At 74.5% G+C, this 56,932-nt stretch carries 48 protein-coding genes and 1 pseudogene (1 of these 49 cut by a window edge); 29 read left to right on the forward strand and 20 right to left on the reverse strand.

Features of this window, described 5'->3' with window-relative positions; all coding sequences use genetic code 11:
- Positions 1-221 precede the first annotated feature (221 nt).
- On the reverse strand, positions 222-455 hold the full coding sequence (locus tag ACI2LW_RS25310) for a DUF6480 family protein (protein ID WP_404733495.1): 234 nt from the start codon (positions 453-455) through the stop codon (positions 222-224).
- A 152-nt stretch (positions 456-607) separates the two neighbouring features.
- Here ACI2LW_RS25310 and ACI2LW_RS25315 point away from each other — a divergent pair, with 152 nt between their 5' ends.
- From ACI2LW_RS25315 to ACI2LW_RS25330, 4 genes are all read left to right on the forward strand, one after another.
- The gene (locus ACI2LW_RS25315; RefSeq protein ID WP_404733496.1) at positions 608-2,515 is read left to right on the forward strand and encodes an AMP-dependent synthetase/ligase; all 1,908 of its coding nucleotides are present in this window, start codon (positions 608-610) and stop codon (positions 2,513-2,515) included.
- Positions 2,516-3,166: 651 nt separating this feature from the next.
- Positions 3,167-3,331, forward strand: coding sequence for a hypothetical protein (locus ACI2LW_RS25320; protein WP_404733497.1), 165 nt, complete (start codon positions 3,167-3,169; stop codon positions 3,329-3,331).
- 3 nt (positions 3,332-3,334) lie between these two features.
- On the forward strand, positions 3,335-3,607 hold the full coding sequence (locus tag ACI2LW_RS25325) for a DUF4190 domain-containing protein (RefSeq protein ID WP_404733498.1): 273 nt from the start codon (positions 3,335-3,337) through the stop codon (positions 3,605-3,607).
- 146 nt (positions 3,608-3,753) lie between these two features.
- Positions 3,754-4,188, forward strand: a complete 435-nt coding sequence (locus ACI2LW_RS25330) for an ATP-binding protein (RefSeq protein WP_404733499.1) — start codon at positions 3,754-3,756, stop codon at positions 4,186-4,188.
- Between the two features lie 34 nt (positions 4,189-4,222).
- On the opposite strand, the gene ACI2LW_RS25335 is transcribed toward ACI2LW_RS25330, so the two are convergent.
- A complete protein-coding gene (locus tag ACI2LW_RS25335; RefSeq protein ID WP_404733500.1) occupies positions 4,223-4,594 on the reverse strand; it encodes a PRC-barrel domain containing protein in 372 nt (123 codons plus the stop codon).
- A gap of 39 nt (positions 4,595-4,633) precedes the next feature.
- Positions 4,634-5,035 carry an STAS domain-containing protein gene (locus ACI2LW_RS25340; protein ID WP_404733501.1) on the reverse strand — a complete coding sequence of 134 codons (402 nt, stop codon included), beginning with the start codon at positions 5,033-5,035 and terminating at the stop codon, positions 4,634-4,636.
- A 351-nt stretch (positions 5,036-5,386) separates the two neighbouring features.
- Between ACI2LW_RS25340 and ACI2LW_RS25345 the strand changes: the two genes are divergently transcribed.
- From ACI2LW_RS25345 to ACI2LW_RS25370, 6 genes and pseudogenes are all read left to right on the forward strand, one after another.
- The gene (locus ACI2LW_RS25345) at positions 5,387-9,655 is read left to right on the forward strand and encodes a HAMP domain-containing protein (protein WP_404733502.1); all 4,269 of its coding nucleotides are present in this window, start codon (positions 5,387-5,389) and stop codon (positions 9,653-9,655) included.
- Between the two features lie 97 nt (positions 9,656-9,752).
- Positions 9,753-12,212 (forward strand): SpoIIE family protein phosphatase, encoded by a 2,460-nt coding sequence (locus tag ACI2LW_RS25350; RefSeq protein WP_404733503.1) that lies wholly within the window; start codon positions 9,753-9,755, stop codon positions 12,210-12,212.
- A 113-nt stretch (positions 12,213-12,325) separates the two neighbouring features.
- A complete protein-coding gene (locus ACI2LW_RS25355; RefSeq protein WP_404733504.1) occupies positions 12,326-13,210 on the forward strand; it encodes an SDR family oxidoreductase in 885 nt (294 codons plus the stop codon).
- Positions 13,211-13,379: 169 nt separating this feature from the next.
- A pseudogene (locus ACI2LW_RS25360) lies at positions 13,380-13,748 on the forward strand (STAS domain-containing protein); the annotation flags it as partial.
- Between the two features lie 536 nt (positions 13,749-14,284).
- Complete coding sequence (locus tag ACI2LW_RS25365) at positions 14,285-15,676, forward strand: NAD(P)/FAD-dependent oxidoreductase (protein WP_404733600.1); 1,392 nt, start codon at positions 14,285-14,287, stop codon at positions 15,674-15,676.
- A gap of 127 nt (positions 15,677-15,803) precedes the next feature.
- Complete coding sequence (locus ACI2LW_RS25370; RefSeq protein ID WP_404733505.1) at positions 15,804-18,065, forward strand: FUSC family protein; 2,262 nt, start codon at positions 15,804-15,806, stop codon at positions 18,063-18,065.
- 425 nt (positions 18,066-18,490) lie between these two features.
- Here the strand turns inward: ACI2LW_RS25370 and ACI2LW_RS25375 are convergent, their stop codons facing one another.
- The 5 genes from ACI2LW_RS25375 to ACI2LW_RS25395 form a co-directional block, all read right to left on the reverse strand.
- Positions 18,491-18,916: a hypothetical protein gene (locus ACI2LW_RS25375; RefSeq protein ID WP_404733506.1), complete on the reverse strand. Its 426-nt coding sequence runs from the start codon at positions 18,914-18,916 to the stop codon at positions 18,491-18,493.
- Positions 18,917-18,944: 28 nt separating this feature from the next.
- Complete coding sequence (locus ACI2LW_RS25380; RefSeq protein WP_404733507.1) at positions 18,945-19,781, reverse strand: DUF1206 domain-containing protein; 837 nt, start codon at positions 19,779-19,781, stop codon at positions 18,945-18,947.
- A 236-nt stretch (positions 19,782-20,017) separates the two neighbouring features.
- Positions 20,018-20,371 carry a DUF5133 domain-containing protein gene (locus tag ACI2LW_RS25385; protein ID WP_404733601.1) on the reverse strand — a complete coding sequence of 118 codons (354 nt, stop codon included), beginning with the start codon at positions 20,369-20,371 and terminating at the stop codon, positions 20,018-20,020.
- A gap of 120 nt (positions 20,372-20,491) precedes the next feature.
- Entirely contained in the window at positions 20,492-21,355 is an 864-nt protein-coding gene (locus ACI2LW_RS25390; RefSeq protein WP_404733508.1) for a SigB/SigF/SigG family RNA polymerase sigma factor, read from the reverse strand.
- A gap of 232 nt (positions 21,356-21,587) precedes the next feature.
- Positions 21,588-22,034: an ATP-binding protein gene (locus tag ACI2LW_RS25395; protein ID WP_404733509.1), complete on the reverse strand. Its 447-nt coding sequence runs from the start codon at positions 22,032-22,034 to the stop codon at positions 21,588-21,590.
- A gap of 353 nt (positions 22,035-22,387) precedes the next feature.
- Between ACI2LW_RS25395 and ACI2LW_RS25400 the strand changes: the two genes are divergently transcribed.
- Both ACI2LW_RS25400 and ACI2LW_RS25405 read left to right on the forward strand, forming a co-directional pair.
- Complete coding sequence (locus tag ACI2LW_RS25400; protein ID WP_404733510.1) at positions 22,388-22,612, forward strand: 3-deoxy-D-manno-octulosonic acid transferase; 225 nt, start codon at positions 22,388-22,390, stop codon at positions 22,610-22,612.
- 366 nt (positions 22,613-22,978) lie between these two features.
- Positions 22,979-23,431, forward strand: coding sequence for a cyclic nucleotide-binding domain-containing protein (locus ACI2LW_RS25405; RefSeq protein ID WP_404733511.1), 453 nt, complete (start codon positions 22,979-22,981; stop codon positions 23,429-23,431).
- 177 nt (positions 23,432-23,608) lie between these two features.
- Here the strand turns inward: ACI2LW_RS25405 and ACI2LW_RS25410 are convergent, their stop codons facing one another.
- Complete coding sequence (locus ACI2LW_RS25410; protein ID WP_404733512.1) at positions 23,609-25,039, reverse strand: MFS transporter; 1,431 nt, start codon at positions 25,037-25,039, stop codon at positions 23,609-23,611.
- A gap of 76 nt (positions 25,040-25,115) precedes the next feature.
- Positions 25,116-25,733, reverse strand: a complete 618-nt coding sequence (locus tag ACI2LW_RS25415) for a LysE/ArgO family amino acid transporter (RefSeq protein ID WP_404733513.1) — start codon at positions 25,731-25,733, stop codon at positions 25,116-25,118.
- Positions 25,734-25,801: 68 nt separating this feature from the next.
- Here ACI2LW_RS25415 and ACI2LW_RS25420 point away from each other — a divergent pair, with 68 nt between their 5' ends.
- Complete coding sequence (locus tag ACI2LW_RS25420) at positions 25,802-26,701, forward strand: LysR family transcriptional regulator ArgP (protein ID WP_404733602.1); 900 nt, start codon at positions 25,802-25,804, stop codon at positions 26,699-26,701.
- On the opposite strand, the gene ACI2LW_RS25425 is transcribed toward ACI2LW_RS25420, so the two are convergent.
- A complete protein-coding gene (locus ACI2LW_RS25425) occupies positions 26,698-27,471 on the reverse strand; it encodes a TetR/AcrR family transcriptional regulator (RefSeq protein ID WP_404733514.1) in 774 nt (257 codons plus the stop codon). The genes ACI2LW_RS25420 and ACI2LW_RS25425 overlap by 4 nt on opposite strands.
- A gap of 136 nt (positions 27,472-27,607) precedes the next feature.
- Here ACI2LW_RS25425 and ACI2LW_RS25430 point away from each other — a divergent pair, with 136 nt between their 5' ends.
- Together ACI2LW_RS25430 and ACI2LW_RS25435 are read left to right on the forward strand one after the other, a co-directional pair.
- Positions 27,608-28,825, forward strand: coding sequence for a saccharopine dehydrogenase C-terminal domain-containing protein (locus tag ACI2LW_RS25430; RefSeq protein ID WP_404733515.1), 1,218 nt, complete (start codon positions 27,608-27,610; stop codon positions 28,823-28,825).
- A 141-nt stretch (positions 28,826-28,966) separates the two neighbouring features.
- The gene (locus tag ACI2LW_RS25435) at positions 28,967-29,221 is read left to right on the forward strand and encodes a WhiB family transcriptional regulator (RefSeq protein ID WP_404733516.1); all 255 of its coding nucleotides are present in this window, start codon (positions 28,967-28,969) and stop codon (positions 29,219-29,221) included.
- A 147-nt stretch (positions 29,222-29,368) separates the two neighbouring features.
- Here the strand turns inward: ACI2LW_RS25435 and ACI2LW_RS25440 are convergent, their stop codons facing one another.
- From ACI2LW_RS25440 to ACI2LW_RS25460, 5 genes are all read right to left on the reverse strand, one after another.
- Positions 29,369-29,821, reverse strand: a complete 453-nt coding sequence (locus tag ACI2LW_RS25440) for a DUF6098 family protein (RefSeq protein WP_404733517.1) — start codon at positions 29,819-29,821, stop codon at positions 29,369-29,371.
- Positions 29,822-29,899: 78 nt separating this feature from the next.
- Positions 29,900-31,762: a sensor histidine kinase gene (locus ACI2LW_RS25445; RefSeq protein WP_404733518.1), complete on the reverse strand. Its 1,863-nt coding sequence runs from the start codon at positions 31,760-31,762 to the stop codon at positions 29,900-29,902.
- Positions 31,759-32,454: a response regulator transcription factor gene (locus tag ACI2LW_RS25450; protein ID WP_404733519.1), complete on the reverse strand. Its 696-nt coding sequence runs from the start codon at positions 32,452-32,454 to the stop codon at positions 31,759-31,761. Before ACI2LW_RS25450 ends, ACI2LW_RS25445 begins: the two co-directional genes overlap by 4 nt.
- A gap of 18 nt (positions 32,455-32,472) precedes the next feature.
- A complete protein-coding gene (locus ACI2LW_RS25455) occupies positions 32,473-33,309 on the reverse strand; it encodes a L,D-transpeptidase family protein (protein WP_404733520.1) in 837 nt (278 codons plus the stop codon).
- Positions 33,310-33,400: 91 nt separating this feature from the next.
- Positions 33,401-34,783, reverse strand: coding sequence for a M1 family metallopeptidase (locus ACI2LW_RS25460; RefSeq protein WP_404733603.1), 1,383 nt, complete (start codon positions 34,781-34,783; stop codon positions 33,401-33,403).
- A gap of 294 nt (positions 34,784-35,077) precedes the next feature.
- Here ACI2LW_RS25460 and ACI2LW_RS25465 point away from each other — a divergent pair, with 294 nt between their 5' ends.
- Positions 35,078-35,428 (forward strand): DUF488 domain-containing protein, encoded by a 351-nt coding sequence (locus ACI2LW_RS25465; RefSeq protein WP_404733521.1) that lies wholly within the window; start codon positions 35,078-35,080, stop codon positions 35,426-35,428.
- Positions 35,429-35,557: 129 nt separating this feature from the next.
- Here the strand turns inward: ACI2LW_RS25465 and ACI2LW_RS25470 are convergent, their stop codons facing one another.
- Both ACI2LW_RS25470 and ACI2LW_RS25475 read right to left on the reverse strand, forming a co-directional pair.
- Entirely contained in the window at positions 35,558-37,231 is a 1,674-nt protein-coding gene (locus ACI2LW_RS25470) for an FAD-binding dehydrogenase (RefSeq protein ID WP_404733522.1), read from the reverse strand.
- 17 nt (positions 37,232-37,248) lie between these two features.
- Positions 37,249-37,917 (reverse strand): TetR/AcrR family transcriptional regulator, encoded by a 669-nt coding sequence (locus ACI2LW_RS25475; protein ID WP_404733523.1) that lies wholly within the window; start codon positions 37,915-37,917, stop codon positions 37,249-37,251.
- Positions 37,918-38,133: 216 nt separating this feature from the next.
- Between ACI2LW_RS25475 and ACI2LW_RS25480 the strand changes: the two genes are divergently transcribed.
- The 3 genes from ACI2LW_RS25480 to ACI2LW_RS25490 all read left to right on the forward strand — a co-directional run bounded on the left by ACI2LW_RS25480 (position 38,134) and on the right by ACI2LW_RS25490 (position 40,928).
- Positions 38,134-38,766 carry an alpha-ketoglutarate-dependent dioxygenase AlkB gene (locus ACI2LW_RS25480; RefSeq protein WP_404733524.1) on the forward strand — a complete coding sequence of 211 codons (633 nt, stop codon included), beginning with the start codon at positions 38,134-38,136 and terminating at the stop codon, positions 38,764-38,766.
- A gap of 82 nt (positions 38,767-38,848) precedes the next feature.
- Positions 38,849-39,592 (forward strand): MBL fold metallo-hydrolase, encoded by a 744-nt coding sequence (locus ACI2LW_RS25485; protein ID WP_404733525.1) that lies wholly within the window; start codon positions 38,849-38,851, stop codon positions 39,590-39,592.
- A gap of 106 nt (positions 39,593-39,698) precedes the next feature.
- Positions 39,699-40,928 (forward strand): DUF4032 domain-containing protein, encoded by a 1,230-nt coding sequence (locus tag ACI2LW_RS25490; protein ID WP_404733526.1) that lies wholly within the window; start codon positions 39,699-39,701, stop codon positions 40,926-40,928.
- A 345-nt stretch (positions 40,929-41,273) separates the two neighbouring features.
- On the opposite strand, the gene ACI2LW_RS25495 is transcribed toward ACI2LW_RS25490, so the two are convergent.
- On the reverse strand, positions 41,274-42,146 hold the full coding sequence (locus ACI2LW_RS25495; protein ID WP_404733527.1) for a universal stress protein: 873 nt from the start codon (positions 42,144-42,146) through the stop codon (positions 41,274-41,276).
- Between the two features lie 260 nt (positions 42,147-42,406).
- Here ACI2LW_RS25495 and ACI2LW_RS25500 point away from each other — a divergent pair, with 260 nt between their 5' ends.
- The 3 genes from ACI2LW_RS25500 to ACI2LW_RS25510 are packed head-to-tail and all read left to right on the forward strand — an operon-like array spanning position 42,407 to position 45,926.
- On the forward strand, positions 42,407-44,083 hold the full coding sequence (locus tag ACI2LW_RS25500; RefSeq protein WP_404733528.1) for an FAD-dependent oxidoreductase: 1,677 nt from the start codon (positions 42,407-42,409) through the stop codon (positions 44,081-44,083).
- Complete coding sequence (locus tag ACI2LW_RS25505) at positions 44,080-45,579, forward strand: ATP-binding protein (RefSeq protein ID WP_404733529.1); 1,500 nt, start codon at positions 44,080-44,082, stop codon at positions 45,577-45,579. The genes ACI2LW_RS25500 and ACI2LW_RS25505 overlap by 4 nt, the downstream gene beginning before the upstream one ends.
- The gene (locus ACI2LW_RS25510) at positions 45,576-45,926 is read left to right on the forward strand and encodes a UBP-type zinc finger domain-containing protein (protein WP_404733530.1); all 351 of its coding nucleotides are present in this window, start codon (positions 45,576-45,578) and stop codon (positions 45,924-45,926) included. Before ACI2LW_RS25505 ends, ACI2LW_RS25510 begins: the two co-directional genes overlap by 4 nt.
- Before the next feature lie 146 nt (positions 45,927-46,072).
- Here the strand turns inward: ACI2LW_RS25510 and ACI2LW_RS25515 are convergent, their stop codons facing one another.
- Complete coding sequence (locus tag ACI2LW_RS25515; RefSeq protein ID WP_404733531.1) at positions 46,073-47,869, reverse strand: M4 family metallopeptidase; 1,797 nt, start codon at positions 47,867-47,869, stop codon at positions 46,073-46,075.
- Between the two features lie 309 nt (positions 47,870-48,178).
- Between ACI2LW_RS25515 and ACI2LW_RS25520 the strand changes: the two genes are divergently transcribed.
- The 7 genes from ACI2LW_RS25520 to ACI2LW_RS25550 all read left to right on the forward strand — a co-directional run.
- Positions 48,179-49,414: a serine hydrolase domain-containing protein gene (locus ACI2LW_RS25520; RefSeq protein ID WP_404733532.1), complete on the forward strand. Its 1,236-nt coding sequence runs from the start codon at positions 48,179-48,181 to the stop codon at positions 49,412-49,414.
- 363 nt (positions 49,415-49,777) lie between these two features.
- The gene (locus ACI2LW_RS25525; RefSeq protein WP_404733533.1) at positions 49,778-50,884 is read left to right on the forward strand and encodes a tetratricopeptide repeat protein; all 1,107 of its coding nucleotides are present in this window, start codon (positions 49,778-49,780) and stop codon (positions 50,882-50,884) included.
- Positions 50,881-51,918: a polyprenyl synthetase family protein gene (locus ACI2LW_RS25530; RefSeq protein ID WP_404733534.1), complete on the forward strand. Its 1,038-nt coding sequence runs from the start codon at positions 50,881-50,883 to the stop codon at positions 51,916-51,918. The genes ACI2LW_RS25525 and ACI2LW_RS25530 overlap by 4 nt, the downstream gene beginning before the upstream one ends.
- A gap of 82 nt (positions 51,919-52,000) precedes the next feature.
- Entirely contained in the window at positions 52,001-52,960 is a 960-nt protein-coding gene (locus ACI2LW_RS25535; protein ID WP_404733535.1) for a threonine/serine dehydratase, read from the forward strand.
- Between the two features lie 824 nt (positions 52,961-53,784).
- Positions 53,785-55,383 carry a serine/threonine protein kinase gene (locus ACI2LW_RS25540; protein ID WP_404733536.1) on the forward strand — a complete coding sequence of 533 codons (1,599 nt, stop codon included), beginning with the start codon at positions 53,785-53,787 and terminating at the stop codon, positions 55,381-55,383.
- A gap of 85 nt (positions 55,384-55,468) precedes the next feature.
- Positions 55,469-56,440 carry an LLM class F420-dependent oxidoreductase gene (locus ACI2LW_RS25545; RefSeq protein WP_404733537.1) on the forward strand — a complete coding sequence of 324 codons (972 nt, stop codon included), beginning with the start codon at positions 55,469-55,471 and terminating at the stop codon, positions 56,438-56,440.
- Between the two features lie 99 nt (positions 56,441-56,539).
- A protein-coding gene (locus tag ACI2LW_RS25550) for an SsgA family sporulation/cell division regulator (protein ID WP_404733538.1) crosses the window boundary here: on the forward strand, positions 56,540-56,932 show its 5' portion. It continues 33 nt past the right edge of the window; the window shows 393 of its 426 coding nt (coding positions 1-393); it begins with the start codon at positions 56,540-56,542; the stop codon falls past the right edge of the window.

Raw genomic sequence — 56,932 nt, forward strand, 5'->3', positions numbered from 1 at the left:
CGTGCTCCGCGTGTTTTGGGCGCGGCCGGGGCGCGTGCGGGACGCCGTCACCGTGTGGTGGCGCCTGACGAAGAAATGAGCCCCCCGCCCCCCCCCGGGGGGGGGGGCGGGGGGGGGGGCGGCCCCCCGCGCCGGGGGCGCGTCGGAGGCGCGTGGGCAGCGCGTCGGAGGCGCGTGGGCAGCGCGTCGGAGGCGCGTGGGCAGCGCGTCGGGGCGCGGCCTCAGAAGATCAGGGCCAGGGCGTAGGCCAGGAAGAAGGCCGCGACCAGCACGACCAGGATCAGGATCAGGGTGAGCGGTCCCTTCGCCCACCCCTTGGGCGGGTTGTGGGTCTCGCGGGGGCCCGCCTCGGGCATGCTGCTCTCGGCGGGCGGGGTCTCGCCGGGCGGCACGCCGCCGCCGGGTTCGAGCCCGGTCGTCCGTTCCGGTTCGGGGTCTGGATTGACGTAACTCATGCTCCCCGGGTCCCCCGATCCGGCCGCGATCAACAAAACGGGGCTACTTCCCGGTTCGGGTCCCCGGACCGCGCTCACCTGGGCTACATTCGACCCGCTCGACAACGGTACTCATCGGCGGAGTCACCCTCCGTACACCCCAGGAGCAGCGCATGCGCGACTTCGCCCTCGCTCCGCCGGCGGTCTCCTCCCTGGCCGGCGGGCTCGCCGACAGTGTCTTCGACAACGCGGAGATCCGGCCGGCGCTGCCGGTGCTGGCGCGTCGCGCGGACCCCTCCGCGCAGGAGTGGGAGCAGGTGACCGCCGCCCAGCTGCGGGACGAGGTGTCCGACGTGGCCCGCGGCCTGGTCGCGTCCGGCATCTCTCCGGGCCACCGGGTGGCCGTGATGGCCCGTACCCGCTACGAGTGGACGATCCTCGCCTACGCGCTGTGGGCGGTGGGGGCCGAGGTCGTCCCCATCTATCCGACCTCCTCGCGCGACCAGGTGGAGTGGATCCTGCGCGACGCCGGGTGCGTGGCCGTGGTGGTGGAGGACGAGCAGGGCGTGATGACGGTCGGCTCCGTGTGCGCCTCGCTGCCGCGGCTGCAGCACGTGTGGCAGCTGGACACCGGCGCGCTGGAGCAGCTGGTCGAGCGGGGCGCGGTGGTGCCCGCGACCACGGTCGACTCACTGCGCCGGATCGTGCTGCCGGACGCGACCGCCGCGATCGCCTACACCTCGGGCACCTCCGGGCACGCCATGGGGTGCGCGCTGAGCCACCGGGCGCTGGCGAGCCCCTGCGACACCCTGCTGGCCGGCTGGGGCCACACGGCCGCGCCGCCCGGGGAGCAGGCGTCGGTGCTGGCCTTCCTGCCGTTCTCGCACGTGTACGGGCTGATGATCCAGGGCCTGTGCCTCCGCGGCGGCATCCTGATGGGCCATGAGCCCGAGCTGAGCGAGGAGGCGCTGGTGTCGGCGCTGCGCTCGTTCCGGCCGACGTACTTCTACGCGGTGCCGTCGGTGTTCGAGAAGATCTACAAGAACTTCCTGCGCACCGCCCGGGAGTCGGGCCGGGGCGCGCTGTTCGAGCGGGCCGCCGAGACGGCGCGCGACTTCGCGACCGCACAGGAGCGGCACCGGCTGGGCCGGGGCTCGGGCCCGGGCATCGACCTGCGGCTGCAGCACGCCCTGTACGAGCGGACGGTGTACCGCAAGCTGCGGGCCGCGCTGGGCGGCCGTATCGTGCGCGGCACCTCCGGCGGCTCGCCGCTCAGCCGGGAGCTGTCCCTGTTCTACGAGGGCATCGGCATCTACGTGCACGACGGGTACGGCCTGACGGAGACCGCCGGCGGCATCACCATGCAGCCGCTGGGCCGGGAGAAGTCGGGCACCGTCGGCAAGGCCCTGCCGGGCACCGCGATCGAGGTGGCCGACGACGGGGAGATCCTGGTGCGGGGCCCGTCGGTGTTCCAGGGCTACGTCAACGACGAGGTCGCGACCCGGGCCGCCCTGCGGGGCGGCTGGCTGGCCACCGGCGACCTCGGGCACCTGGACGCCGAGGGATACCTGACGATCACCGGGCGCAAGAAGGACGTCATCATCACCAGCGGCGGCAAGAGCGTCTCCCCCGCCCCGCTGGAGCAGCGGCTCAGGATGCACCCGCTGGTCCACCAGGCGGTGGTGGTCGGCGACAACCGGCCGTGCGTGGGTGCGCTGATCACGCTGGACCCGCAGTTCGTGGCGCACTGGCGCGCGGCGCTGGCGCTGCCGGGGGACCCGGCCGGCCGCGAGGCCCGCGAGGAGAACGCGCTGCGCGAGGAGATCGGCCGGGCGGTGGCGGCGGCCAACAGCGTCGTCTCCCGCTCGGAGTCCATCCGTGTCTTCCGCGTGCTGCCGGAGCCCTTCGACGTGGCCAACGGACTGCTCACGCCGTCGATGAAGCTGCGCAGGGACGCCATAGTGGAGCGCTACGCCTTGGAGATCGACGCCATGTACCAGGCGCGGGGCCGCCAGAGCCGCCGGCCGGTGGGGAACGACCCGGCGGCCGAGTGGGACGACTCCGACGACGTCTTCCGCTGAGCGGCCACGATCCGCCGAGCCGCCGCGGCCCGCGGACCGGCCACGATCCGCCGAGCGGCCGCGTTCCGCCGAGCGGCGGCGCGCGGCACGGCCCGGGCGGCGCCCGACGCGGGGGCGACGGGGCCGCCGCCCGGCCGCGTTCCGCAGCGCGCGGCGCGCGACACGCCCGCCCGGTACCCGACGCGGAGACGACGCACGCGGGGCGCCGCGCGGGCGGCCCCGCGCGGGGGCGAGCGAAGAGCGCGGGGCGCGGGGCCGGGCGGGGCGCGAAGCCCGGGCACGGCACGGACCCCCGGCACGGCGCGAAGCCCGGGCGGGGCGCGAAACCCGGGCGGGGCGTGAAGCCCGGGCACGGCACGGACCCCCGGCACAGCACGGGGCTCGCGCGGGGCCGGAGGCCGGGCGCGCCCGGTCGGGGCGCGGAGGCCGGGCCGGGCGCTGCCGGGCGCGGGCCCGAGCGGCGCGGCCCGTGGGCGGCTTTCCTCTGCGACGGCTTCCCGGCGGCGCGCAGGCGTGAGGTCGGCGCTACGGGATACCAGTGTTTGCATGTTCCCGACAAAGCCAATCGTCGTCCCCGCGCGGGCCGTCCGCCCCCTCGGGACCGCCGGCGCCGCCCCCGTCCGTGCCCATGTCCGGAAAGGGAGGTGAACCGTGGTCTTCCTCGTCGCGGCACTGCTGCTGCTGGCCGTCGTCCTCGGCTCGGTGGCCTATCTCCCCTGGCCCGTCACGGTCGTGCTCGGCGCGGTCGTCGTGGTCTGGCTGGCCGTCTTCACCGTGCGTGAACGCAGGCGGCGCGCCCGAGCGGGGAGGGCGTGAGCGATGCGGCTGACCGCCCCGCCCCGGCAGTACACCGGCAGGCGCGACACCGAGGGAATGGCCGTGGCCTCCTTCGTCCTCGGTCTGGTCGGCCTGGTGGTGCTCAATGTGGTCCTCGGTCCCGTCGCCACCGCCCTGGCCGTGACCGCGCTGCGCCGCGGCACGCCGCGCCCCTTCCGGGCCCGTCTGGGGCTCGCGCTCGGCATCGCCGACCTGCTGGTCCTCGCCGTCCTGCTGGCCGTCAGCCACGGCGCCACCTGGACCGCGTTCGGCTGACGCCGCCTGTCCCCCGCGGCCCCCACCACTGAGATCCGCCCCACGGGGTACTCACGCGTAGGCCCCGCACCCATGGGAACAAGACAGTGGGACGCAGGAAGGAAAGGACGACCGCCCGGCGGATCACGCCGGGCCGGGAAGGCGAGATGGCAACCGAGCCGCCTGGGGACGACACACTGGCTACCGAGGGCATTCCGAGTCGCACCGCCCGCTTCGCGGGCGAGCTGCACCATGTGACCGGTGCGCGCCTCGCCGCCGAGGAGTTCCTCGACGACCTGGCACGGACCTCACTGCCCTCGGCGTCGGAGCACTGGGACGACATCCTGCTGGTCGTCACCGAGCTCGCGGCGAACGCGGTGCAGTACGCGCCGGGCCCCTTCGAGCTGCGGATGCGCCGGACCTTCGACGGGGTGCACGTGACGCTGAGCGACACCAGCACCACCCGGCCGGAGCCGCGGCCCTTCCAGCCCAGCCGCGGCGGCGGGGGCATCGGCTGGCACCTGATCCACACGCTGTGCGACCAGGTGAGCGTGGTGGTCAACGAGCGCGGCAAGGACGTGCACGTGTTCCTGCCCTGGTGAGCCCCGGCCGTGCGGGCCGGGGTTCCGGGTCCGCTCAGGCGGTGGCCGTCTCGCGCGGCGGGAGCCCGTGGTAGTACTCCCCGACCCGGCTCAGGTACTCCCGGTCCATGGTCTCGCTGTCGGTGCGGAAGCGCGGGGCCTCCTTGATCTCCGCCCGGGAGCAGGCCACGGCTATCCTCCGCTCCCCCGGGTCGATGGCGGCCACCACGCCGGCCGGGACCAGGACGCTGCTGCCGAACACCCACACCCCGGTGTCCACGACCAGATGGGTCATGCCGAAGTGGTCTGCCTCCCGGTCGACATGGCCGACGGTGCCGTCGGTGGCGACGACGGTGAAGCCGGTCGGATCAAGTCCCTCGGCATGACCGGCCTGCGGCGGGTACGTCCACATTCCTTCGATGGTCACGCTGCTCCTTCCTCCCCGGGCGGACCCTCACCGCACCAACTACCCTGCGCCGACGGCGCCATTCGGCGTCCCGGGCCTCTGTCCGGGACCGGACTGCGCGGCGGTGAACAGTTCGAGTGTGCCGGTCATCTCCAGCAGCCGCTCGAGGGCCGCGGGCCGCTGGTCCAGGTGGAGCGCCACGTCCGCCGCGTGCGTACGGCGCCGGATCCGCAGCAGCGCGGACAGGCCGGAGGAGTCGACGCCGGTCAGGTCCGAGAAGTCGAGGCGCAGTTCGGCGACCGGGTGGCGCGCGGCGGGACGCCGGGCCATCAGGGCCTCCACCGTCTCCACCAGCTTCCCCTGGGTCTCGTAGTCGAGGTCGCCGCGCACGCGCACCACGACGGCGTGGGGACGGTTCTCGACGGACAGGCTGAACGGCGAGGGCGGCGGCACAGTGGTCATACGGGCATTCCGGGGGTCTGGGTCTTCGGCGAAGACGTCGTTTCGGCAGGAGGTCGTTCGGCGGGAGGTCGTTCGGCGGGAGGTCGGTCGTTCGACGGGAGGTCAATCGGCCCGCGTACCCCCGTTTTCCGGTCTCATGCGCACCGTTCCCGGGTGAGTTTTCCGACGCCCGCGCAGGCGTGCGAGGTTTTGTTGCGGGCGGCTCGAGTGGGTTAGCCTGCGGCGTATTTTTCTCATCGCGCACTTCCGTGACGTGCGGAAATGCGGTACGTACGCGGGGTCCACGACGGCCCGGCGGGGGTTTCGAGTCCTCAGCGCCGAGGACTCCTGGGGAGCGGGACGAGGGTGCGCATGACCAGCGACAGGACCGTGGCCGACCGGGTGCCGGGAGACCAGGAACTGCGGCAGCTCCTCGCCGGTCTGACGGCCGTGCGGGACGGCGACTTCGGCACCCGGCTGCCCGAGGACGCCGACGGGCTGCTGGGCGACATCGCCACCGTGTTCAACGGCATGGTCGACCAGTTGTCCGTGTTCACCTCGGAGGTCACCCGGGTGGCCCGGGAGGTCGGCACCGAGGGGACCCTCGGCGGCCAGGCGGAGGTGCCCGGGGTCTCCGGCACCTGGGCCGACCTGACCGACTCGGTCAACGCCATGGCCGGCAACCTCACCACCCAGGTGCGGGACATCGCCCAGGTGGCGACCGCGGTGGCCAAGGGCGACCTCTCGCAGAAGATCGACGTGCCCGCGCGGGGCGAGATCCTCCAGCTGAAGGAGACCGTCAACACGATGGTCGACCAGCTGTCCGCGTTCGCGGGCGAGGTCACCCGCGTCGCCCGCGAGGTCGGCACCGAAGGACGCCTCGGCGGCCAGGCGAAGGTGCCCGGCGTCGCCGGCGTGTGGCGGGACCTCACCGACTCGGTGAACTTCATGGCGGGCAACCTCACCAACCAGGTCCGCAACGTCGCCCAGGTGACCACGGCGGTCGCCAAGGGCGACCTCTCGCAGAAGATCACCGTCGACGCCCGCGGCGAGATCCTGGAACTGAAGAACACCATCAACACGATGGTCGACCAGCTCGGCGCGTTCGCCGACGAGGTCACCCGCGTCGCCCGCGAGGTCGGCACCGAAGGCCGCCTGGGCGGCCAGGCCGACGTCAAGGGCGTCAAGGGCACCTGGCGGGACCTGACCGACTCGGTGAACTTCATGGCGGGCAACCTCACCGCGCAGGTGCGCAACGTGGCCCAGGTGGCCACCGCAGTGGCCCAGGGCGACCTCTCGCAGAAGATCACCGTCGACGCCCGCGGCGAGATCCTCGAGCTGAAGAACACCATGAACACGATGGTCGACCAGCTCGGCGCGTTCGCCGACGAGGTCACCCGCGTCGCCCGCGAGGTCGGCACCGAAGGGCGCCTCGGCGGCCAGGCCGACGTCAAGGGCGTCTCGGGCACCTGGAAGGACCTCACCGACAACGTCAACGTGATGGCGTCCAACCTCACCGGGCAGGTCCGCTCCATCGCGCAGGTCGCCACCGCCGTGGCCCGCGGCGACCTGTCCCGGAAGATCACGGTCGAGGCCAAGGGCGAGGTCGCCGCGCTGGCGGACGTGATCAACACCATGGTGGACACGCTGTCCGCGTTCGCCGACGAGGTCACCCGCGTCGCCCGCGAGGTCGGCACCGAGGGACGCCTCGGCGGCCAGGCCCACGTCCCCAACGTGGCGGGCACCTGGAAGGACCTCACCGACAACGTCAACTCGATGGCGAACAACCTCACCGGCCAGGTCCGCAACATCGCGCTGGTGACCACCGCGGTGGCCCGCGGCGACCTGTCGAAGAAGATCGACGTCGACGCCCGCGGCGAGATCCTGGAGCTGAAGACGACCATCAACACGATGGTCGACCAGCTCTCCGCGTTCGCCGACGAGGTCACCCGCGTCGCCCGCGAGGTCGGCACCGAGGGACGCCTCGGCGGCCAGGCCGAGGTGGAGGGCGTTTCGGGTACCTGGAAGCGGCTCACCGAGAACGTCAACGAACTGGCCGGCAACCTCACGCGCCAGGTCCGGGCGATCGGCGCGGTGGCCAGCGCCGTGGCGGAGGGCGACCTGACCCGGTCGATCACCGTCGAGGCCTCCGGCGAGGTCGCCGAACTCAAGGACAACATCAACTCCATGGTGGAGTCGCTGCGCCAGACCACCCGGGCCAACCAGGAACAGGACTGGCTGAAGACCAACCTCGCGCGGATCACCGGCCTGATGCAGGGCCACCGCGACCTGCCCGTGGTGGCCGAGCTGATCATGGAGGAGCTCACCCCGCTGGTGTCCGCGCAGTACGGCGCCTTCTACCTCGCCGAGGACGGCGAACGCGGCCCGGTGCTCAGCCTGGTCGGCTCCTACGGCAGGCCCGACGACGAGCGGCCCACCCGCTTCCCCTTCGGCCGCTCACTGGTGGGCCAGGCCGCGCGCAGCCGCCGTACGATCACCGTGGACGAGCTGCCCGCGGGCTACGTCACCATCTCCTCCGGGCTCGGCCAGGCCGTGCCGACCGCGCTGATCCTGCTGCCGATCCTGTTCGAGGACCAGGTCCTCGGCGTCATCGAGCTGGCCTCGGTCACCGCGTTCACCCCGATCCACCGGGACTTCCTGGAGCAGCTGCGGGAGGCCATCGGCGTCAACGTCAACACCATCGTGGCCAATGCCCGCACCGACGAGCTGCTCGGCGAGTCGCAGCGGCTGACCGCCGAACTCCAGGCGCGCTCGGCCGAGTTGCAGGCCCAGCAGGAGGAGCTTCAGCGCTCCAACGCCGAACTGGAGGAGAAGGCCTCGCTGCTGGCGACGCAGAACCGCGACATCGAGGCCAAGAACCTGCAGATCGAGCAGGCGCGGCAGGAACTCGAGGCGCGCGCCCAGCAGTTGTCGCTGGCGTCGAAGTACAAGTCGGAGTTCCTGGCCAACATGAGCCACGAGCTGCGCACCCCGCTCAACAGCCTGCTCATCCTCGCCCAGCTGCTCGCCCAGAACCCCTCGCGCAACCTCACCCCCAAGCAGGTGGAGTACGCGGGCATCATCCACTCCGCGGGCAGCGACCTGCTCCAGCTGATCAACGACATCCTGGACCTGTCCAAGGTCGAGGCGGGCAAGATGGACGTCACCCCGGAGCGGGTGCCGCTGCGCCAGCTCATCGAGTACGTCGAGGCGACCTTCCGGCCGATGACGACGCAGAAGGGCCTGGAGTTCGCCGTCACCACCGCGGCGGGCGCACCGGCCGACCTGCTCACCGACGACTCCCGGCTGCGCCAGGTGCTGCGCAACCTGCTGTCCAACGCGGTGAAGTTCACCGAGCAGGGCGGTGTCGAGCTGTGCATCGAGCCGGCCGCGGACGACGAGGTCCCCGAGGGGGTCGTCCGGGGCGGCGCCGTCGTGGCGTTCCGGGTCAAGGACACCGGCATCGGCATCCCGGCGCAGCACCTGGAGTCGATCTTCGGTGCGTTCCAGCAGGCGGACGGCACCACCAGCCGCAAGTACGGCGGCACCGGCCTCGGCCTGTCCATCACCCGGGAGATCGCCCATCTGCTCGGCGGCGCCGTGGCCGTGGACAGCGCGCCCGGCCGGGGCAGCACCTTCACCCTCTACCTGCCCGTCACGCGGCCCGACTTCGAGCAGCTGCTCGGCACCGGACGGCCGCCGGAGAAGGCCCCGGCCGAGCTGGTCTCCTCGGCGGCCGCCGACCGGACCGCCGCCGCCGCGCAGTCCGGCGCGGACGGGCGGCGCCGGCGCCGGCTCCTCGTGGTGGAGGAGCGGCCCCGCGGACTGCTGACCCTGGTCGCCGAGAGCGTGGTCGCGGACGTGGCCCGGCACAGCCCGGACGAGGGCGCCCTGCCCGCGGTGGACGTGCTGACCGCCACCGGGGCGCAGGAGGCGGCCGGCGCGCTGGCGGCCGAGCCGTGCCACTGCGTCGTCCTGGAGCTGGACATGTCCGGCGGCGAGGCCTCCCGCTTCCTCGAGGCGCTGGACGGCGACTCGGCGCTTGCGGGCGTGCCGGTGCTCGTGCACAGCGGCCACCGGCCGGACGTGGCGCGGGCGGAGGCGCTGCGCTCGCGCGCCGACGACGGCTCCATGGAGTTCCTCTCCAGCCTGGACGAGCTGCGCGAGCGCATCGCGCTGCACCTGTCCGCCGAGGAGCCCGGGGACGTGCTGTCCCTGGTGCGCGCCGAGGACCCGCAGGAACTCGCGCCGCCCGTGGACGACGCGTTCGCCGGGCGCACCGTCCTCGTCGTCGACGACGACGCGCGCAACCTCTTCGCCCTCAGCGGGATCCTGGAGCTGTACGGCTTCCGGGTGCTGCACGCGGAGAACGGGCGCAAGGGCATCGAGACGCTGCTCGGCAACCCGGACATCGCGCTGGTGCTGATGGACGTGATGATGCCGGAGATGGACGGCTACACCGCGACGGCCGAGATCCGCGCGCTGCCGCAGTACGCGGACCTGCCGATCATCGCCGTCACCGCCAAGGCGATGCCCGGGGACCGGGAGAAGTCGCTGGCCTCGGGGGCGAGCGACTACGTCACCAAGCCCGTCGACACGCAGGACCTCATCGCCTGCGTCCGGCGCTGGCTGTCCGCGTGAGCGCGACCGCACCCGTCCCGCCACGCGGCGGGCCGGGCCCGGCCCGGCGCGGCCCCCTCCGCGCCCCGACGTCGTACAGCCGAGGAGCGAGCGCATCGTGAGCACGTCCGAGCAGCACCGCGAGCGGCCCGGCACCGAGCCGCGCCCGGAGCCGTCCGCGCCCGTCGCACCGGACCGGGCCGACGGCACGGCGCGCCCCGGCACGGCGCGCCCCGGCGCGGCGGGCGCCCCGGCCACCTCTCCGGTCGGCCGGCTGGCGGCCACCGTGGAGCGGCTGCGCAGCGAGGTGCGCGCCGCGCAGGCGGAGGCGGAGGGCCGGGCCCTGATCGAGCTGGCCAAGGGCATCCTGGTGGAGCGGCTCGGCTGCGGTCCGGCCCAGGCGGCACGGCAGCTCGCGGAGCTGACCGAGCAGGCCGGGGTGACGCCGCTGGAGTTCGCGGTGGAGGTGATCAACCAGGCCGCCCGGGACCGGGTGGCGGAGGTGACGGACGCCTTCCTCAGCGCCGCGGCGGGGGCGCCCGAGCGGGACACGGCCGCCGTACGGCTGCGGGCCGCGGAGAGCGGCCTGCTCGCCGCGCACGACACCCAGGCCGTCGCCGACTCCCTGCTGGAGCACGCGCTGCGCCCGCTCGGCGCGGTGGCCGTGGCGGTGTGGGCCGCCGGCGCCGACGGCTCGCTGACCCTCGCGGGCAGCGCCGGGTTCTCGCCGGCCGAGGCGACCCGCTGGCGGTACGTGCCGCCGGAGGTGGCGACCGTGGCCCGCCGGGGCCTGACGGAGCGCACCGGCCAGTGGTTCGCCTCCCTTGCCGACACCGGCCTGCCCACCGTCGGCCGGCATCCGCATCCCGAGGGCGGGCGGGTGGCCGTGCCCGCGGGCACCGGGGGACGCATCCACGGGGTGCTGGAGATCGCCTGGCCGGGCCCGCTGGAACCGCAGCCGCCCCAGGTGGTGCGACAGGTGGAGGCGCTCGCCGAACTGTGCGCGCACACCCTGGAGACGTACACGCCGCGCCCGGAGACGGGCCAGGAACCGCGCGTCCTGCCCGACGCCGCGGAGCTCATGGACCTGGCGGACGGGCTGCACGACCCCGCGCTGGTCCTGGTGCCGCACATCGACGCCTCGGGACAGCTGGCCGACTTCCGCATCCAGCACGTCAACAACCGCTTCCTCGACCCGGCCGGCCGCCCGCGGGCCGTGGTCAGCGGCGCCCTGCTGCTGGAGGCCTACCCCATGGCGGCCGGGCGCAGCGAGCTGTTCCAGCGGGTGGAGCGGGTGTACGCCACGGGCGAGTCGTTCCGGGCGCACCGGATGCGGCTGACGGCGCTCGTCGACCAGGTGCCGCTGTCGGCGGTGGCGGACATCAGCATCAGCCGGCACGGCAGCAGCGTGCTGCTGATCTGGCGGATCGAGGACGAGGCGGCGCGGCTGGCGAGCCTGCTCCAGCACGCCCAGCGCCTCGGCCGCATCGGCGGCTTCGAGGAGAACCTGCTCACCGGCGAGATCACCTGGAACGACCAGCTGTTCCACCTCTACGGCAAGTCCCCGTCGAGCAGTCCGGTGCCGCTGGAGGAGCTGCCCGCGCACGCCCACCAGGACGACGCCGTCCCGCTCGGCCGGTTCCTGCGCACGGTGCTGCACCGGCGCCGGCCCGCCTCGGCCGCGTTCCGGCTGCAGCGGCCCGACGGGGTGACCCGGCACATCCGCGTGGTCGCCGAGCCGGTCCTGGACGCCGACGGGCGGCTGTTCGTGGTGCGCGGGGCCTACCAGGACATCTCCGCCCAGCACTGGACCGAGGTGGCGCTCGCCGCGACCCGGGACCAGCTCGCGCACACCGAGCAGCAGGCCACCGAGCGCAACCGGCTGACCCTCCAGCTGCAGCACGCCATCATGCCGCCCGCCCAGGCGCCGCTGCAGGTGCCCGGTCTGGAGATCGCGGTGCGCTACCGGCCCGCCGAGACCGAGCAGCTGGTGGGCGGCGACTGGTACGACGCCGTGGTGCTGCCGTCCGGGCTGGTGCTGCTGTGCGTGGGCGACGTGGCCGGGCACGGCATCGAGGCCGCCACGAGCATGGTGGTGCTGCGCAACGCGCTGCGCGGGCTGGCGGTGACCGGCGCCGGGCCGGGGCAGCTGCTGTCGTGGCTGAACATCGTGGCGCACCATCTGACGGGTGCCGTCACCGCCACGGCGGTCTGCGCGCTGTACGACCCCGGGCGGCGGACGCTGCGCTGGGCGCGGGCGGGTCATCTGCCGCCCGTGCTGGTGCGCGGCACCGACGCCGCGCCGCTGCCGCTGGTCAGGGGAATGCTGCTGGGCGCGGTGCCGGAGGCCGTGTACGAGGAGGCGGAGCTGGACTTCGCGCCGGAGGACACGCTGCTGATGTACACCGACGGCCTGATCGAGCGGCGGGACCGGTCCGTGGAGGAGTCGCTGACGCATCTGCTGACCACGGCCCGTTCGGCGCCCAAGACGCTGGACCAGCAGCTGGACCGGCTGCTGACGTACAGCAGGTCGGACACCGACGACGACACCTGCATCGTGGGCATCCGCGTGGCCTGACGCGACGTCACGGTCACGGCTACCCGTCCGGGGTGTGCGCCGCCCGCGCGGGGGCACTTGGAGGCGGCGACACGTCCCCGACTCCGGGGGCGTACCCCCACGGAGGTGCACCGATGGCCGACGACCGCCCGCGGGAGCCCACGACCCGGTATCCCCGGCCGGAGTTCCCGCAGCAGGAGCAGCAGCACCCGGGCTGGACCGGGCCGATGGACCCGCCGCCGGACCACGGCGAGGAGTCGTACCGGGGCAGCGGTCTGCTCACCGACCGCAAGACCCTGCTGACGGGCGGCGACTCGGGCATCGGCCGGGCGGTGGCGATCGCCTTCGCGCGGGAGGGCGCGGACGTGGTCTTCACCCACCTGCCGGAGGAGGAGAAGGAGGCCCGCGAGACCGCCCGCCTCGTCGAGGAGGCGGGACGCACGGCGGTGCCGGTGGCCTGCGACATCCGCGAGGAGGAGCAGTGCCGGCGGCTGGTGGAGCGCACGGTGGGCGAGTTCGGCCGGATCGACGTGCTGGTCAACAACGCGGCCTACCAGATGTCCCAGCCGGACGGCATCGGCGCCATCACCACCGAGCAGTTCGACCGGGTGGTGCGCACCAACCTCTACGGCATGTTCTGGCTGTGCCGGATGTCCCTTCCGCACATGCGCCCGGGGTCGTCCGTCATCAACACCACGTCGGTGCAGGCGTACAAGCCGAGCCCGCACCTGCTGGACTACGCGATGACCAAGGGCGCGATCGTGACCTTCACGCAGGGGCTGGCGCAGATGGTCGCCGCCGACGGCATCCGGGTCAACGCCGTCGCGCCGGGGCCCGTGTGGACCCCGCTGATCCCGGCGACGCTGCCGGACACCGCCCAGTTCGGCAAGCAGGCGCCCCTCGGGCGGCCCGCCCAGCCGGCCGAGATGGCGCCGGCGTACGTCTTCCTCGCCTCCGAGCGCGCGAGTTTCATCACGGCGGAGATCCTCAACGCCACCGGCGGCACCCCGCTGCCCTGACGGGCCGGCGGGGCGGGGACGGGCCCCGCGGGGCGGGTCCGTGGGGCCCGTGGGGCGGGCCGGCCGGGGCGCCGCCGCCCGGCGGGGCATGCCCGCGGCTTTCAGGGGTAGGCGCCGCTCCGCAGTGCGGGTAACCAGCACTGGCCGCAAGCACTCGTTGGAGGTACTCGTGCCCCTTGCCCAGAACCCGCTGTCCGTCGAGGTCACGCTGCCCCGGGAGGACGTCGCCCTGCTCACGGTCGAGGGCTATCTGGACGTCGACACCGCGACCGAGCTGCAGGCCCATCTGGCGAACCAGCTGCATCATGGCCGGCGCCACTTCCTGCTGGAACTCGCCGGGGTGCCGTTCATGGACTCCTCCGGCATGAACATCATCCTGCGGGTGTACCAGGAGGTCCGCGAGCGCCCGGGCAGTGTGCACATCATCGCCCCGACCCCGGCGGTGCGGCGGGTCCTGGACCTCACGGGGGTCAGTCTCACGGTGCCGGTCTCCGAGACCGTCGAGGAGGCGCTCGCCCTGGTCGACCGGCTGCCGGAGGAGGCCGCGGCCGGTCAACCCGGCGCGGACCCCGGCCCGGAGGCGGTCGCCGAGGCCGGCCTGGACCTCGACTCGGCGATACCGGCCGGCGACGAGGCGGCCGACGAGCCGGTCCGGCCGCAGCCCGGGGACCGGGACCCGCGGCCCTGAAACGACCCGCGCACCCGGCCGCGCGCCCGAAACGATCGGGCATGCCTGCGCGCCACGGTGACGCCGGTACGCCCGGCCCCTCTCCCGTCGTGCCCGCGACCGTGGCTGGACTCACCCGGACGGAGGACGCCGGCACAGCCGTACCGGTCCCGCGCGATAGCGCGCCCGATCTTGGGAACCCGCCTGGAGGAGACCGTGGCGTCCGGCGGGTGCGGGCGGCCCGGTGCGATGCGGCCCGGGGCCGCTGCGGGCATCGTGGTGCCCGGGGCATGCGCCCGGGCCGGACGCGCCCGGCCCCGCGGACCACGTGCGGCAACGACACGGTGGGACCGGTCGAGTGCGAAGCAGCGATCCAGGGGCAGTCGCATGACGTCGAGGCACACCGCCTGGAGCCGCAGAAGGGAAGGAACACCGTGACACGACCCAGGATCCTGGTGGTCGGCGCAGGCTTCGCCGGAGTGGAGTGCGTGCGCCGGCTGGAGCGCCGTCTCTCCCCCGGGGAGGCCGACATCACGCTGGTCACGCCGTTCGCCTACCAGCTCTACCTGCCGCTGCTGCCCCAGGTCGCCTCCGGGGTGCTCACCCCGCAGTCGATCGCCGTCTCCCTGCGCCGCAGCGAGAAGTACCGCACCCGCATCCTGCCGGGCGGGGCGATCGGCGTGGACCTCAAGGCCAAGGTCTGCGTCGTCCGCACCGTCACCGACAGCGTCGTCGAGGAGCCGTACGACTACATCGTGCTGGCGCCGGGCAGCGTCACCCGCACGTTCGACATCCCGGGCCTGACGGACCACGCCTTCGGCATGAAGACCCTCGCCGAGGCGGCCTACATCCGCGACCACGTCATCACCCAGCTCGACCTGGCCGACGCCCTGCAGGACCCGGCCGAACGGGCCGCGCGGCTGCAGTTCGTGGTGGTCGGCGGCGGATACGCCGGCACCGAGACGGCCGCGTGCCTGCAGCGCCTGACCCACGCCGCCGTCAAGCGCTACCCGCGGCTGGACCCGGGCCTGATCAAGTGGCATCTGATCGACATCGCGCCCAAGCTGATGCCGGAGCTGGGCGACAAGCTGGGCCGCAGCGCCCAGGAGGTGCTGCGGCGGCGCGGCATCGAGATCTCGCTCGGCACCTCCATCGCCAAGGCCGGCCCGGACGAGGTCACGTTCACCGACGGCCGGGTGGTGCCCACGCACACCCTGATCTGGACGGCGGGCGTGGTGGCGAGCCCGCTCATGGCCACGCTCGGCGCCGAGACGGTCAAGGGGCGGCTCGCGGTCACGCCCGAGATGTGCCTGCCCGGCCACGACGGGGTGTTCGCGCTCGGCGACAGTGCCGCCGTGCCGGACCTCGCCAAGGGCGACGGCGCGATCTGCCCGCCGACCGCGCAGCACGCCATGCGGCAGGGCAAGCGGGCCGCCGAGAACCTCATCGCGACTCTGCGCAACCAGCCCATGCGGCCGTACGAGCACCGCGACCTGGGCCTGGTGGTCGACCTCGGCGGCCGGGACGCCGTGTCCAAGCCGCTGGGCGTGGAACTGCACGGCCTGCCGGCCCAGGTGGTGGCCCGCGGCTACCACCTGGCGGCACTGCGCACGAACGTCGCCAGGACCAGGGTGGCCACGAACTGGCTGCTGAACGCGATCGCCGGCGACGACTTCGTGCGCACCGGCTTCCAGGCCCGAAGGCCCGCCAAGCTGAAGGACTTCGAGTACACGGACGCGTACATGACCCCGCAGCAGGTGCGGGAGTACGTCGAGAAGGTCCACGCGCAGCGGGCGTGACCCCGGCGGGCCGGCCCGCCGCCCCGCCGGACCGCCCGCCGGGCGGGGCCGCGGGCAGTGCGGGTCCGGCCGCGGCGGGCCGTGCCGGGCAAGCGGACGATCATGTGGGACACGGGAGTACGGCGGCGTGAGGGCAGCGGAGGGGTCGGTCTGGGCGTGGCTGCGGGATCGTGTCGCGGGGTCCGATCCCGGGCTGCTGCGGCTGGCCGCGGGCTCGCGCACGGCGGGTGCCATGGCGCTGACCCTGGCGGTCCTCGCCGCACTGCGCGCCCCGGTGCCCCACCTCGTGGCCGGGGCGCTCTCGTCGATGGTGGCCACCTTCGCCATCCGGGAGAAGCAGCGCTCCCGGCAGGCGGTGACCCTCGCCCTCGGCCTGCTCGTGGCGCTGGCGTCCGTGTCCCTGGCCGCGCTGCTGAACACGCGGGTGGTGGCCGGCGACATCTTCTTCGTCGTCCTGATCTTCTGCGCGGTCTACAGCCGCCGCTTCGGGGACCGCGGCAACGCCTTGGGCCTGATCGGCTTCCAGATCTACTTCATGTCCCTGTTCGTCGGGGCCACCCCGGCGGCGCTGCCCGGGCTGTACGGCGTCATCGCGCTCGCGTTCGGCTGCAGCGCCCTGGTCCGGTTCGTGATCGTGTACGAGACACCCGCGGGCATCCTGCAACGGCTGCGGGAGGCGTTCCGGGTGCGCTTCGCCCAGTTGGTGTCCGCGCAGCTGGAGCTGCTGGACGCCGGGCCCGACGAGGTGGACGGGGTGCTGGAGTCGGTGCGCGAGCGCACGGCCCGGCTGCACGAGACGGCCATGATGATCCAGGGCCGGCTGGAGGAGGGCACCTCCGACGAGTCCGTGGCCCGGCTCGTGCAGCGGCGGATCGCCGGCGCGGAGATCGCCGCGGAGCGGCTCGGGCTGCTGCTGCTCAACGCCCGCAGCGCGGAGCGCACGAACACCCTCACCCTGCACCTGCCCGGCGCCTCCCTGCCCTCGGCCGGTCAGCTGCCGGTGCGGGACGAGGCGACGGGCATGCTGCGCCGCGATCTGCAGGCGCTGCGCATGCTGGTGCTGCGGCCCGTCGGCGAGAGCGGCGGGACCGCGATGTCGCACGTGCGCAACCGGCTGCTCGGCTACCGCGACGAGGAGAATCTGCCGCCGGCCCCGGCTCCGGTGCAGGACGTCTTCCGCGGCATCGGCGAGGCCGCGCGGGCGGTGCTGGGGCTGCGGATCGCCCTCGACGGACCGCAGGACGAGTCCGACGACACCCCCGCCACCACCCGTTCCCGGGAGGAGCTGGACGCGGAGAGCGCCGCCATCGAGGGCGCCGAGGGGGGCGAGGAGACCGGCGAGAAGGCTCCCGCCGGGCTGCAGCGGCCCACCACGCGCGCCGCGGTGCAGGTCGCGGTCGGCTCGGCGCTGGCCATCGTCGGCGGTGAGTTCCTCTCCAGCCAGCGCTGGTACTGGGCGGTGCTGACCTGCTGGATCGTCTTCATCAACACCGCCTCCACGGGGGAGATCCTGGTCAAGGGCTACCGCCGGCTGGTGGGGACGATGCTCGGTGTGGTGGCCGGCATCGTGCTCGCGGGGCTGGTGGGGCCGCACACCTGGCCGGCGATGGTACTGGTGCTGGTGTTCGTGTTCGCGATGTTCTACACGGCGCCGCTGTCCTACACGGCGATGTCGTTCTTCGTGACCGCGGCGCTGGGCCTGCTCTACACCCTGCTGCACACCTACAGCCTGTCGGTGCTGCTGCTGCGGGTGGAGGAGACCGCGCTCGGCGTGGCCTGCGGGATCATCGCGGCGGCGGTGGTGCTGCCGGTGCACACCGACCGGCGTACGAACGAGCTGCTGGTCAAGGTGCTGGACCGGCTCAAGGACGTCACCGGGGCGGCCGTCGAGCGGCTCAGCGGCGGGACCGGCGCCGGGGACGACCTGCTGGACCGGGCGCGCGACCTGGACAAGGCGCTGGGCGACCTGCGGTCCGCCACGCAGCCGCTCACGCATCCGATCACACCGATGCGGACCCGGCGCGACACGGCCCAGTACGTCGTCGCCCTGCTGGAGACCAGCGCGTACCACGCGCGGTCGCTGGCCGCGACGGCCGAGCTGCTGCCCACACATCCCTCGATCGCCGCCGACCCGCGGCTGCGTCAGGCCTGCGCGAGGATCACGGACAACATCGCGGCCATCGCGGCGCATCTGACGGACGAGCACGCCGAGGCCCGTATCGAGACCGGGCCGAGCATCGCCTCCCTGCTGGAGGACCCGGTGCCCGGGACCCCGCGCTACGGCCGTGTCACCGACCGGGTGCTGAGGCATCTGCAGCGCCTGGACGAGGCGGTGCTGGGCCTGGCCCGCCCGCTCGGCATCGCCGTGCCCACGCCGGCCGGCAGGTGACGCGCGGGCCGTCCCGGCGTCCCGCACGGCCCGGCGGGGTGCCGTCCGGGCCTCCCGCACGGCCTGGCCGGGTGCTTCGGGCGGGTGGCGGGGCCTGGGCGGGTGCTTCGGGCGGGTGGCGGGGCCCGGCGGGGTGCTTCGGGTGGGTGGCGGGGCGCGCGGGACGGAACGGGGCGCGCACGGCGCGACGGGTCGCGGGGCGGGCTCGAGTCCCAGGGCGGGAACGGGGTGCGGAGCGCCGACGCGGCGCGCAGAACGGACCGGGGCGCGCGGAGCCGCGATGGGGCCCGCAGCGGCGGGACGGAGTGCGCAGGGTGCCGCCCGGCCGGGTGGTGCGGGGGCCGGCCGGGCGGCGGTGGGGTGCCGGCCGGTGCGGACGCCGGCGGCGGAACCGGGGACGGCGGGCGGAACCGGGGACGGCGGGGTCAGAAGTCGGCGGGCAGGTCGCTCGCCTCGGCGATGCCCCGCAGCTCCTCGTTGTCCCGGTGCCGGTCGCGGATGTAGTCGGCGATCTCGGTCAGGCGGGCCGGGTCCGCGGCGGTCGCCGCGTCGGTGACCACCCGGACCGGTCCGGTCTCCTCGATGTCCAGGACGACCAGTTCGTTGTCCAGTCTTCCGGTGACGGCCGTGGCGATCACCAGGGCGGCCTCGTCCCTTATCTCCTGGGGCAGCCCCTGGGCCTGCGCGGCGTCCAGGGGGAAGTCGGCGGAGGGCACGCCCTGCTCGTCGATCGCCTTGAGGACGGGGTCGACGACGTCGAGCAGTGCTTCGTATTCCTCCTCGGGCATCCGGACTCGCAGCAGGTCGAGGTACACCTCCACGGCCCGGCCGTCTCGCTCGTCTTCGTTCATCCGCTCCGTGTTCCCCCCGCCGCGCCGCTCAGACCCGCCGCCAGCGGGCCAGCGCGAAGGAGAAGACGCCGAACAGCACCAGACCGGCCGCGACCAGCACCAGCAGCCACGGCCCGAACGGGGTGTCGGCGAACGAGCGGAGCGTGTCGTCCAGCCCCTTGGCCTGCTCGGGCCGGGACTCGACGGCGGCCCGCACCACGAAGAAACCCGCGGCGGCGAACACCAGCCCGCGCGCGGTGCCGCCGCCCACCCCGGTGACGTCCACCAGGCGCCGCACCCGCGGGGACAGGGCGCCGAGCTTCAGCTTGTCGTGGTAGGACCGGCGCAGCGCCTGCACCGCGATCCACACGCCCGCCACCACGATCCCCGCCCCCGCCGCGCCGACGAGCCACTGGCCGGCCGGCACGCCGAGCGCCCTGGCCGTCAGGTCCCGGGACTGCTCGTCGCTGGATCCGCCGCCGTCGCCCGAGCCCGCCGCGAAGGACAGCACGGACCAGGCGACGAAGGCGTAGAACACGCACCGGACGGCCGCCAGCAGCCGTTTGCCCGCCTTGCGGCCGTCCGCGCCGGCGGAGCCGAACACCGCCTCCGACAGCCGCCACACCGCCATGCCGGCCAGGCCGACGCCGAGCGCCCACAGCAGCACGGCGCCGAACGGCTCGTCCGCGAGCGCGGCGAGCGCGCCGCCCCGGTCGGCCTGGTGGCTGCCGTCGCCGAACGCGACGCGCACCGCGAGTACGCCGACCAGCAGATAGATCACTCCCCGCGCGGCCAGTCCAGCTCGCGCGGCCCCCTCCGTCACCGAGCCGTTCGCGGCCCTTCGCGCCCGTATGCGGCCGGGTCGGGCCATGGCACTCGTCTCCATCTCCACCTCCGGACATGCGGATGCCCCGGCGGGGACGGGACATACGCCGCCGCGCGGGAGCACGCGCGCAGGGGTGCGGGGGTGCGGGAGTGCAGAGGCGCGTGGGAGCAGGCGGTACCGGAGGGCCGGGGACGGCCGGGCACGCGAGAGCCGCCGTACGCACCCGGACGGCGTACGGCGGCTCTCGTCCACCGGGCCGGACACTCGCCCTCGGGGCGGTGACCGGCGGCGGGGCCTCAGGCGGGCAGGGGCTCCGCCCCGCGGGCGGGCAGCGGCTCGGCGTCGCGGACGCGCAGTCGCCCGGCCCGGCGCGCGGGCCCGGACGCCGGCTCCACGCGGCGCGCGGGCACGGACGGCGACGCGGCCCGGCGGCCGGCCGGCGGCTCGGCGGGCAGGGCGCACAGCGGCTCGGCCGCGGCGGCGAGCATGTGCCGGGCCGCCTCCAGGGCCGCTCCCACCTCGCGGGTGCCGGTGGTCACGCACAGCGTATAGGCGAGGTCCTGCGCCCGTATGCTCCGGTCCGCGCTCTCGCACGCGAGCACCGCCTCGTACTCGTCGACAAGTCTGCGAAGAAACTCCGGGTGGGGCATCAGCACTCGGTCACTCTCCTGGGTCGGTCGGTCGGTAGTGGTGAGGGTGTGGTCGGGGTCGTGTGCCGGGGGTCGTGCGGCCGGGGTCGTGCGGCGGGCTCCGCCCGGCCGGTCGGCCGGTCAGGCGGCGGCCGGGCGCGGTCCTCCGCCCCGGCGCTGGGAGCGCTCGGCCAGCACCTCGTCGCGGACGCGGGCGCAGCTGCGGCTGATGAGACGCGAGACGTGCATCTGGGAGATGCCGAGCTTGTCGGCGATGCGGCTCTGCGTCATGTCCTCGAAGAAGCGCATGTAGAGGATGGCGCGCTCGCGTTCGGGCAGGCGCCTCAGCCCTTCCTTGGCCGACTCGCGGTCGACGACGACGTCGTACGAGGTGTCCGCCGCTCCGAGGGTGTCGGCGAGGCTGTAGCCGTCGCCGCCGCCCGACAGCTCCGCGTCCAGCGACAGGGTGCTGAAGCTCTCGAGGGCCTCCATCCCGGCGCTGACCTCCTCCTCGGTGAGCCCGGTGTGGGCGGCGAGGTCGGCGACCGAAGGCTCGGCGCTGCCGGGGTTCTGGGTGAGCTCACGGCGCGCGAGGCGGACCTTGTTGCGCAGTTCCTGGACGCGGCGGGGCACCCGCAGGGCCCACATCCGGTCCCGGAAGTGCCGCTTGACCTCACCGGTGATGGTCGGCACGGCGTAGCTCTCGAAGGCGCCGCGGTCCGGGTCGAACCGGTCGATGGCCTTGACCAGCCCCAGTGCCGCCACCTGGCGCAGGTCCTCGATCGACTCGCCCCGGTCGCGGAAGCGGCCGGCGATGCGGTGGGCCATGGGCAGCCAGGCGGTGACGAGTTCGTCGCGGACGGCCTCGCGCTCGGGGCCGTCCTCCAGCGCGGCGAGCCGCTTGAAGAGGGCCACGGTGTCGGGTGCGTCGTCGTGCGGCCTCCGGGTGGGTGCCGTCCGGTCATCCTGGGCGCCGGGACGGCTTGTCGACATATCGATGAGCATGCGGGATCGCTCCTGAACGGTGGTTTCAGGGGGAATGACCGCGGAAGGGTGGGGTGCCGTCCGGATCACCTGGAGGCCCTCCGGAGCAGCCGTACCGCTCCCGTCGGCGCGCCTCCGGTCCGAAGCACGAAACTCCGTCTGCCCGGGAGCAGGAGCAGCAAACTCCGCTTTCCCGGATTCCTCGCGGCGTTGGGCACCGCGCGGCGCCGCGGCCCGTCGGGCCGACGACGCGTCAGGTCAGCGGCATGAAGGCGGTGATGCACTTGCCGCCGTCGGGCAGGTCGGCCACCTGGACGTCGCGGGCCAGCCGGCACACGATCGGCCAGCCCCGCCCGCCGTCGCGGTGCCGGCCGTGGCGGTCGCCGGCCGGTACGGCCACCGGCAGGCGGTCGCTCCGGTCGCTCACGCAGACCCTGACGCCGCGCCCGACGACGTCGACGTGGAAGTCCGTCATGCCCCCGCCGTGCAGAATGGCGTTGGTGGTCAGCTCGGAGGCGACGAGCTGGGCGTCGGAGACGACGTGCGAGTCGCAGGGCGCGTGCCTGGCCCGGCAGCACTCGGTGATGACGCGCTCCACCAGCCTTCTGGCGTCGGCCGGCCGGCACGGCCCGGGATGCGCACAGCGGTCCACTCCGGACGACATGTCGACTTGGGGATCGGTCCTGTGCCTCTCGCACATCTCCTTGCTCCCTGGGGTCGGAGGGTAGGCGGCCGGACCCTGCCGTGGGACCCGCTCGCACCGCCGGACGGCGCCACTGCGTCCGCCGGACGCCTGCCACGACCGGCGGACGCCGTATGCGACCGGCGCCTGCGGGCGGCGGACGGCGCTCGGCCTTGGCGCCCGGGCGTCGCGGGCCTCCTTTTCGGCTAGCCTCTCCCCGCCCCGCCAAACATGCGCCGTCCCGCGCCGCCCGGCGCCGGACGCCGCTGCCGCACCGGCCGCCCGGTTCCGCGGCCTCCCTCGCGGCCGTCTCCCGCGGCCCGTCGCGGTCCCGCGGTCATCCCGGGCGGCTCAGCGGGTACGCGAAGGGCATGACCGACGTCGTGGACTCGGACGAGCTGTTGCGGCGCATCCAGCGCGCCAGGGCGTGCGCGGTGGAGGAGAAGCACCGATGGCGGGACCGCCGTGACACCCTCGGGCCGACCGACCCGGAGGCGTCCCGGGAGGCGGCCGTGCGCGTGCTCACCTACGAGACGGTGCTGCGGGTGCTGGACGAGATCCTGACCCCGGGCCGCCACCCTGCCGAAAGGATCTGACGGTGCCCTGGAGCATGCGCGGCCGGGCCGCGGCGGGCACGGGAGCGTGAGGGGGCGCGCACGGAGTGAGACCGATCACGTGAGCCCCTCCCGGCTGCGTGAAACGCGCCGGGTTGGTTTATCGTTCATACATACGCGGCGACGGGGTCGACTCGCACCGTCCCCCGTGCGCCGCCGCGTACGGCCCTGGCTGGTCTCCCCCGTCCAGCCAGGGCTTTTTCATGCCCTCGGACTCCCCTCGCACGCGTGCCGGGCTCGGCACCGGCCGCGGGGCCGCCCCGCCGAGGTGCCCTGGTGGCCCGCAGCGGCTGAAATGGGCTTGAGGCACATGCGTGGAACCCGATCGCCGGCGAGGAGCCCCGGGCCATGACCAAAGCGATAAAACTGCTGACCGCCCTCCCCCACAAGCAGCGCGAGCGTCTGATGGAGCTGGCGAAGGAGGTCTCCTTCCCCGAGGACGCCAGGATCTTCGAGGCGGGCGGTACGGCCGACCGCTTCTGGGTCATCCGCTCCGGCGCCGTTCACCTCGACCAGCAGGTGACGCCGCTGCGCCGGGTCACGGTGGCCAGCCTCGGCGCGGGGGACCTGCTCGGCTGGTCCTGGCTCTTCCCGCCGTACCAGTGGGACTTCGGGGCCGTGGCCTTCAGCCCGGTGCGGGCGTACGAGTTCGACGCCTCGGGGGTGCTGGCGCTCTGCGTGGAGGACCCGCTGCTCGGGCTGTCACTGGTGCGGACGGTGGCCGAGATCCTCGCCCACCGTCTGGAGGCGACCCGTATGAAGCTGCTGGAGCAGTACACGATCCCCAGACGCGGGCTGTAGGGGGCCGCCCGGTCCGGGCCGGGACCGCCCCGGCACGCCGGGGGCCGCCCGGTCCGGGCCGGGCGGACGGGTCCGGGCCGGGCGGACGGGTCCGGGCCGGGCGGACGGGTCCGGGCCGGGCGGACGGGTCCGGGCCGGGCGGACGGGTCCGGGCGGGCCGGGACCCGGCCCGCGCCCTCAGACGCGGTAGCGGCGCAGTGCCGGGACGGCCGCCGCCAGGGCCAGTGTCAGCGCGACCACCAGCAGTCCGCCGCCGGTGACCGCCGCGCGGGGGCCGAGGACCGAGCCGGCCGTACCGTGCAGCACGTCGGCCAGGCGCGGGCCGCCCGCGACCACGACGGTGAAGACGCCCTGCATCCGGCCGCGCATCTCGTCGGTCGCGGCGGACAGCAGGATCGCGCCGCGGAACACCATGGACACCATGTCGGCGATCCCGGCGACGGCCAGGAAGGCCACGGCCGCCCACAGGCTGCCGCTCAGCCCGGACCCGGCGACCGCCGCGCCCCAGGCCGTCACGGCCCCGATCACCATCCAGCCGTGCCGGCGCGCCCGGGAGAAGGTGCCGGAGAACAGGCCGCCGGCCACCGCTCCGAGGGGAATCGCGGCGAACAGCAGGCCGAGCGCCAGTCCCTCGCCCTCGGACGCGTAGGTCTGGGCGGCCAGCTGCGGGAAGAGGGCGCGCGGCATGCCGAAGACCATGGCGATGATGTCGGCGAGGAAGGACAGCAGCAGCACCTTGTGCCCGGAGATGTAGCGGAACCCGGCGGCCACCTCCCGCAGGCCGGCGCGGCGGGCGGACTTCCCGGTCAGCGGCGGCAGCGCGGGCAGCCGCAGCACCGCCCACACGGTGACGCACAGGGCCACGGCGTCGATGAGGTACAGCACCGGCAGCCCGATCACGGGTATCAGCGCTCCGGCCAGCAGGGGTCCGGCGACGAGCCCGGTCTGCATCACCGTGGAGCCCAGCGCGTTGGCCGCGGGCAGCTCCTCCGCGGGGACCAGGCGGGCGATGGAGGCGTTGCGGGCCGGGGAGTTCAGTCCGAAGAAGGCCTGCTGCACGGCGAGCAGCACCATCAGCACCACGACCGAGTCGAGCCGGGTCACCGCCTGCACCCAGAACAGCAGCGAGGTCAGGGCGATGCCGGTGTTGGTGACCAGCAGCAGCTTGCGGCGGTCCACGGTGTCGGCGACGGCCCCGCCCCACAGCGCGAAGACCACCATCGGCACCAGACCGGCCAGGCTCGCGTAGCCGACCCAGGCCGAGGAGCCGGTGATGTCGTAGATCTGCTTGGGCACGGCCACCGCCGTGAGCTGGCTGCCGACCGCGGTCACGACGGTGGAGGACCACAGCCGGCGGAAGGCCGGGCGGCGCAGCGGGCGGGTGTCCATGGCCCAGCGCCGCCAGCCGCGCCGGACGGCGGGTCTGGACGCCTCCGGCGCGTCGGCGGACGCCGGGGCGCCGGAACCGGTGCCGGAGCCGGTGCCGGGACCGGAACCAGTGCCGGAGCCGGTGCCGGCAGTGGTGGCCGCGGCGGCGGAGGCGGTGCTGCCGGCGCTCCCTGTGTCGGTGCTGTCGCTGGTGTCCACGGGCTTCCTTGCTCGATACATCTTTCGGTCGGGGGTTCACTATCGCAGCACCCGCGGACCCGTGTGCGCCCGTGCGCCCGAGCCGGGCCCGGGACCGTCAGACTCCGGCCATGAGCGTGACACCGAGAGTGATCATCGTCGCGGCGATCAGTCCGTCCAGCACCCGCCAGGCCGACGGCCGGGCGAGCACGCGGCCGAGCAGCCGGGCGCCGAAGCCGAGTGCGGTGAACCAGCACAGGCTGGCCAGGGCGGCGCCGAGCCCGAAGGTCCAGCGCAGCGCGCCCCGGTCGGCCGCGAGGGAGCCGAGCAGGAACACCGTGTCCAGGTAGACGTGCGGGTTGAGCCAGGTCATCGCCAGGCAGGTGAGCACCGCACGCCGCCGGGAGCCCGCCGCCTCGCCGTCCGCGCGCAGTCCGGCGGCGCCCGGCCGCAGCACGCGGCGGGCGGCCAGGGCGCCGTAGCAGAGCAGGAACGCGCCGCCGGCCAGGCCCACCGCGGTCAGCGCGCCGGGCCAGGCCACCACCACCGCGCCGACGCCGCCGACGCCGAGGGCGATCAGGACCGCGTCGGACAGGGCGCAGATGCCGACGACGGCGAGCACCGCGTCGCGGCGGACGCCCTGGCGCAGGACGAAGGCGTTCTGCGCGCCGATGGCGACGATGAGGGACAGTCCGGTGCCGAATCCGGCGGCGACGGTGGTCAGGGCGTGGGTCATGCCTCGACGCTACGGAAGCGATCACCCCGCGTACAGCTGAAGATTTTTACGTACCATTAGCAGCCGTGATGATGACGGAGCTTCCGCTGGAGCAGGTGCGGACCCTGCTCGCGGTGGTCGACGAGGGCACTTTCGACGCGGCGGCCGCGGCGCTGCACCTCACGCCGTCGGCGGTCAGCCAGCGGGTCAAGGCGCTGGAGCGGCGCACCGGGCGGGTGCTGCTGATGCGCACCAAGCCGGTGCGGCCCACCGAGTCCGGGGAGGTCGTCGTGCGGTTCGCCCGGCAGGTGGCCCGGCTGGAGCGGGACGCCGCCGCCGAGCTGGGGCTCAGCGGCGCCGGGGAGCCGACCCGGGTGTCGGTGGCCGTGAACGCGGACTCGCTGGCCACCTGGTTCCTCGAGGCGCTGACCCGGGTGCCGCCGCAGCCGCGGCTGTGCTTCGAACTGCGCCGCGAGGACGAGGCGCACACGGCGGCGCTGCTGCGCGAGGGCCTGGTGATGGCGGCGGTGACCTCCTCGCCGGAGCCGGTGCCGGGCTGCTCGGTGCGGGCGCTGGGCCGGATGCCCTACGTCCCCGTGGCCCGGCCCGACTTCGCCGCCCGCCACCTCGACGGGCCCCTGCGCGAGGTGCTCGCCGAGGCCCCCGTGGTGGTGTTCGACCGGCGCGACGACTTCCAGGACGCCTTCGTCCGCGCTCTGCGCGGCGGCGCGGACGGGGCGAGCGCGGTACGGCACCACGTCCCCACCTCGGAGGGCTTCGTCGACGCCGTCGCCGCCGGTCTGGGCTGGGGCATGGTCCCCGAGGCGCAGGCGGCCCCGCTGCTGCGCGCCGGCCGGCTGACCCGCCTGACCCCGGACCGCACGGTCGAGGTCCCGCTGTACTGGCAGCAGTGGAGACTCGACTCCCCCGCCCTGGCCGCCCTGGCCCACGCCGTGGCGGCCACGGCGGCGCGGTCGCTGCGTCCCTAGTGCTGCGACCGGGCCCGGCGCGGCTCGGCCCGGGCGGGCCGCGCGGTCCCGGCGGGCCCGGCGGGCCGCGACAGTGCGGCCAGTTGGGACGCGGCGCTGTCCAGGAGCATGTCCAGGGCCGTGGGGTAGGCGCTGGTGACCATGCGCGTGGCCAGCAGCGGGGCCGCCTCGGCGATGCGCGGGTGGGTGGTGGCGGGAAGGCGGGCGTAGGTCGAGCGCCACATCTCCTCGTCGGCGCGCAGGGCGGCGCTGGGCAGCGCCAGGGAGGCCGCGTCCAGCGCCGCGAAGGCGAGCGTCTGGTCCACGAAGGCGTGGTAGATCCGCACCGTGTCGGGCAGCGGGAAGCCCGCCCCGCGCAGCACGTCCAGCACCGCCTCGTCGGCGGCCAGCTCGTGCGGCCGGCCGGTGACCCGGTTGGCGGTCAGCAGCGCGGCCTGGGGGTGCGCGACGTACGCGGCGTGGATGCGCAGCCCGATCTCGCGCAGGTCCGCGCGCCACTCACCCGTGGGCCGCCAGCCGCGCAGCGCCGCGCCGATGAGCGCGTCGCCTATGGCGAGGGTCAGGTCGTCCATGCCGCGGAAGTAGCGGTACAGGGTGCTCGGGTCGCAGTCCAGGGCCAGACCGAGCCGGCGCGCGGTCAGCCCCGTACTGCCGTGCTCCCGCAGCAGACGCAGCGCCGTGTCGACGATCAGCGTCTCGGACAGCACGGTGCCGCCGCGGGTGGGGCGTCGCCGCCGCCGTCCCTCCTCGCGCACCACCGGTTTCGCCACGGCTTCCCCGCCTTCCCTCGGCCCTTATGCCAACGCCATTGACCTTACGCCCCCGGCGGGCGTTGTATCTCGCCCGAGGGCGCGCCTCGACTCCGAGACTTTTTCCCGACCCGAGAACCGAGAGGGACTTCCCGTCATGCGTGTACTGCTCGTGGGCGCCGGTGGCGTGGGGACGGCGATCACCCGGATCGCGGCCCGCCGTGACTTCTTCGAGGCGATGGTCGTCGCCGACTTCGACCCGGCGCGGGCCGAGGCCGCCGTCGCCGCCCTGGACGGCGACGGCCGCTTCCTCGCCGAACGCGTCGACGCGGGCGACGAGGCGGCGGTGGCCGCGCTGCTCGCCCGGCACCGCTGCGACGTCCTGCTGAACGCCACCGATCCGCGCTTCGTCATGCCGCTGTTCCGCGCGGCCCGTACCGCCGGCGCCCACTACCTCGACATGGCGATGTCCCTGTCCCGGCCGCACCCGGAGCGGCCGTACGAGGAGTGCGGCGTCCGGCTCGGCGACGAGCAGTTCGCACAGGCCGAGGAGTGGGAGAGGGCCGGCGCGCTGGCCCTGGTCGGCATGGGGGTGGAGCCCGGGCTGTCCGACGTGTTCGCCCGGCACGCCGCCGACGAACTGTTCGACGAGATCGAGGAGATCGGCGTCCGCGACGGCGCGAACCTCACGGTGGACGGGTACGACTTCGCCCCCTCCTTCAGCATCTGGACCACCATCGAGGAGTGCCTCAACCCGCCCGTCGTCTACGAGGCCGGCCGCGGCTGGTTCACCACCGAGCCGTTCAGCGAGCCGGAGGTGTTCGACTTCCCCGAGGGCATCGGCGAGGTGGAGTGCGTGAACGTGGAGCACGAGGAGGTGCTGCTGGTCCCGCGCTGGGTCGACGCGCGCCGCGTCACGTTCAAGTACGGCCTGGGCCGGGAGTTCATCGACACGCTCAGGACGCTGCACCGGCTGGGCCTGGACCGCACCGACCCGGTCACCGTGCCGGGCCCGGACGGACCGGTGGCCGTCTCCCCCCGCGACGTGGTGGCCGCGTGCCTGCCCGACCCGGCGGCGCTGGGCGAGCGGATGCGCGGGAGGACCTGCGCGGGCACCTGGGTGCGCGGCACCCGGGACGGCGCGCCGCGCGAGGTGTACCTGTACCACGTGGTCGACAACCAGTGGTCCATGGCCGAGTACGGATGCCAGGCGGTGGTGTGGCAGACGGCGGTCAACCCGGTCGTCGCGCTGGAGCTCGTGGCCACCGGCGCCTGGACCGGAGCGGGCGTGCTCGGCCCCGAGGCCTTCCCCGCCCGGCCCTTCCTGGACCTGCTGACGGCGTACGGCTCCCCGTGGGGCATGCGCGAGCAGTGAGCCGGTGCCGACTTGTGCGCATCGTGCGAAAATTGGCCGCTGTCCGACACGGGCTGTTTCATCCGCGCGTCCCGCGGTGACCCGAAGGCGAGTACGTACTTGTCAGGGCACGGACGACTTCGAGCGCAGGTGACTTCTTCCATGGACAACTGGCGAAACCACGCCGCGTGCCGCCACGAGGACCCCGACCTCTTCTTCCCGATCGGCACCAGCGGACCGGCGCTGCTGCAGACCGAGCAGGCCAAGGCGGTCTGCCGGCGCTGCCCCGTGCGGGAGGACTGCCTGGAGTGGGCGATGGAGACGGACCAGGCGACAGGCGTGTGGGGCGGCACCAGCGAGACGGAACGGCGGGCGCTCAAGCGGCGCCGCGCCGCGGCCCGCCGCCGTTACGGGTAGGGCGGCCGGGCGGCGGGACGCCCGCACGGCAGCGGTCCGTGGGCCACGCGCCACGGACCGCTGCCGCGCGCGGCGGAAGCTGCCATGCGCTGCGGAAGCTGCCGTGCGCGGCGGAACGCTCCGGCCGTGGGCGGCGGCGACGGACCGTCAGCCGCCGGAGCGGCGCATGGTGCCCCACTCCGCCTCCTGCCGGGCCACCTCCGACCGCGCCTGCTCGATGACCCGCGAGTCGATCCAGCGCAGCGGTTCCACCTCGGTGACCAGCGGCTCGTTGTCGGGGCCACGGCCCGTCTCGCGGCCCTTGAGGACCCAGGGGCGCACACCGGGGCCCTTGTCGTGCGGCAGGTGCGCGTAGTCGTAGAGCCGGCGCGCCACCCACAGCTCCACGGACCTGTCCTCCCACCACTGCTCCACGCCGAGCGGGTTCGCCGAGAGCCCCGGCATCTTCACGCCGGTGAGCTCGTCGGTGCTGGAACCGGCGCCGCCGAGGTCGGTGGCGGGGCCGTGCGACCAGCGAACGTACAGGCCCCGGTGCCGCTCCACGAGGGCGGCGAGTTCGGCGAGTGTGTGCACGACGCGCAGGTCGTCCGAAGCGCTCATGTGGATCTCCCTGGTACCTCAGGCGCTCGGGGTACCCGCGGGCGGCCCCCGGAATCACCGGGCCGGCCATGAACGGAATCACTCCTTCCGCTGGTCTCCGGCCTCGTCCCCGGGGCCCGGGCCGGCGGGCAGACGCAGCGTGAAGACGCTGCCCCTGCCGGGTTCGCTCGCGGCGGTGGCCGTCCCGCCGTGCGCGGCGACGAGGTGCCGCACGATGGCCAGGCCCAGACCGCTGCCGCCGGTGCGGCGGCTGCGGGACTTCTCCGCGCGCCAGAACCGGTCGAAGACGTGCGGCAGGTCCGCCTCGGCTATGCCGGTGCCGGTGTCGGCCACCTCGAGGACGACCGCGCCGCCGTCCCGGCGCGCGGCGAGGGTGACGGTACCGCCGGCCGGCGTGTGGCGCAGCGCGTTGGAGACCAGGTTGCCCAGCGCCTGCCGCATGCGCACCGGGTCGGCGTCCAGCCGGCCGCCGTCGCCCGCCTCGGTGCGCAGGGTGACGCCGGCCGTGGCCGCCGCCACGCGGTGCGCGGCGGCCACCTGGTCGAGCAGTTCGCCGGCGCCGATGGGCTCCGGGTGCACGCGCAGGGTGCCGGCGTCCGCCGCCGCCAGGTCCTGGAGGTCGTCGATGACGCGCTGGAGGACCAGTGCCTCGTCGTGCAGGGACGCCAGCAGGGCCGGGTCGGGGTCGACGACGCCGTCGCGGGCCACCTCCAGCCAGCCGCGGATGTTCGTCAGCGGGCTGCGCAGCTCGTGCGCGATGTCGCTGACCATGGCCTTGCGCTGGGCCTCGAGCCGTTCGCGCCGCTCGGTCAGCGCGTTGAACGCCACGGCCAGCAGCCCGGTCTCGTCCCGTGTGGTGACGGGCACCCTGACGTGCCGTTCGGGTGGCTGCCGCGCCGCCTCGGTGAGCGCCCGCAGCGGCCGTACCAGGCGCAGGGCCACCACCGCGCTCACCGCCACGGTCACCGCGAGGACCGCGCCGGCGGCGCCGACGACCTTGGCCTTGTTGGCCGGGGACATGTCGAAGCGGGGCACGGCGGTGTCGCCGCCGCCCAGGAAGAGCTCGGCGACGGGTGCGACGTAGGGGTCGAGCTGGACGCGGCGCGCGTCCTCGGTGCAGCGCTCGGCCGTGCGCACCGCCTCGGTGTCCCCGGGCCGGGCGAACTTGGCCAGGACCGAGGGGCTGGGGACGGCGCGGCCGGCGGAGTCGAAGGTCAGGAAGAGCGGGAAGTCCTGCTCCAGGCCCGACGCGCCGAGGCAGGGGCGGGCCCGCCGGGTCAGCGCGTCGAGGGCCTTGCGCTCGGTGGGCGTCGGCGTGTTGAGGGCTCCGTCGGCGCACTCCTCGGGCACCTCGGGTTCGGTGTCGGTGCCGTCGGCGCCGATCAGGACCGGGCGGCCGGTCGGCGCCCGGGTGATCGTGGTGTGCACGCGGTAGTGCTCGAAGCACGCCTGCCGTTTCTCGGCGAGCAGCTGAAGCCGGTCGCGTTCGGCGGCGGGCAGCCGGTAGGGGCCGGTCGCCCGCGGGTCGATGCCGCTGAGCCGCGCGCCGGGCTGGGTGTAGGTGTCGGTGTGGAGCGGGTCGACGGTGGCGGCGGCGCCCAGGGGCAGCGGGCTGCCGTGCGGCGCCGAGTCGGCGATCACGGTCCGGTCGGGGGTGGTCAGCGCGATCCGGCGGCCGGTGCGCGCGGCCAGGGCGCGCACGGTGCCCTCCACGCCCTTCCAGTCGGGGTGGGTGGCGGCCCAGCCGCTGAGCCGGGCGAGGATGGCCATGTCGTCGGCGAGGTCCTGGCCCTGCTCCTCGCGCAGGGCGCGGGTGGTGGTCTCCACCGCGAGCCAGGCCGTCGCCGCCACCGAGCACACGGCGATGACCGCGGAGGCGATCAGCAGCCGGACCAGCAGCCGCTTGCGCAGCGGTATCCGCCCGCCGGTGGCGCCCTTCACGCCCGGCCGCCGCTGAGCTTGTAGCCGACGCCGAAGACGGTCAGCAGCCGGACGGGCCGGCGCGGGTCGGCCTCCAGCTTCTTGCGCAGGTTCATGATGTGCACGTCGACGGCGCGTTCGGTCGAGGCCCGGTCCAGGCCGCGGGTGCAGTGCAGCAGCTGCCGCCGGGTGAAGACCCGGTCGGGCTCGCCCGCCATGGCGAGCAGGATCTCGAACTCGGCCGGGGTGCACTCCACCGGCCGTCCCTCGCAGCGGACCTCGTGCCGCACCGGGTCGACGGTGATGCCCCCCGCGCGCACCGCGGGGTCCTGTCCCCGGTCCGCGGCCCGGCCGCTGCGGCGCAGCACGGTGCGGATGCGCGCCATCAGCTCGCGCGGGCTGTACGGCTTGGTCATGTAGTCGTCGGCGCCGAGTTCCAGGCCGAGCAGGACGTCGTCCTCGGTGGAGCGGGCCGTCAGCATCAGCACCGGGACATCGTTGTCCCGGCGCAGCTCCCGGCACACCCCGAACCCGTCGACCACCGGCAGCATCAGGTCCAGGAGCACGAGGTCCGGCCGCTGCTCGTGGACCGCGTCCAGGGCGGCTCGCCCGTCGTGGACCACGGTGGCGGTGTGGCCCTCCGCGAGCAGCGAGCGGCGTATGAGTTCGGCCTGCATCTCGTCGTCCTCGGCGACCAGTACGTATGCGCACACGGGGCGGATCCTAAGCGGTCAGCGGGCCAGCGAGGCCGCGTCGCCCATGACGACGACCGGGTGCCGGTCCGGGTCGAGGGTCGCCAGCAGTCGCCTCATGTGCGGTTCGGCGAGGCTGACGCAGCCGTGCGTGGGTCCGCCGTGGTCCACGTGCAGCCAGATGCCGCCGCCCCGGCCCGCTCCCAGCGGGCGGGTCCAGTCCAGCGGGGAGGTGCCCGGGCGCCGGTTGTAGTCGATGGCGATCACGTAGTCGAAGGACCCGGTGAGCGGCTCGCCCTCGAATCCGGTGCCGGGCGAGGTGAACGCCTTCGAGCGGTGGTACGGCAGCCGGGTACCGGGGTCGGGTTTCAGGCCGCCCGCGTCGCTCAGGCCCCACACGCCGATGGGCGAGCGCAGGTCGCCGGCCGTGTGGTGGGTGGTCCAGCCCCTGAGCGCGTTGTGCGCGGGCCAGTGCGCGCCGGCCCGCCAGCCGGTGCCGGTGCGCTCGTGGAGCACCGCGGTGGAATACGGTGCGTGTCCGTCCTTCCCGGTGACGACGAGGACTTGCGTGGAGCGCTCCGGGATCGCCGCGCGGGTGCGCGGACCCAGGCCGGGTATGCGCCCGGGATCCGCCGCTCCCCCGGCCCCGGCCGCGGGAGAGCCCGCCCCGGCGGCGGTTCCGAGGGCACGTTCCGCGTCCGGTGCGGGCGTGCCGTCCGCGGCCGCTCCGGCGGCGCGGTCCGCGGCCGCTCCGGCGGCGCGGTCCGTGGCCGTTCCGGGCGGGGAGTCCGGTACGGCCACGGTCCCGCCGCCGCATCCGCTGAGCAGCAGGGGGACGGTGAGCAGGGCAGCGGCCCTGACAGCGCGAGCGATCATGCCTCGACCATGGCCGACGCGTATGAGGAACTCGTCAGGTCCGGGCCACGTCCTTCGGGCGCCGCGTCAGCAACCCTTCAGGGCCGTACCGTCAGGCGCTGCGGGGCTTGCCCTTGGTGTGGAGCCAGGTGTGGAACAGGCCGTCCAGGTCCTTGCCGGACTCGCGTTCGGCCAGGGCGGTGAAGCGGGCCGTGGTGCCGTGGCCGTAACGGTGCGCGGAGGCCCAGGCGCGCAGGATCCGGAAGAACGTCCGGTCGCCCACGGCCCTGCGCAGCTCGTGCAGCGTCATGGCGCCGCGGGCGTAGACGGGGGTGCCGAAGATGTTCTCGCCGCTGCCGGGGTCGGCGGGCGGGAAGGCCCACAGGGCGTCGCTCGCGGGGCGGGCGTAGAGGGCGTCGAACGCCTGCTGCGCGCTGCGGCCGCCGTGCTGCTCGGTGTACAGCCACTCGGCGTAGGTGGCGAAGCCCTCGTTGAGCCAGATGTCCTTCCAGCGGGTCACCGAGACGGAGTCGCCGAACCACTGGTGGGCGCTCTCGTGGACCAGGGTGCTCAGGCTCGGCGCCGAGTCGTACAGCGGCCGGGTCTGGGTCTCCAGCGCGTAGCCGACGTCCGGCGCGTGGTCGACGATCGATCCGGCGGCGCGGTAGGGGTACGGCCCGAACAGCCGGCTCTCCCACTCCAGCACCGACGGCAGCTTCTTGAGCACGGGCGCCGCCTCGGCCGCCTCGCGCGGGTCGACCGCGTTGTAGACCTTGATGCCGTCGCGGGTGGTGTACTGCTCGATTCTGAACCTGCCCACGGTGACGGTGGCGAGGTACGCGGCCATCGGCTCCGCCTGCCGCCAGCGGAAGGTGGTGCGGCCGTGCGCGGTGCGCTTGCCGAGGTAGACGCCGTTGGCGACCGCGGTGTGCCCTTCGGGCACGGTGAGGGAGAAGTCGTAGGCGGACTTGTCCACCGGGTGGTTGTCCGCCGGGAACCAGGTCATCGCGCCCTGCGGTTCCCCGGCGACGAAGGCCCCGTCGTCGGTGGGGATCCAGCCGTCGGGCGAGCCGTCGGGGTCGGTGACCGGGGCGGGGGTGCCGTTGTAGGTGACGGTGACGCGGAACGTCCGGCCCTTGCGCAGGGCGGTGCGCGGGGTCACCACGAGTTCCTGGCCGTCGCGGCGGTGGGCGGCCTTGACGTGGTCGACGGTGACGCCGGTGACCTTCAGGCCCTTGAGGTCGAGGTCGAACCGGGTCAGCCGCTGGGTGGCGCGGGCGGTGAGCACCGCGGTGCCGTCCAGGTGCCGGCTCTTCGGGTCGTAGTCCAGGGTGAGGCCGTAGTGGGAGACGTGGTAGCCGCCGTTGCCGGCGAGCGGGAAGTAGGGGTCGCCGGCGCCGGCCGCGCCGGTGGTGCCGGCCGTCGCCGGGCCCGCGGCCGCCAGCAGCGCCGCGACGGCGACGGGGACGGTGGCGACGACGGCCTCGCGCCGCAGGACGGCTCCACGGGCCGTGGACCGCGTCGCGGCCGGCCGCTCGGTAAGGGACCTCACATGCTCTCCTCGGGCTGGGGGGCTTGGGAGTTGGGGCCCGGAGCGTACTGTTCCGGGGACGGCGGTGATCAAGGCCCCAGACTAAGGTCGGCCGCCCGCGGATTGGCCCTCCTTCCGGTCAAGTCGTGCCGTGCCCTGTGCCCGCGCGCCGCCCTGTCCCGTTGTCCGGCGGTAGGCTCCGTCCAGGAGCGGCCGCGCCCCGGCCGCCGTCCGGCCGTCCCCGAGGAGGGCTCCACCGTGAGCGTGCGTGTGCGCCGTGTCTACGATCCGCCCGAGCCCGGGAACGGCGTGCGCGTGCTGGTCGACCGGCTCTGGCCGCGCGGCGTCTCCAAGGCGGCCGCCCGGGTGGACGAGTGGCCGAAGGCGGTCACGCCGTCCACCGAGCTGCGTCGCTGGTACCACGCGGGCGGGGGCTCCCACGACGAGTTCCGGCGCCGTTACGAGGCGGAACTGGCCACGCCGGAGGCGGCCGAACACCTGGAACGTCTCCAGGAGTTGTCGCGCCGGGGCCCGGTGACGCTGCTGACCGCGTCGAGGACGCCGGAGGACAGCCACGCGGCGGTGCTGGCCGCCCTGCTGCGGGCCTGAGGAACCCCGACGCCCCAGCCGCACGGCCGGCCGGCGGGGCGTGCCCGTCCCGCGGGGCTTGCGGGCCGCCTGGGAGCCCGCCCCCGGCTTCGGCCGGGAGCCGGGAGGCGGGGCCCCGTCGCTCCGTCGTCAGGCCGTCTGCCGTGCCGCCGACCGGCCGGCCGCGCGGCCCGAGAACAGGCAGCCGCCGAGGAAGGTGCCCTCCAGCGCGTTGTAGCCGTGGACCCCGCCGCCGCCGAAGCCGGCCACCTCGCCGGCCGCGTAGAGGCCGTCGACCGGGCGCCCGTCGGCGCCGAGCGCCCGGGAGTCCAGGTCGGTCTGGATGCCGCCGAGCGTCTTGCGGGTGAGGACGTGCAGCTTGACGCCGATCAGCGGACCGGCCTGCGGGTCCAGCAGTCGGTGCGGGACGGCGACCCGGCCGAGGCGGTCGCCGATGTAGCGGCGGGCGTTGCGGATGCCCTGGACCTGGGCGTCCTTGCTGTAGGGGTTGGCGATCTGCAGGTCGCGGGCCTCGACCTGGCGCCGTATCTCGCCGGGGTCCAGGAGCGGCTTGTCGGTCAGCGCGTTCATTTTGCCGACGAGTTCCTCGAGGGTGTCCGCGACCACGAAGTCCGCGCCGTGGCGCAGGAAGTCCCGCACGGGTCCGGGGGCGCCCCGGCCGAGCAGCCGGTCGCGCAGCACCGCCCGGCGGTCCTTGGCGGTGATGTCGGGGTTCTGCTCGGACCCCGAGAGGGCGAACTCCTTCTCGACGATCCTGCGGGTCAGCAGGAACCAGGAGTGGTCGTACCCGGCGATGTCCTCGGTGGTGCGCAGGTGCCTGAGGGTGCTCAGGGTGTCGTAGCCGGGCAGGCAGGGGTCGGGCAGCCGGCGGCCGAGGGCGTCGAGCCAGAGCGAGGAGGGGCCGGGCAGGATGCGGATGCCGTGGCCGGGCCAGATCGGGTTCCAGTTCTGGATGCCCTCGGTGTAGTGCCACATGCGGTCGCGGTTGACCAGCCGTACGCCCGCCTCCGCGCTGATGTCGAGCATCCGGCCGTCGACGTAGGCGGGGACGCCGGTGACCATCCGCGCCGGGGGCGTGCCGAGCCTCTCGGGCCAGTGGCGGCGGACGATGTCGTGGTTCGCGCCGATGCCGCCGCTGGTGACGATCACCGCCTGGGCGGTCAGCTCGAACTCCCCGACGGCCTCCCTGCCGGAGGGCTCGCCGCGCGGCGCGTCGTCGTCGGCCAGGACGGTGCCGCGCACCCCGCGTGCCGAGCCGCCCTCGACGACGAGTTCGTCCACCCGGTGGCGGTGGTGGAAGGTGAGCAGGCCGTCGCGCGCGGCCTGCTGGGCGTACTTCGCGAAGGGTTCGACGACGCCCGTGCCGGTGCCCCAGGCGATGTGGAAGCGGGGCACGGAGTTGCCGTGGCCGTCCGCCCTGAGGTCGCCGCGCTCGGCCCAGCCGACCGTGGGCAGCAGCTGGATGCCGTGGCCGGCCAGCCACGACCGCTTCTCCCCCGCCGCCCACTCGACGTAGGCGCGGGCCCAGCGCACCGCCCAGGAGTCCTCGTCGTCCAGCCGGTCGAACCGCGCGCTGCCCTGCCAGTCGGTCCAGGCCAGGTCGAAGGAGTCCTTGATGCCCAGGCGCCGCTGTTCCGGGGAGTCGACGAGGAACAGCCCGCCGAAGGACCAGTACGCCTGACCGCCGAGGTTCGCGGCGTTCTCCTGGTCGACGAGGGCGACCCTGCGGCCCCGGCTGGTCAGCTCGTGCGCCGCGACCAGGCCCGCGAGCCCGGCTCCGACGACGATGACGTCCGCGTCCATGGCGACCGTCTCCTTCCTCAGTTCTCTCGGTCTTCTCGTGGTGCGCGTATGCGCGCTTCGGGGGTGCCGCCGCCGGTGAGCAGCGCGGTGAGCAGCTGTCTGAGCCAGGCGCGGGCGGCGTCGACGTCCCGGTCCAGCAGCAGCTGGGTGGTGACGCCGTCGTAGGCGGCGACGACCGCGTGGGCGGCCCCTTCGGCGTCGCCGAGGACGGCGGGCAGCGCGGTGTGGCCGCGGGCGCGGGCCAGCCGGTCCGCGATCGCGCCGCGCAGCCGCGCCCGGTGCTCCAGCAGGGTCCGGGCCACGGCCCGGTCGCGGGCGGCGTGCACCAGGAAGTCCGTCTTGACCAGGAGCCAGTCCAGGTCGAGCAGGAGGGCCTCGGTGACCCGGTCCACCGCGGCGGGTACGTCGAGGTCCGGCCCGTCGAGGGCGAGCGCCCCGGCGACCTGCCCGGCGATCTGCTCGGCCCGCTCGCGGTAGAGGGCGAAGAACAGCTCGTCCAGGGTGGCGAAGTTGGAGTAGAAGGCGCCCCTGCTGTAGCCGGCGGCCTCGCAGACCTCCTCGATCGACACCCGGCCGAAGCCCTTGGCCGCGAAGACCCGGAAGGCGGCGTCGAGCAGGTTGGCCCGCGTCCGCTCGCGGCGCCTGGTGACGCGCCTGGCGGGGCCCTCCCCGTCGCCCTGCGGCATGGAGGACCTCCCACTGGTCGACGCCCGCTGCCCGCTGCCCGCGGTTCGATACGGGAATGTATCCGATACACCGGTGTATCCGAAGGGTCCGTGCGCGGTTCTCCCGCGCGTTGTCCGGGCCGGGAGGGCGGTGGGGCGGCGGGGCGGTCGAGCGGCCGGCCGGGCGGGCGAGATCGCTTCCAGAACACACATTCGATTAAGGGGTACGCTGGGCCCATGACCGCGCACCACCTCCAGGGCTCCCTCTTCGACCAGGCCGACGAGCTGCGGCTCGGCCCGCTGGACGGGCTGCGCCGTACCGTGCTCGGCCTCGGCGCCTGGATCGACGTGCTGCCCGGGTGGCTGAGCGGCGCCGACGACCTGTTCGAACGGCTGGCCGCCGAGGTGCCCTGGCGCGCGGAGCGCCGCCAGATGTACGACAACGTCGTCGCCGTACCGCGCCTGCTCGCCTTCTACGGCGCGGAGGACCCGCTGCCCCACCCGGTGCTCGACGAGGCGCGCGAGGCGCTGACCGCGCGCTACGCCGAGGAGCTGGGCGAGCCCTTCACCACGGCCGGGCTGTGCTACTACCGGGACGGGCGGGACAGCGTCGCGTGGCACGGCGACCGGATCGGGCGGGGAGCCCGGGAGAACACCATGGTCGCGATCCTCTCGGTGGGTGAGCCCCGCGACCTGCTCCTGCGTCCGGCCGGGGGCGGCGGCACCACGGTCCGGCGGCCCCTCGGGCACGGCGACCTGATCGTCATGGGCGGCTCCTGCCAGCGCACCTTCGAGCACTGCGTGCCCAAGACGGCACGGGCGGCCGGGCCGAGGATCAGCATCCAGTTCCGTCCGGCCGGGGTGCGCTGAGCGGGCTCGCGCCGGCCCCGTCCCGGGGGCGTCCGGCTACCCTGGGCGCGTCGGACAGCCGTCGAGACGAGCGAGGAGTTCGATGCGGGACTACGTGCAGCGCGTCGCAGACGGCACCTACCTGGTGCACGGCACCCACACCAACTGGGTGATCCTCACCGAGGGCGACGCCGCCACCCTGATCGACACCGGCTACCCCGGCGACCGGCAGCGGCTGCTGGACTCGCTGGCCGCGGTGGGCACCTCGCCCGAGGCCCTGGCGGCGGTGCTCATCACCCACGCGCACAACGACCATCTGGGCTCCGCCGAGTACCTGCGCGGCACCTATGGCACCCCGGTGCATCTGCACGAGAGCGAAGTGCCGCACGCGCGGCGGGAGTTCCTGCACCAGGTGACCGTCGGCCGGGTGCTGCGCAACGGCTGGCGGCCGGGCGTGCTGCCGTGGGCGGTGCACGCCGTCCGCGTCGGCGGCACCGCGCACATCCCGGTCGCCGCGCCGGAGCCGTTCCCGGCGGCGGGCCCGCTCGACCTGCCGGGGCGGCCCGTGCCCGTGCACACCCCCGGCCACACCCGGGGCCACACCGTCTTCCACCTGCCGCACGCCGGGGTGGTGCTCAGTGGCGACGCGCTCGTCAGCGGCCACCCGACCTCGCGGCTGCGGGGGCCGCAGCTGCTGCCCGACATGTTCCACCACGAGCGCGCCCAGGCGCTGGCCTCGCTGGCCGTGCTGGAGCGCCTCGACGCGGACGTGATGCTGCCCGGGCACGGCCCGGTCCACCGCGGCCCCCTCGCCCAGGCCGCACGCCGGGCCCGGGAACAGGCGTAGGGCCTCCGGCCCGGGAGCCCGTGGACAGCCGGCCCCGCGGGGGCCGGACGGCCGTACGCGCGCGGGGCCGGACGGCCGCCGCGGCGCAGGGCCTAGAGTTCCGGCCATGGCCTTGCAGATCAGCGCCACCAACCCGGAGCACCCCGCGCTCCTGCTCGAACTGCCCTGGCGGACGCCGCTGGAGGAGTGGCCCGGGGAGTATCTCGTGCCGCTGCCCCGCGGCATCTCCCGGCACGTGGTGCGCTACGCCCGCGCCGGCGAGGAGGTCGTCGCGGTCAAGGAGCTGGCGGAACGCCCGGCGCTGCGCGAGTACGAGCTGCTGCGGGACCTGGACCGGCTCGGCATCCCCGCGGTGGACGCGCTCGCCGTGGTCACCGGGCGCACCGACCGGTCCGGCGAGCCCCTGGAACCGGTGCTGATCACCCGGCACCTGGGCGGCTCGATGCCGTACCGCTCGATGTTCGAGACGACCCTGCGCCCGGCCACCATGCACCGGCTGATGGACGCCCTGGCCGTGCTGCTGGTGCGGCTGCACCTGGCCGGGTTCGCCTGGGGCGACTGCTCGCTGTCCAACACCCTCTTCCGGCGCGACGCGGGGGCGTACGCCGCCTACCTGGTGGACGCCGAGACCGGCGAGCTGCACCCGCGGCTGAGCACCGGGCAGCGGGAGTACGACCTGGACCTGGCCCGGGTCAACATCAGCGGCGAACTGCTGGACCTGGAGGCCTCGGGCGCGCTGCACCCCTCGGTGGACCCGGTCGAGTTCGGCGCCGGGATCTGCGCCCGCTACCGGGGGCTGTGGGAGGAGCTGACCCGCACCTCCGTCTACCCGGCGGGCAAGTACCACTGCATAGAGCGCCGGATACGCCGGCTGAACGACCTCGGCTTCGACGTGGCCGAGATGCAGATCGAGTCCTCCTCCACCGGCGACACCGTCACCTTCGTGCCCAAGGTCGTCGACGCGGGCCACCACCAGCGGCAGCTGCTGCGGCTGACCGGCCTGGACACCGAGGAGAACCAGGCCCGCCGGCTGCTGAACGACCTGGAGAGCTGGATGGCCACTCAGGACGACGCGCCCGGCAGCCCCGGCGCGGCCCGCCCCGGGGTGCTCGCGCACCGCTGGGTGCGCGAGGTGTTCCGGCCCGCCGTGCGGGCGGTGCCGCGCGAGCTGCGCGGCACCATGGACCCGGCCGAGCTGTACCACCAGCTCCTCGAGCACCGCTGGTACCTGTCCGAGCGGGCGCAGCACGACATCGGTCTGGACACCGCCGTCCGGGACTACGTCGAGAACATCCTGCCCGGGGACCGCGAGGCCGCCGGGCCGGCCGCCGGCTGAGCACGCGCGGGAGCGGCCGGCTCCGCGCCGAGCCGGCCGCGCGGGGCGGGGCGGCGGCACGGACCGGACCGTACGGGCCCCGACCGCGTACGGGCCAGACCACACACGGGCCACACCGCACGGGACGGACCATGCACGGGACGAACCGCACGGCCCCGACCGCACACGGGCCACACCGCACGGGACGGACCATGCACGGGCCGAACCGCACGGCCCCGACCGCGCCCGGGCCACACCGCACGGCCCCGGACGGGCCACACCGCACGGGCCGGACGGGCCGGACGGGCCACACCGCACAGCCCGGACAGGCCCGCCCGCACGGGGCGGCCGGCCGCCGCGCCGGTCTCAGTTGTGCGGGACCACCGCCACCGGGCAGCCGGCGTGGTGCAGCACCCCGGCGGCGACCGATCCGATCCGCGCGCCCACCGCCGTACGGCGTGCGCGGCGCCCCACGACCAGCAGCTGCGCCCGCCCGGCCGCGGCCAGCAGTACCTGGCCCGCGCTGCCCATCTCCACGTGCTCGACGACGGGCACGTCCGGGAAGCGCTCCCGCCACGGCTGGAGCGCCGCCTCCAGGCCCTTGCGCTCGTACGGCTCCAGACCGCCGGCCTCGTCCAGCAGCTTGAGGGAGGCGGGGCTGTAGGCGAACACCGGCGGCAGTGTCCAGGCGCGCACCGCCCGGACGGTCGCGCCGCGGGCGGCGGCGGTCTCGAACGCGAAGCCCAGGGCCTCGGCGCTGTCCTCGGGGGCGCCGTGCTGGCCGACGACGACCTCCCGGCCCCCGGCCTCCGCGGCGGCCTCGTCGCCGGACCGGACCAGGACCACCGGCCGCCGGGCCTCCGCGATCACCTGCTGGCCGACGGAGCCGACCAGGAATCCGACGAGGGGGCCCTGTCCGCGCGAGCCCAGCACGAGCATCTCCGCGCCGTCCGCGGCGGCCACCAGCGCCTCCACGGCCGCCTCCTCGACCACGTCGGTGGTCACCGGCAGGCCGGGATGGCGTTCGGTGACGGTGCGGACGGCCGCGGCCACCGCGTCGCGCGCCCACTGCAGCTGTGTGTCCCGGTCGCCCACGTCGAACGCGTCGTGCACCTCCGGGCGCCAGGCGTGCACCACGCGCAGCGGCAGCCCGCGGCGCACCGCCTCCCGCCCCGCCCACGCGAGCGCCGCGAGGCTCTCCTCCGATCCGTCCACCCCTGCCGTGATCGGGCGCGTCATGCCGTCTGCCTCCCAGGTTGGCGATCCCGTCCGTGGGCCCAGTCTCCCCCACGCGTTGCCCGTGATCCTCCCGGTACGCCCACGAGTTCTCCCGGTACGCCCACGAGTTCGGCGTGCCGGGCTCCCGGCGGGCGCGGTGCCCGCGGGCTCCGGTGCTTTCCCGAGCGAACCGCGGCGATCGAACATACGATGGCCGGAACCGGCGTGGTGACGACGGGGGTGCGCCGGCCGCCGATCCGACCGTTCGGGGTGGGAGACACATGGCACAGGCCGCGGAGCCGGCGCGGACCGTCATTCTGACCGTGGACGACGATCCGGGGGTCTCCCGCGCCGTCGCCCGCGACCTGCGGCGCCGTTACGGCCGGTCGTACCGGGTCGTGCGCGCCGAGTCCGGCGAGTCCGCCCTAGAGGCGCTGCGCGAGCTGAAACTGCGCGGCGATCTCGTCGCGGTCGTCCTGGCCGACTACCGCATGCCCGGGATGAACGGCATCGAGTTCCTGGAGCAGGCCCTGGACGTGTACCCGGGCGCGCGGCGGGTGCTGCTGACGGCGTACGCGGACACGGGCGCGGCGATCGACGCGATCAACGTGGTGGACCTCGACCACTACCTCCTCAAGCCCTGGGACCCGCCGGAGGAGAAGCTCTACCCGGTCCTGGACGACCTGCTGGAGGCGTGGCGGCACAGCGACTACCGCCCGGTCCCGAGCACCAAGGTGGTGGGCCACCGCTGGTCGGCGCGGTCCTCGGAGGTCCGCGAGTTCCTGGCCCGCAACCAGGTCCCCTACCGCTGGTACTCCTCCGACGAGCCGGAGGGGCGGCGGCTGCTGCAGGCGGCCGGGCAGGACGGCCGGCGGCTGCCGCTGGTGGTCACCCCGGACGGCACGCCGCTGGCCGAGCCGGAGCCCGCCGAGCTGGCCGCCCGCGTGGGCCTGGCGACGACTCCGGCCGCCGACTTCTACGACCTGGTGGTGATCGGCGGCGGCCCGGCGGGGCTCGGCGCGGCCGTGTACGGGGCCTCGGAGGGGCTGCGGACGGTGCTGGTGGAGCGTTCGGCGACCGGCGGCCAGGCCGGGCAGAGCTCGCGGATCGAGAACTACCTCGGGTTCCCGGACGGTGTCTCGGGGGCCCAGCTGACCGGCCGGGCGCGGCGCCAGGCGGCGAAGTTCGGCGCGGAGATCCTCACCGCGCGCGAGGTGACCGCCCTGGAGGTCAACGGCGCGGCCCGCACCGTGCGGTTCTCCGACGGCTCGGCGGTCGCGGCGCACAGCGTGATCCTGGCGACGGGGGTGTCCTACCGGCAGCTGGAGGCGCCCGGCGCGCGGGACCTCACCGGCTGCGGGGTGTTCTACGGTTCGGCGCTGACCGAGGCGCCCTCGTGTCTGGGGCAGGACGTGTACATCGTCGGCGGCGCCAACTCCGCGGGGCAGGCGGCGATGTACCTGTCCAGGGGCGCGAAGTCGGTCACCCTGCTGGTGCGCGGGCCGTCCCTGTCGGCGTCGATGTCGTACTACCTGATCCAGCAGATCGAGGAGGCGCCCAACATCGTGGTGCGCACCGGCACCGTGGTGGAGGCCACGCACGGCTCACAGCACCTGGAGCAGCTCACCCTGCGCGACACGGTGACGGGCGGGGCCGAACGCGTCGACGCGCAGTGGATGTTCGTGTTCATCGGGGCGGCGCCGCTGACGGACTGGCTGGACGGCACGGTGCTGCGCGACGAGCGCGGGTTCATCCTGGCCGGTCCCGACCTGAGCGCCGACGGGCGGCCGCCCGCGGGCTGGGAGCTGGACCGGCCGCCGTACCACCTGGAGACCAACGTCCCCGGGGTGTTCGTGGCCGGTGACGCCCGCGCGGCCTCCGCCAAGCGGGTCGCCTCCGCCGTCGGAGAGGGAGCCATGGCCGTGATGCTGGTCCACCGGTACCTGGAGCAGTCGTGAGCGGGCGGCCGCTGCCGTGCGAAGTGCGGGAGATCGGCTCGCTGTTCCTGTTCGAGAAGCTGTCCCCGGAGCAGCTGGCCCGGCTGTGCCGCGAGGGGCGGGTGGAGAGCTTCGAGGCGGGCCCCGTCTACACCGAGGGCGAGCCGGCCACCTGCTTCTACGTCATGCTGGAGGGCACGGTGGCGGTGTTCCGCCGGGTCGGCGGCGAGGACGTGGAGGTCAGCCGCACCTCGCAGCGCGGGGTGTACGCGGGCGCCATGCAGGCCTACATCGGCGACCGGGTGCGGCAGGTCTACACCAACTCCGTGCGCGCGACCGCGCCGACGCGTTTCTTCGTGCTGCCCGCCGACACCTTCGCGAGCATCATGCGCGAGTGGTTCCCGATGGCCGTGCACCTGCTGGAAGGTCTGTTCTTCGGGGCGAAGAACACCCAGGCGGTCGTCGGCCAGCGGGAGCGGCTGCTCGCGCTGGGCTCGCTGTCGGCCGCGCTCACGCACGAGCTGAACAATCCCGCCGCGGCGGCGGTGCGGGCGACGGCCACGCTGCGCGAGCGGGTGGCGAAGATGCGGCGCAAGCTCGCCCTGATCGCCGAGAGCCCGTTCTCGGCGGAGCAGCTGGCGAGCCTGATCGACATCCAGGACCGCACCGCCGAGCGGGTCGCCAAGGCCCCGGTGCTGAGCCCGCTGGAGGCGGCCGACCGGGAGGACGTCCTCACCGACTGGCTGGAGGACCACGGCATCGACTCCGGCTACCAGCTCGCGCCGGCCTTCGTCCAGGCCGGGCTCGACGCCGACTGGCTGGAGCAGGTGGCCGCCGCCGTGGGCGAGGAGATCCTGCCGAACGCCGTGGGCTGGCTCAACTACACGGTGGAGACCGAGCTGCTCATGGACGAGATCGCCGACTCCGCCACCCGTATCTCCCAGCTGGTGGACGCCGCCAAGCAGTACTCGCAGCTGGACCGCGCCCCCTACCAGGTCACCGACGTCCACGAACTCCTCGACAGCACGCTGATGATGCTGTCGGCCAAGATCGGTCCGGAGATCAGGGTGGTGAAGGAGTACGACCGGACGCTGCCGAGGATCCCCTCCTACCCGGCCGAGCTCAACCAGGTGTGGACCAACCTGATCGACAACGCGGTCGCGGCCATGCGGGGCGCCGGCGGCGAGGGCACCCTGACGGTGCGCACGGCCCGGCACGACGAGCGGCTGCTGGTGGAGTTCCGCGACACCGGGCCGGGCGTGCCGCCCGCGATCCGCGACCGCATCTTCGACCCGTTCTTCACCACGAAGCCGGTCGGCCAGGGCACCGGGCTGGGACTGGACATCTCCTGGCGGATCGTCGTCAACAAGCACCACGGCGCCCTGCGCGTGGAGTCGGTGCCGGGCGACACCCGCTTCCAGGTCCTGCTGCCGCTGACCGCCCAGGAATCCGGCGGCGCGCCGGCCGGCACCCTGGCCGGCGGCGTTCCGCTCACCCCGTCCGAGGAGCCGGCATGACCAGTGACATGGGAATCGACCCCAGCGTCCCGCCGAGCGGGAGCGGCTGCGCGGAATGCGACGCGGCCGGCGGCTGGTGGTTCCACCTGCGGCGGTGCGCGACCTGCGGCCACGTCGGCTGCTGCGACGACTCCCCCGCCAAGCACGCCACGGCGCACTACCGGGCCACCGGGCATCCGGTGATCCGCAGCTACGAGCCGGGCGAGGACTGGTTCTGGAACTACGAGACCGAGGAGCTGTACGCGTCCGGTCCCGAGCTGGCTCCGCCCGCCGCCCACCCCGAGGACCAGCCCGCCCCCGGCCCGGCCGGGCGGGTTCCGGCGAACTGGGCGGACACCCTGCGCTGAACCGCCGGTCCGCGCGGGAGAGGCCGGACCTCCGCGCCGCGCGGGAGGCCGACCTTCCGGTCCGCGCGGGAGACCGGACCCCGCGCCGCGCACGAGGATGCCCCGCCGGAGCGGGGCATCCCCTCACCCTGGGGAGCGGGCCGCCGTCAGCGGCGGGCCGCCGGGGTGTTCTTGGCGGTGACGTTGACCGCGGCCCAGGCCCGGTCCACCGTCTTGTACGCGGTGCTGCTCGCGCCGTACAGGTCCTTGGCCGCCTTCAGCGTCGCGACGCGCGCGTCGTGGAAGTCGGTGGTGGAGACCATGTAGCGGGTCAGGGCGCGGTAGAAGATCGCCGTGGCCTTGGCCCGGCCGATGCCCTTGACCGACAGGTTGTGGTACGTCGGCGAGTTGTAGGCGACGCCGCCGATCGTCTTCTTGCCGCTGCCCTCGGCGAGCAGGTAGTACGCGTGCGAGGAGACGCCGGAGCCGGCGTGGACCTCGGTGAAGTACGTGCTGGACGACCAGTAGTCGATCGTGCCCTCGAGCTTGTCGAGCGAGGGGCGGTCGAGGCGGCGCAGGAACTTCTGCGACAGGCCGAGCTTCTCGCCGATGAGGTAGTTCGGCGGGTTCTTCTTGTTGTTGGTGAAGAACTCGACGTTGGAGCCGAAGATGTCGGCCAGCGACTCGTTCAGCGAGCCCGGCTCGCCGTACTGGTTGCCGTCGGAGTCCACGTAGGTGGGCTCGAGCCGCGCGGTCGCCTCGACGACCCCGTGGGTCAGCTCGTGCCCCGTGACGTCCAGGGCGACCAGCGGCTTCTTGAACACCTTGCCGTCGCCGTCGCCGTACAGCATGCAGGTGCACGCCGGGTCCCAGAACGCGTTCGCGATCTTGTTACCGAAGTGCACCATGGCCTGGGCACCCTTGGAGTTGTTCCTGATCCCCTTGCGCCCGAAGGTCTTCTTGTAGAAGTCCAGGGTCTTGGTGATGCCGTACTGGGCGTCCACGGCGGCGCTGTTGCGGCTGGTGACCTTGCCGTTGCCCCACTTGTTGGTGGAGCTGGTGATCTTCGTGCCCTTGGCGAAGTTCTCCTGCAGCTTGTTCTTGGCGTCCCGCGTCTCGGTGCCGTAGCGGGTCGGGTCCTTGAGCTGGAAGGAGGTGCGGGCGGTCTGGGTGGTGGTCAGCGAGACCGTGCCCAGGAACAGCGATGAGCCGGAGCCGGTGGCGGTCCGCGGGTAGGCGGCCGCCGCGGCGGGGGTCTTCGCGGCGAGGCCGGAGGGCAGCGGGGCGTCGCCGGTGGCCGGGTTCAGGGTCTCGCCGCGCTCGCGCAGGGCCGCCAGCAGCTTGGGCGAGAGGAACTCGTCGCTGTCGGGGGTGTTGCTGCGCACCTTGCCGGTGACGGCGTCGACGACGACCGTGCGGGAGCCGGCCGCCTCGGTGGTGGCGCTGCCGGTGACCCGCACCTGGTAGGCGAGGGCGGAGGCGCCGGCCCGGGCGTCCACCACCAGCCGGGCGGCGCCCGCGTCGCCCTTGGCGGCGGAGGCGGCCCTGGCCGCCGCCTGAGCGGGCGTCAGCTTCGGGGTGGTGGTGGAGGGTGCGACGGTGTGGTCGGCGGCCCGGGTGACGCCCGTGTAGGCGAGCGCGTGGTCGAGGTGGACGACGAGGTCGCCGCCGAGGACGGGCATGCCCTGGTGGGTGCGTATGAACCGGACGTGCCGCGCGCCCTCGGGGTCGAGCATCACGTCCTGCGCCCGCAGTTCGTCCCCGCGGGTGACGCCGGTGGCCGAGGCGTGGGCGAAGGCGGCGGCCCGGGCGGATGCCACGACGTGCGCCGAGGCGGCGGCGGAGGCCGCCGTCACGCTCGCCGGCCCCGTGTCGGGCGCGGCCAGCGCGGTGCCGGCCAGGCCCGTGGCGGCCGTGGTCACCGCGACGGCGACGGCCACACTGCGTATGTGGGGTCTGTGCACTCTTGACGGATCCTTCGTTCGGAAAGCGGCCGGCACGCCAACCGCCCCTCAACATGGCCCAGTTGGGCCACGGGGGCTGGTCGGGCCCCGGTATCGAACCCTTATGGATCAGTCATGGGCATGTAAAGCGCGAATGACTCATTCCGCGCAGTCCATGGCAATCCTTTGCCAATCCACCCCACTCAGTGATCGGCGGATGACCAACTGTGTGTCGTCCCGGGAGATGTGACGCGATGAGAGAAGGTTGCGTTGCCCTGATGTGACCGATCTCGCACGGACGAGGCGGGGAGAAGACGGGAGAGGGATCGTATGGCCTCACGAACGGTGTGCAGCGGTGCGGTGCTGGGATCGCTGGTGCTGGCCCTGGCGGCGGGGCCGGCACACGCGGCGCCGCCCCGGCCGGCCGCCGCGGCGCCCGCCGCGCTGCCCGCCCCGGACACCGCGGCCCTCGGCCGGCTGCTGCGCACGGCGCTCTCCCAGGGCGCGCCGGGCGCCATGGCGCGGATCGACGACCACCGCACCTCCTACGACGACCACGCCACGGTCCACAAGGCCACCGAGGGCGTCGCCGACCGCGTCACCGGGGAGGCGATGGACACCGCCGACCGGTTCCGCATCGGCAGCGTCACCAAGACCTTCTCCGCGGTCGTGCTGCTGCAACTGGCCGCCGAGGGGAAGGTGAAGCTGGACACCGCCGTCAACCACTACCTGCCGGGCCTGCTGCCCGACGACCGGATCACGGTGCGTCACGTGCTCGGCCACCGCAGCGGGCTGTACGACTACAGCTACGACATGTTCGCCGCGACGGTCCCCGGCTTCGAGGCCGTGCGCACCAAGGTCTTCACCTACCGTCAGCTCGTGACCCGCGCCCTGAAGCACCCGCTCACCCACGCCCCGGGCGCCGCCTACGCCTACTCCAACACCAACTTCGTGGTCGCCGGGATGCTCATCGAGAAGCTGACGGGCCACGCGGTGCGCACCGAGTACCAGAACCGCATCATCGGACCCCTGAAGCTGACCGACACCTTCTACGTCCACCCGGCCACGGCGATCCCCGGCCGGCACACCCGCGGCTATCTCACCCCGGACGAGGCCGGCACCCCCCTGGTGGACGCCACCGACCAGACCGCGTCCTGGGCGCAGAGCGCGGGCGCCCTCATCTCCTCCACCCGCGACCTGAACACCTTCCTGTCCGCGCTGCTCGGCGGCGGACTGCTGCCGGCGGCGCAACTGGCGCAGATGGAGCGCTGGATGCCGGCGGGCACGGGCCAGGCCTACGGCCTCGGACTGCGCCGCCGGGACCTGTCGTGCGGGATCTCGGTCTACGGCCACACGGGCGCCGTGCAGGGCTTCTACACCTACGCGTTCACCAGCAAGGACGGCCGGCGCAGCCTGAGCGCCCTGGCCAACACCTCCAACAACGGCGCGGTGCACCAGACCATGCTGCGCACCCTGGAGTCGGCGTTCTGCGGCAAGCAGACCAAGCTGCGCGGCACGCTCACGCGGCTGCGCCCGGCCGCACGGACGGACGACCTGGCCGAGTGACGGACGACCTGGCCGAGTGACCCGCCCGGCGAACCCGCCGGAACCGCCGGCGCGCCGGCCCCGGGCCGCGCCGCGTCCGCCCCGCTCCACCCCGGTCCGGTCCGGTCCGCTCCACCCCGGTCCGGTCCGGCCCGGTCCGGCCCGTCCGCCCCGATCGAACCCACAAGTCCCTTTCAAAGCAACGGAGTTGACCCCTCTCCCCGGAGGGTGATCTACGTCGCACGGGCAACCCGTGCCCTACTCGGCGCGTCTTGACGGACAACAGCCGACCGCGCCCCGGTCCGCACGGACCGGGGCCGGTTTCCGACGCGCTATACACGCCATGTATACACGGCGCGTATAGATGTGCAGAGAAAGGCACGCATGTACGGCAAGGCATTCGCCCCCGAGTACCAGGGCGCCCTCACCTCCCTGTCCGTGAACTCCTCCCTCACCGACGTCCTGGCCGCCGGCCGGGAGCAGCTGGCCGCGGCCGAACGGGCCGGGCGGCGGGACGAGGCGGCCCGGTCCGGGCTCGCGGTCGCCGAGGCGCACCGGCGGCTCGGCCAGGTGCGGGAGGCGGACCGCGCCTGGAAGGCCAGTTACCGCGCCGCCCGGGAGGCCGGGGACACCGCCGCGATGGCCTGGGCGCTGTGGAGCGGGGGCACGCTGGCCCGGCAGCGCGGGGCGTTCCGGCTGGCCTGGCGGCTGCTCGGGCTCGCGGCCGAACTCGGCGAGCGCGGCGGGGACGTCGTGGTCCGCGGCTACTCGCTGGCGGGCCTCGCCGAGACCGGCCGCATCCAGGGCGACTACGAGGCGGTGGGCCGGCTGCACGAGCAGCTGCTCGCCGAGGCCCGGCGGCGCGGCGAGGCGCGGCACACCGTGTGGGCGCTGGAGGGCATCGCGCAGATGCACCGCAACACCGGCTCCTACGACACGGCGTACGCGATGTTCGAGGAGGCGGCCGGGATAGCCGCGCGCGCCGACGACCGGCGCGGCCACGCCTGGGCGCTGCGCGGGCTGGCCGACATCGTCTCGGTGCGCGACGGCGACTGCGAGGGCGCGCTGGCGCTGCTGTCCGAGGCGGAGGACGGCTGCCGCGCGATGAAGCTGGCCGGCGCGCTCGCCTACAACCACAAGATGCGCGGCAACGTCCTCTACCGCGCCGGACGGTACGCCGAGGCGCGGCGCACCTACGAGCGGGCGCTGGAGGAGTTCCGCGCGATCGGCGAGCCGCGCGGCGAGGCCCTGTCGCGGCTCGGCCTCGCCAAGTCCCTGGCCCGGCTGGGCCAGGACCCCGCCCGCACCGCGGCCGAACTCGCCGACCTGGCTCGCACGATGGACCGCATCGGACTGCGGCACGCCGGTGCGTTGGTGCGGCGGGCCCAGGAGGAGTTCGGCCTCGCGGGGCCGGCGGCCGGCCCCGCGGGCGCACCGCGCCCGGACGACGCCCGCACGCCGTCGCGCATCGCCGGGGAGGCCGGCCGATGAGCACGGCGCAGCCGGTCGTGCCGGTGGTGGGCGGGATGCCGGACGTGCTCGATCGGTGCCGGGAGCTGGTGCGGCCCGCCCTCGTGGAGGCCGTGCGGCGGCTGCATCCGTGGGTGGGTGAGATGGCCGCGTACGCCTTCGGCTGGTGCGAGGCCGGCGGGGCTCCCGCGGCCGCACCGGGCGGCAAGGGCGTGCGGCAGGCGCTCGCGGTGCTCGGCGCGGAGGCGGCCGGGGCTCCCGGACGGGCCGGGGTGGCCGCGGCCGTCGCGGTGGAGCTGGTGCACACCTTCTCCCTGCTGCACGACGACATCATGGACGGCGACGCGACCCGGCGCGGCCGCCCGGCCGTGTGGAAGGAGTACGGCACCGGTCCGGCCGTCCTGGCCGGCGACGCCCTGTTCGCGCTCGCCGTGGAGACCCTCGCCCGCACCCCGGGCGGCCCCGCCGTCGTGCGCCGGCTGTCCGCGACCCTCGTGGACCTGCTGCGCGGACAGGCCGACGACCTGCTGTTCGCCACCCGCCCCTGGCGGGGGCCGGAACGGGTACGGCCGCCGGAGTACCGGGTGATGGCCGAGCACAAGACCGGCGCCCTGCTGGGCTGCGCCGCGGCGCTGGGCGCCGCACTCGGCGGCGCCACCCCGGCGACGGCCGACGCGCTGGACCGCTTCGGGCGGCATCTGGGGGTGGCCTTCCAGCTGGTGGACGACGTCCTCGGGCTGTGGGGCGACCCGGCCGTCACGGGCAAGCCCGTCCACGCCGATCTGCGCGAGCGCAAGAAGACGTTCCCGGTGCTCGCCGCGCTCGACGCCCCGCACCCGGCCGCATCCCGCCTCGCCGCCCTGCTGGAGTCGGACGGGGATCCGGCGGAGGCGGCCGCACTGGCCGAGGCGGCCGGCGGCCGGGCGGCGGCGCTGGCCGAGGCCCGCCGGCACGTCGCGGCGGCCGGGGCCGCGCTCAGCGGCGTACCGCTGGACGCCGGTGCCTGTGCCGGGCTGCGCGCGCTGCCTGCCTTCCTGCTCGCCCGCGATCTCTGAGAACGGTTGACCCGCGCCGCCCCACGGAGTGAGGGTCGAGGCGGCGCGGACCCCCACCCCCGCGCCGGGAGGGTGAACGGCCTTGATCGGCATCTCGGACATCGAAACCGCGGCCGGGCGGATCGCCGGCCACGTCGTGCGCACCCCCACGGTGCCCAGTCCCGGCCTGTCCGAGCTGCTCGGCGTCCCGGTCACGGCGAAGCTGGAACTCCTCCAGCGCACCGGGTCGTTCAAGGCGCGCGGGGCGACGGCGAAGCTGCTGTCGCTCGGGGAGGCCGAACGTGCGGCGGGCGTGGTCGCGGTCAGCGGCGGGAACCACGGCATCGCGCTGGCGGTGATGGCGGCGGCACTGCAGGTGAAGGCCACGGTGGTGATGCCGCGGTCGGCGCCCGCGCGCTCCATCGCGCTCGCGGAGGGGACCGGGGCGCAGGTGCGGCTGACCGACGGCATGGACGAGGCGTTCGCGACGGCCACCCGGCTGCGGGACGAGGGGCTCACCCTGGTCCATCCCTTCGACGACCCGGTCGTCGTCGCCGGTCAGGGCACCGTCGGCCTGGAACTCGCGCGGGACGCCGGTGAGCTGACGGACGTGCTCGTCAGCATCGGGGGCGGCGGGCTGATCTCCGGGGTCGCCGCCGCCCTGCGCGCGCTGCGGCCCGGGGTGCGGATCTGGGGCGTGGAGACGGAGGGCGCCGAGGCCATGTCGCGGGCGCTGGCGGCGGGCGGTCCGGTGCCGGTGCCGCTCACCTCGATCGTGACCACGCTGAGCGCGCCGGCGGTCTCGCGGCTGACGTACGAGCATGTCCGCGCGCTGGTCGAGGAGGTGCTCGTGGTGTCCGACCGGGAGGCGGTGCGGGGCTGCCTGGAACTGGCCGAGCACGCCAAGGTGTGGACCGAGCCGGCGGCGGGCTGCCTGCTGCCGGCCGCCCGGCGGGTACGGGAGCGGGTGGGCGCGGACGCCCGCCTCGGTCTGGTGGTGTGCGGAGGCAACGCCGCTCCGGCCGACATCATGGCGTGGGCGGACGGCTTCGGACTCCGCTGAGCCGCAGCCACGCCGCGGCGGTCCGCCCGACGGGCCCGGGCGGCCCCCGCGGGCGGCGGTCCCGGGCGTCGCCCCCGGGCGGCGGCCGCGGACGGCGGCCCGGGCAACGCCTCCTGCGCGGCGGTCCGGACGCGCACCCAGCCGTGGTCCGGGGTGCGCGTCCGAACGGTACGCCGGACAGCGGGGCGACGCCTCGCACACGGGGGCACGGCGGCCCGCGCTTCCGGAGGGCTCCCCGGGGCGGCGGCGCGGCATGCACCCCGGACGGGCGACCCCGGACGGGCGCCCCCTGGACCGGCGCGCCCGGCGGGCCCCGGTGACGCTCCGGGCCCTGGACCGGGTGGCTGCCCGGGCCGCGGCCCGGGGGTGGACCGGTCCGCGGCCCGTGGGTTGACCGGTGCCGGTGGGGCGGCCGGGTCGCGGGGGGCAGGCCGGTCCGGGCCGGCGGTCGAAAGGCGTCAGGCGGTGTGAATTCGGCCGTCGAGCCGGTTTACCGATGGTTACCACAGGTCGGCGACCCGCCATTCGCCGGGAAATGCCGCGCGGAATTCCCGTGGATCACTCCGTTCCAGCGCAAACGAACCTTTCCGTTCTCCGTTCGGTCACCGGCGGGCACCTTCCGTACGGCACGTCGGCGCACTTCCGCGCCGGTTCGGCCGCCCCGGCCGGCCCCGGGACGACATCTGGACGGATTTCATCGCACATCCGCTCGGCGGCGACTGAATAAAAGGCAGGAACAGTCGCCGGGTTGCGGTTCCTTTGAACGGACCCGGTCTCGCCCCCCGTATCTCTGGGAAAGGTGAATGCCGGGGGTTCGACGAAGGATGACCATGGTCGAAAGGAACGCGTCCACGGGGGAGCCGGTCGCCGGGCGGTACCGGCTCCTGGAGGTGGTCCACCGCGAGACGAACCACGTCTGCTGGTACGGCGAGGACATCGAGGCCGAACGCCCCCGGCTGCTCACGCAGACCGGGCTCCCGGACGGCACCGACCAGGAGGACGCCCGCCGGATCACCGCGCGCATCATGCGCACCGCGGAGACCATGGGACTGCTGCGGCCGGGCCGGGTCGCCACGGTGGTCGACGCGGTCACGCAGGACGGCACGCTGTGGACGGTCACCGAGTGGATCGACGGCGCACCCCTGGGCGAACTCCTCGCCGTGGAGGGCCCGCTCAACTACGTGCGGGCGGCCCGGATCGGCCTGGAGGTGCTCGACGTGCTGGAGGCCGCCCACGAGCAGGGCTTCACCCACGGCGAACTCGGCCCCGGGCAGGTCTTCGTACGCAACCGGGGCGACGTCGTGCTCACCGGGTTCGGACTGGCCGGGGCCACCCTGGTCCCGCGGCTCACCGCACCGGCGTACGCCTCCCCGGAACAGGCCCGCGACGAGCGCATCGGTCCGGCCTCCGACCTGTGGGCGCTCGGCGCGCTGCTGTACAGCATGGTCGAGGGCCGTCCGCCGTACCGCGACCGGGACCGGCCCGAGGCCACGCTGAAGGACGTGGACGGGCAGCCGGTTCGCGCCCCGCAGCGGGCCGGTTCGCTGAGCCGGGTGGTGCAGGGCCTGCTGCGCAAGGACTCCCGGGAGCGGCTCACCCGGACCGTGGTGCGCGACGCCCTCACCCGGGTGCTGAGCGAGGACCCGGACGCCGTCGCCCCGCGGCCGCCGCGGCCCCGGCTGCGCGGGGCGTACACGGCGGCCCGCCAGGCGGCCCGGGAGGCGGGCCGGGCCTGGAGCAGACGGACCATGGCGGTGGGCACCACCCTCGCCGTCGTCACCGTGACGGTCGCCGTCCTCGCCGTGACCCACCAGCTGCCCGGCACCGGCGGCTCCGCGTCCGCCGCCTCCCCCGCCCCCGGGCCCGCCTCCGCCTCGCCCGGCGCGTCCGGCGGTGCACCGGGCGGCGCGCCCTCGGCGAGCCCCACGGCCTCCCCCTCCGGCGCGCCCGGCGGTCTGCCGTACGGCTTCCGCCGCTACAACGCGCCCGAGGGCTTCTCCGTGGCCCTGCCCACGGGCTGGCGGCGGGTGGGCACCACCCGCGCGCCGGACGGTGCCTACCGCGCGGTGTTCGGGGCCACGGGCGACGCGCGCACCCTCGCCGTCACCTACACCGAGCGCGTCGACCGGGACCCGGTGGAGGTGTGGCGGGACGACGTCGAGCCCGGGCTGCGGCAGCAGACGGGGTACCGGCGCATCGGGGACATCCGCGGCACGACGTACCAGGGACGCCGGGCCGCCGACATGGAGTGGCTGACCGGGAGCGGCCAGGACCGGGTACGGACCTTCGGCCGCGGCTTCCTGCTCGGCGGCCGGCGCGGCTTCTCACTGCGCTGGACGACCCCCGCCGACGTCTTCACCGGAGCCGTGAACAAGCAGGCCCTGAGCGTCTTCCTGAAGACCTTCGTCCCGGCCCGGGCCTGATTCCCGCCGGCGGGCGGGCCGTGGGGCGGGCGGCCCGGTCCGGGGTGCGCCGTTTTCCGGGGCGTGGGGCGGGGACCCGGGGCGTATGGTGCGAATCGGATACACGATGATGACCGAGCAGGCCGGTCCGCGTGAGCTGGTCGGGCACGTGGTGAAGGCCGAGGAGGCCGGGTTCGACTTCTCGGTGACCTCGGACCACTACTTCCCCTGGCTGCGCGCCCAGGGGCACTCCCCGTACGCGTGGAGCGTCCTCGGCGCGGCCGCCCAGGCGACCTCGCGCATCCCGCTGATGACCTACGTGACCTGCCCGACCTTCCGCTACCACCCGGCGGTCGTGGCGCAGAAGGCGGCGACGCTGCAACTGCTGTCCGAGGGCAGGTTCCGGCTGGGCCTGGGCTCCGGCGAGAACCTCAACGAGCACGTGGTGGGCGGGGGCTGGCCCTCCGTCGACGTGCGCCACGAGCGGCTCGAGGAGGCCGTGGAGATCATCCGCGCCCTGTTCCGGGGCGGCCATGTCACCCGGCACGGCGCGCACTTCGACGTGGAGTCGGCGCGGCTGTGGGACCTGCCCGACCAGCCGCCGCCCATCGGCATCGCCGTGTCCGGCGAGCAGTCCTGCCGGCTCGCGGGCCATCTCGCCGACCTCGTCATCGCCGTCGAGCCCAAGGCCGGACTGCTGGAGGCGTTCGACCGGCACGGCGGCGAGGGCAAGCCGCGCGTGGGCCAGCTGCCGGTGTGCTACGACCCCGACCGCGACGCGGCGGTCAAACGCGCGCACGCGCAGTTCCGCTGGTTCGGCAGCGGCTGGAAGGTGAACGCCGAGCTGCCGCACCCCGACTCCTTCGAGTCGGCCACCCAGTTCGTCACCCCGGACGACGTGGCCGAGTCGATTCCCTGCGGGGACGACCCGGACGCCTTCGTGGAGGCCGTGCGCCCGTATGCGGAGGCCGGGTTCACCGAGGTCGCGCTGGTGCAGATCGGCGGCGAGACGCAGGAGGCGTTCCTGGAGTGGTCGGCGAAGACGCTGCTGCCGGCGCTGCGCGACGCCTTCGCATGACGGCCCTCACAGGGGCAATCACCCGGGAGGCTGAGCATTTCGCGGATTTCCTGGGTACTAGGGGGCTCTACACACTGATGTCCTCGGAGGGCCCCTGTCGTGAACTCCTTCGTGCACAAGACGCTGGTCGTGCAGTTGCAGGCGGGCGGAACGGAACGTTTTCCCGTGCTGGCGCACTTCGGCTACGACGCCGACGACCCGTTCGCGGTGACCGTCGTCTTCAGCCACGACGGCCGGGTGCTGGCTCGCTGGACCCTGGACCGCGAGATGCTGGGTGACGGCCTGACCCGTCCCGTGGGCATCGGGGACGTCCGCTTCCGCCCGGTGCCGGCCGGCCCGTGGGACGAGCTGTGCATGGAGTTCTACGGCGACGCCCGCCCCGACGGAGGACGGCACCACGCGGCGGTGTTCGCGGCGGCGCCGGCCGTCGAGGAGTTCCTGCGCGAGACCCGGGACGTGGTCGCGCCGGGCACGGAGGAGTTCGGCGCCGAC

Source organism: Streptomyces sp. NPDC004065, from assembly GCF_044903565.1.
Lineage (GTDB): Bacteria > Actinomycetota > Actinomycetes > Streptomycetales > Streptomycetaceae > Streptomyces.

Coding starts and splice junctions, on each gene's coding strand:
- ACI2LW_RS25310 (WP_404733495.1), bottom strand. CDS start 455: ATGAGTTACGTCAATCCAGACCCCGAACCGGAACGGACGACCGGGCTC.
- ACI2LW_RS25315 (WP_404733496.1), top strand. CDS start 608: ATGCGCGACTTCGCCCTCGCTCCGCCGGCGGTCTCCTCCCTGGCCGGC.
- ACI2LW_RS25325 (WP_404733498.1), top strand. CDS start 3,335: ATGCGGCTGACCGCCCCGCCCCGGCAGTACACCGGCAGGCGCGACACC.
- ACI2LW_RS25330 (WP_404733499.1), top strand. CDS start 3,754: ATGGCAACCGAGCCGCCTGGGGACGACACACTGGCTACCGAGGGCATT.
- ACI2LW_RS25340 (WP_404733501.1), bottom strand. CDS start 5,035: ATGACCACTGTGCCGCCGCCCTCGCCGTTCAGCCTGTCCGTCGAGAAC.
- ACI2LW_RS25345 (WP_404733502.1), top strand. CDS start 5,387: ATGACCAGCGACAGGACCGTGGCCGACCGGGTGCCGGGAGACCAGGAA.
- ACI2LW_RS25355 (WP_404733504.1), top strand. CDS start 12,326: ATGGCCGACGACCGCCCGCGGGAGCCCACGACCCGGTATCCCCGGCCG.
- ACI2LW_RS25375 (WP_404733506.1), bottom strand. CDS start 18,916: ATGAACGAAGACGAGCGAGACGGCCGGGCCGTGGAGGTGTACCTCGAC.
- ACI2LW_RS25380 (WP_404733507.1), bottom strand. CDS start 19,781: ATGGAGACGAGTGCCATGGCCCGACCCGGCCGCATACGGGCGCGAAGG.
- ACI2LW_RS25385 (WP_404733601.1), bottom strand. CDS start 20,371: ATGCCCCACCCGGAGTTTCTTCGCAGACTTGTCGACGAGTACGAGGCG.
- ACI2LW_RS25390 (WP_404733508.1), bottom strand. CDS start 21,355: ATGCTCATCGATATGTCGACAAGCCGTCCCGGCGCCCAGGATGACCGG.
- ACI2LW_RS25395 (WP_404733509.1), bottom strand. CDS start 22,034: ATGTGCGAGAGGCACAGGACCGATCCCCAAGTCGACATGTCGTCCGGA.
- ACI2LW_RS25400 (WP_404733510.1), top strand. CDS start 22,388: ATGACCGACGTCGTGGACTCGGACGAGCTGTTGCGGCGCATCCAGCGC.
- ACI2LW_RS25405 (WP_404733511.1), top strand. CDS start 22,979: ATGACCAAAGCGATAAAACTGCTGACCGCCCTCCCCCACAAGCAGCGC.
- ACI2LW_RS25410 (WP_404733512.1), bottom strand. CDS start 25,039: ATGTATCGAGCAAGGAAGCCCGTGGACACCAGCGACAGCACCGACACA.
- ACI2LW_RS25415 (WP_404733513.1), bottom strand. CDS start 25,733: ATGACCCACGCCCTGACCACCGTCGCCGCCGGATTCGGCACCGGACTG.
- ACI2LW_RS25420 (WP_404733602.1), top strand. CDS start 25,802: ATGATGACGGAGCTTCCGCTGGAGCAGGTGCGGACCCTGCTCGCGGTG.
- ACI2LW_RS25430 (WP_404733515.1), top strand. CDS start 27,608: ATGCGTGTACTGCTCGTGGGCGCCGGTGGCGTGGGGACGGCGATCACC.
- ACI2LW_RS25435 (WP_404733516.1), top strand. CDS start 28,967: ATGGACAACTGGCGAAACCACGCCGCGTGCCGCCACGAGGACCCCGAC.
- ACI2LW_RS25440 (WP_404733517.1), bottom strand. CDS start 29,821: ATGAGCGCTTCGGACGACCTGCGCGTCGTGCACACACTCGCCGAACTC.
- ACI2LW_RS25455 (WP_404733520.1), bottom strand. CDS start 33,309: ATGATCGCTCGCGCTGTCAGGGCCGCTGCCCTGCTCACCGTCCCCCTG.
- ACI2LW_RS25470 (WP_404733522.1), bottom strand. CDS start 37,231: ATGGACGCGGACGTCATCGTCGTCGGAGCCGGGCTCGCGGGCCTGGTC.
- ACI2LW_RS25475 (WP_404733523.1), bottom strand. CDS start 37,917: ATGCCGCAGGGCGACGGGGAGGGCCCCGCCAGGCGCGTCACCAGGCGC.
- ACI2LW_RS25480 (WP_404733524.1), top strand. CDS start 38,134: ATGACCGCGCACCACCTCCAGGGCTCCCTCTTCGACCAGGCCGACGAG.
- ACI2LW_RS25485 (WP_404733525.1), top strand. CDS start 38,849: ATGCGGGACTACGTGCAGCGCGTCGCAGACGGCACCTACCTGGTGCAC.
- ACI2LW_RS25490 (WP_404733526.1), top strand. CDS start 39,699: ATGGCCTTGCAGATCAGCGCCACCAACCCGGAGCACCCCGCGCTCCTG.
- ACI2LW_RS25495 (WP_404733527.1), bottom strand. CDS start 42,146: ATGACGCGCCCGATCACGGCAGGGGTGGACGGATCGGAGGAGAGCCTC.
- ACI2LW_RS25500 (WP_404733528.1), top strand. CDS start 42,407: ATGGCACAGGCCGCGGAGCCGGCGCGGACCGTCATTCTGACCGTGGAC.
- ACI2LW_RS25510 (WP_404733530.1), top strand. CDS start 45,576: ATGACCAGTGACATGGGAATCGACCCCAGCGTCCCGCCGAGCGGGAGC.
- ACI2LW_RS25520 (WP_404733532.1), top strand. CDS start 48,179: ATGGCCTCACGAACGGTGTGCAGCGGTGCGGTGCTGGGATCGCTGGTG.
- ACI2LW_RS25525 (WP_404733533.1), top strand. CDS start 49,778: ATGTACGGCAAGGCATTCGCCCCCGAGTACCAGGGCGCCCTCACCTCC.
- ACI2LW_RS25530 (WP_404733534.1), top strand. CDS start 50,881: ATGAGCACGGCGCAGCCGGTCGTGCCGGTGGTGGGCGGGATGCCGGAC.
- ACI2LW_RS25540 (WP_404733536.1), top strand. CDS start 53,785: ATGACCATGGTCGAAAGGAACGCGTCCACGGGGGAGCCGGTCGCCGGG.
- ACI2LW_RS25545 (WP_404733537.1), top strand. CDS start 55,469: ATGGTGCGAATCGGATACACGATGATGACCGAGCAGGCCGGTCCGCGT.